The organism is Pseudomonas sp. TWP3-1 (genome assembly GCF_049896625.1).
Taxonomy (GTDB): domain Bacteria; phylum Pseudomonadota; class Gammaproteobacteria; order Pseudomonadales; family Pseudomonadaceae; genus Aquipseudomonas.
Genome location: NZ_JAFCUQ010000020.1, coordinates 57,672 through 115,342 on the forward strand (window position 1 = coordinate 57,672; position 57,671 = coordinate 115,342).

A 57,671-nucleotide genomic window follows, 5' to 3' on the forward strand; every position below is an offset into this window, starting at 1 on the left:
TGCCGATGGATCATTACCAGGGTCTTTTCATCCGCCGAAAGCTTGGGGTTGGCGTTGTAGTTACCAATAAAGGTCACTCGCTCCGCACCGCCGCCACTTGCGCTGGTTTTATAGATCTGTGGTTTACCGCCACGGTCCGAGGTGAAGTAGATGGTAGAACCATCCTTGCCCCAGTACGGTTCGGTGTTGATGCCAGGACCTGCGGTGACGCGGTTGATCTGACGCGAAGCCAGATTCATCACGTAGATGTCCGGGTTACCGTCTTTCGACAGTACGAACGCCAGGCGATCACCATTCGGCGACCAGGCGGGTGCGCCGTTCAGGCCTTCGAAGTTGGTGATCTGCTCACGGCGACCAGTGTCGATGTTCTGCATGAAGATCCGCGGACGCTTCTGTTCGAACGACACGTAAGCAATGCGCTTGCCGTCCGGCGCGAAACGCGGCGACAGGATTGGCTCGCGCGATTGCAGCAGGGTCACGGCGCGGGCACCGTCATAGTCCGAACGCTGCAGGGTGTAACGGGTGTTCTTCTCGGAGAAGCGTTCAGCCGTTACATACAGCAGACGAGTCGAAAATGCGCCCTGGATACCGGTGAGTTTTTCGAACGACTGGTCAGAGATGAAGTGCGCCATGTCGCGCAGTTGCTCGGTAGTACCGGAAACACTGCCGTCAGCGACTTTCTGCTCGGTCGCTACGTTGAACAGAGCCCACTGCACTTGCAGCCTGCCGCCGGCCGGCACGATGCTGCCGACCATCATGTATTGAGCACCCACCGCCTTCCAGTCACGGAAGATGATTTCGCTCGGCTGGCTTGGCTGGCTGATCATGTTTTGCTTTGGAATCGGCGAGTAGTAGCCCGAGTTACGCAAATCGTTACCAATGATTTCGGCCATGTCGTCGGGCAGCACCGCACCGCCCTGGAAGGCGAACGGTACGACCGCGATCGGAGTAGCCCGATCGCTGCCGCTGGTGACCAGAATGTTCTTTTCATCTGCTGCCGCGAAACCTGCCATACAGCAGATCACGACCAGCATTCCTCGAAGAAGGTTTCTCACAAGGCTAGATCCTCAGGTGTGAATGTCATCTTGAATGAACGATACGGAGCGAAATCGCTCGGCTTCATTCCCTGCATTTCCGTCAAACGTCCAATATTCTTGACCGCCGCGACTGCCGAAGCATCGAACGGACCGTCGCCACTGGATTTGGCCACGCCGACCGAAGTCACCGTACCGTCCGGCAACATGCCGATTTGCAGCACGACCGTCATGCCTTTGCGTGCCGAAGGAGGACGTGCCCAACCTTCCGCTGCTCGCGCACGAATCAGGTCATCGAAACTGCCCGCGACTTCGTCACCCTGCTCATCGGCCAAGGCCTGCTGGCGCTGCGGCGTGTCGGAAAGCAAATCGGCCAAGGCCTGAGCCTTTTTGTCTTCGGTCGATTTACGGGCCGCTTCCTGCGCTTTTTTCTTCGCAGCGTCGGCAGCAGCTTTCTTCTTCGCGTCTTCGGCGACTTTCTTCTTCGCCTCTTCAGCTTCAGCTTTTTTCTTGGCGTCTTCGGCGGCTTTCTTCTTCGCGTCTTCGACGATCTTCTTCTTGGCTTCTTCAGCAGCGGCTTTCTTGGCCTCTTCTTCAGCAGCCTTTTTGGCTTCTTCTTCAGATTTCTTCTTGGCTATATCAGCCAATTGTTTCTCTTCAGCCTTTTTGGCCTCGGCGGTCTTCTTGGCGTCGTCGGCTTTCTTGGCTTCATCAGCCTTCTTCGCCTCGTCCGCTTTTTTCGACTCGTCGGCCTTCTTGGCTTCCTCGGCTTTTTGAGCCGCTTCTTCTTTCTTTTGTTCCGCAGCGGCCTTGATCTCTTCCTGCTCGACCTTTTTCTGTTCCATCTGCTCGACTTCGGTCTGACGCGCGGCGGATTTCTTCGCCTCACCCGCAATCTTCTGATTGGTCTGGGTGGTCGCCTGACTTTTCGATTTCAGTTGATACAAGGTCGCCTGGACAATCGGCTTGGCCGGCGGCAGCTCAGGTGTAAAAGCGAAACTGACGAACAGCATGCCGAACACCAGCACGTGCAAGACAATCGCCCAGACACTAGGCCAGAAGAAGCTTTCCGAGGCAGACGGCTCTCGCAGTGGCTGCATCAGGGGGCCTCGGTAATCAAGCCAACATTACCGACCCCGGCTTTCTGCAACCCGCCCATGGCGCCCATGACGGAACCGTAATCGACAGTCTTGTCGCCACGAATGAACACTTGGGTACGCTTGCCGTTACCGTTGCCGGCAGCGATGATTTTTGTCACCGCGCTGGTCATCTGCGGCAGGGTCATGGCCCTGTCCTGTTGCTTCTCGGTGTCGACTTCGCTGCCAAGGTTCCAGTAGTAGGTCTTGTCAGCCTTGATCGAAATGGTCAGGACCTGGGTGTTGTTGTCCTGCGGCAAGGCTTCGCTGGAAACCTTGGGCAGATCAACTTTCACGCCCTGATTGAGCATCGGCGCGGTCACCATGAAGATGACCAGCAGTACCAACATCACGTCGATGTATGGCACTACGTTCATCTCGGCGACCGGCTTGCGCTTTTTGCGAGCTCGAGCGATTAAAGCCATTGGAAATTACCTGCTTATTCTTCGCTGGTGTGCACTTTGCGGTGCAGGATCGCCTGGAATTCATCGGCGAAGGTGTAGTAACGGCCCAGCAGGGTTTCGCTGCGGGCAGCAAAACGGTTGTAAGCGATTACCGCAGGGATTGCCGCAAACAGGCCGATCGCCGTAGCGATCAGGGCTTCGGCGATACCCGGAGCCACGGTGGCCAAGGTCGCTTGCTGGGCAGTGGCCAGGCCACGGAAGGAGTTCATGATGCCCCAGACCGTACCGAACAGACCGATGTACGGGCTGACGGAACCTACGGTGGCGAGGAACGGCAGACTCTGCTCGAGCTTCTCTTCTTCACGCGAGATAGCTACGCGCATGGCGCGCGCCACACCTTCCATCACCGCCTCAGGATCAACACCTGGCTGCTGACGCAGACGGGAAAATTCCTTGAAACCGGCACGGAAGATCTGTTCAACGCCGGAATCCGGATCAGGATTGCTGCCAGCCTGGCGGTAGAGTTTGGACAGATCGATACCCGACCAGAAGCGCTCTTCGAAGCTCTCCAGGGCGCGTCGACCGGCGCGCAGCAGATTGCTGCGCTGAAAGATCATGATCCATGAGGTCACCGATGCGGCCACCAGGATCAACATTACCAACTGCACCACGATGCTGGCATTGCTGACCAGGCTCCACATGGAGGAATGGTCGACGACGTTAGCTTCCACGCTTTATCTCCTGCTTTGAGTGTGTACCCGGGCCGACCGCGCTGGCGAAAGCCGCACGCAAGTCTTCGGGAAGGGCCCGGGGTTTCAAACTGTCGGTGCGCACGCAGGCCACCAAAAACTGCCCTTCGCAGAGCAGCACATTATCCGTCGCCCGCCTGACCTGCTGTTTAAAGCGCAGGCTGGCACGGTTCAATTCGATTACTTCAGCGCTTACCAGAAGCTCGTCGTCCAGTCGCGCCGGCGCGTGGTAACGCGCTTCGCTGGAATGCACGACAAACAACAGATCCTCCCCTGCCAACTGCGATTGGGCAAAGCCCAGTTCACGCAGCCGCTCGGTTCGAGCCCGTTCCATAAACTTGAGGTAATTAACGTAATACACGATGCCGCCCGCATCGGTGTCCTCGTAATAAACGCGACAACGATGTGCGAACGGCTCTAACCCGTTTTGCGCGCGCATACTCTAGTGCTTACTCCTCGGGTTGCCAATCCAGCCAGGCAACTGTTTTTCATCGATCTGCGGCTTTATCGCGAAAGTACCGTCGTCGGACAGCACAAACCCGGAATAAATCGGCACGCAATGTGTATTAATCGTCCGCAGCATCGAGAAACTCGTCTACCACGGGCATCTCGCCCATTCGTGTCGGAATGTTTAAACCAAAGTGCAGATACGCGTGACGAGTCACGACCCGGCCGCGCGGTGTGCGCATGATGTAACCCTGCTGGATCAGGTACGGCTCGAGCACGTCTTCAATGGTGTGGCGCTCTTCGCTGATCGCCGCCGCCAGACTGTCGATACCCACCGGTCCACCGTCGAATTTTTCGATCATGGTCAACAGCAGTCGCCGGTCCTGATGATCGAAACCGTGTTCGTCGACATCCAGCAGGTTCAACGCCAGATCGGCAACGGATTTGGTGATGTGGCCCTTGGCGCGGACTTCGGCAAAATCGCGCACCCGACGCAACAAGCGGTTGGCAATACGCGGCGTACCACGCGCGCGACGCGCGATCTCGAACGCACCTTCCGGATCCAGCGGCAAGCCAAGAATGCTCGCCGAACGACTGACAATGGTCGACAGATCGGCGGTGCTGTAAAACTCCAGACGCTGGACGATGCCAAAACGGTCGCGCAACGGGTTGGTCAACATGCCCGCCCGCGTAGTTGCGCCAACCAGAGTAAACGGCGGCAGATCAAGCTTGATCGAACGCGCCGCCGGCCCTTCACCGATCATGATATCGAGCTGAAAATCTTCCATCGCCGGATACAGCACTTCTTCGACGATTGGCGACAGGCGATGGATTTCATCGATGAACAGCACGTCATGCGGCTCAAGATTGGTCAGCAGCGCGGCCAGATCACCCGGCCGCTCGAGCACCGGGCCCGAAGTGCTCTTGATCGACACGCCCATTTCCTGGGCGATGATATTCGCCAGCGTGGTTTTACCCAGACCCGGCGGGCCGAAGATCAGCGTGTGGTCAAGGGATTCGTTGCGCCCGCGCGCAGCCTGGATAAACAGCTCCATCTGCTCACGAACGGTCGGCTGGCCGATGTATTCGGCCAGGCTGACGGGACGAATCGCCCGGTCCTGGACTTCTTCGCGCTCACGCGGTGCAGGCGTGGCGGTGATCAGACGATCAGCTTCAATCACTTAAATCATTCCCTTCAGGGCGCGTCGGATCAGGTCTTCGCTGCTCAGGTTTTTATCTTTTATCGCGGTAATCGCCTTGCTCGCTTCCTGCGGCTTGTAGCCCAGGGAGACCAGCGCGCTGACTGCATCGGTTTCGGCGGTGTTGACTGGCGCCGGGCCGTCGGGCTGGTTCGGCACCAGCGCGAACATCGCGGGCACGGTTTCCCAGGCTTTGAAGCGATCCTTCAACTCGACCAACAGGCGCTCGGCGGTTTTCTTGCCCACGCCCGGCACCTTGGTCAATGCCGAAGTGTCCTGAGACTGTACGCAACGCACCAATTCGTCGACTTCCAGGCTCGACATCAAGGCGAGGGCCAATTTCGGCCCGACACCATTGAGACGGATCAACTCGCGAAAAAAGTCTCGCTCACGCTTGCCGGAAAAACCATAGAGCAGTTGCGCGTCTTCGCGTACGACCAAGTGCGTGTGCAGGGTCAGCGGTTCGCCGACCGACGGCAGGCGATACAGGGTGGTCATCGGCACTTCGAGCTCATAGCCGAGGCCGTTTACATCGAGAATCAGGTGCGGTGGCTGTTTTTCAGCCAGAGTGCCGCGCAAGCGTCCAATCACGTTTCAGATCCTTGAGCGTTGGCCAGCCGTGGGCTGGCGACTGTCGGAACAAGGGTTTCAGGCCGACGACCCAGGCGCGAAACCCGCATTCCACAAATTTGATTGCTGATGCTATCAGAGACGCAGGCGCCCGCCACGACTGCGTGCCGCTCCCAGACCATGCGGCAACAGACTGGAACGGGTGTGCGCGTGACAAATGGCAATCGCCAGGGCATCCGAGGCGTCGATTTGCGGTTTGCTGGTCAGCTTGAGCATGTGCATGACCATCATTTGCACTTGTTCTTTATTGGCGGCGCCGGTGCCGACCACCGCTTGCTTGACCTGAGTCGCGGTGTATTCAGCGATCTCCAGGCATTCCTCGGCACCGGCAACGATGGCCGCGCCACGGGCCTGACCGAGTTTCAGCGCCGAGTCGGCGTTCTTCGCCATGAACACTTTTTCGATGCCCATGGTCACCGGGCCGTAGGTCTGGATGATTTCGCGCACGCCGCGATAAACGATTTGCAGACGATCAGGCAGCTCGCCGGCGCCAGTGCGAATGCAGCCCGAGGCTACGTAAATACAACCGCCACGCCCGGTATCACGTACCACGCCATAACCGGTAATGCGCGAACCGGGGTCGATACCAAGAATTAAAGTCATAACGCCTGCGGAATCGAAAAAAACACCAACTTCAATACAACCAATAACAACTGTGGGAGCTGGCTTGCCAGCGATGACTATGTATCAGGCGACATCATTGCCAGATGTGCCGACGCCATCGCTGGCAAGCCAGCTCCCACATTGAATCTAGTCGCTGTTAACCGAGCTGCGCAGCCACTTCCTCGGGAATGTCCGCGTTGGAATAGACGTTCTGCACGTCATCCAGGTCTTCCAGCATGTCGATCAGCTTGAGCACCTTCTCAGCGCCTTCCAGATCCAGCTCGGCGCTAGTGGTCGGCAGCATGACGATTTCCGCGTCATCGCCCTTGAAACCAGCGGCTTCCAGCGCGTTACGCACCGAATAGAACCCGGCGAACGAAGTGAACACTTCGATCGAACCGTCTTCATGGGTGACCACGTCGTCGGCATCGGCTTCCATCGCCGCTTCGATCAGCGCGTCTTCATCAACGCCCGGCGCGAAGGAAATCTGCCCCTTGCGCTCAAACAGATACGCCACCGAGCCGTCGGTGCCCAGATTACCGCCGCACTTGCTGAACGCATGGCGCACGGCCGCTGCGGTACGGTTGCGGTTATCGGTCATGCACTCGACCATCACTGCCACGCCGCCCGGGCCGTAGCCTTCGTAGCTCAGCTCGACCATGTCGTCGGTGTCGGCAGCACCGGCACCACGGGCGACTGCGCGATCAATGATGTCGCGGCTCATGTTCGCACCGAGAGCCTTGTCCAGCGCCAGACGCAAACGTGGATTGGAACCCGGATCACCGCCACCCTGACGGGCCGCAACGGTCAGCTCACGAATCCACTTGGTGAAGATTTTGCCTTTCTTGGCATCCTGACGTTCTTTGCGGTGCTTGATGTTCGCCCACTTCGAATGACCCGCCATAACTCGCTCCGAATTCTCTTTGAAACGTTGCCCGCCCTGCGCTTGCAGCGGCCGGCAAACAAAAAATCTCGACCGTTTTCAGTCTCTACAGAAAGAAAAAAGGCGCATCCGAAGATGCGCCTTCAGGCCCGTGTTACTCAGCCTTTGGCGTTTCGCGCAAACGAATGTGCAATTCGCGCAATGCCTTGGCATCCACCACACCCGGCGCTTGCGTCATGACGTCGGCAGCACTCTGGGTTTTCGGGAAGGCGATCACTTCACGGATCGACTGGGCGCCAGTCATCAGCATCACCAGACGGTCGAGACCGAAGGCCAGACCACCATGCGGCGGCGCGCCGTATTTCAGGGCGTCGAGCAGGAAGCCGAATTTCTCTTCCTGTTCTGCTTCGTTGATACCCAGCAGACGGAATACCGCTTGCTGCATTTCCTTGCGGTGAATACGGATCGAACCGCCACCCAATTCAGTGCCGTTCAGCACCATGTCGTAGGCACGCGACAGAGCGCCGGCCGGGTTGGCTTCCAGTTCGTCTGGCGAGCACTTCGGCGCGGTGAACGGGTGGTGCAGCGCGGAGAAGCTGCCGTCGTCGTTCTCTTCGAACATCGGGAAGTCGACAACCCACATCGGTGCCCACTTGCAGGTCAGCAGGTTCAGGTCGTGACCGAGCTTGATACGCAGCGCGCCCAAGGCCTCGCTGACGATCTTGGCCTTGTCGGCGCCGAAGAACACGATGTCGCCATCAACTGCACCCACGCGATCAAGGATGGCGTTGAGGTTTTCCAGCGGAATGTTTTTCACGATCGGCGATTGCAGACCGTCAACACCGGCAGCGCGCTCGTTGACCTTGATGTAAGCCAGGCCCTTGGCGCCGTAAATGCCGACGAACTTGGTGTAGTCGTCGATCTGCTTGCGCGGCATGCTCGCCCCGCCTGGAACACGCAGTGCGGCGATACGGCATTTCGGGTCGTTGGCCGGGCCGCTGAACACTTTGAAATCAACTTCTTTGAGCTGATCGGCAACGTCTACCAGTTCCAGCGGAATACGCAGGTCCGGCTTGTCGGAACCGTAGCGGCGCATGGCTTCTTCGAAAGTCATGTGCGGGAATTCGCCGAATTCCAGATCCAGCACTTCCTTGAACAGGTTGCGGATCATTTGCTCGGTCAGGCCCATGATCTCTTTTTCATCGAGGAAACTGGTCTCGATGTCGATCTGGGTGAATTCAGGCTGGCGGTCAGCACGCAGGTCTTCGTCGCGGAAGCACTTGGCGATCTGGTAGTAACGGTCGAAGCCGGCAACCATCAGCAGTTGTTTGAACAGCTGCGGCGATTGCGGCAGGGCGAAGAACGAACCGGCGTGGGTACGGCTTGGCACCAGATAGTCACGCGCACCTTCAGGGGTGGCACGGGTCAGGATCGGCGTTTCCACGTCGAGGAAGCCGTTCTCGTCGAGGAAGCGACGGATGCTGGTGGTCATGCGCGAACGCAGACGCAGTTTCTCGGCCATTTCCGGGCGACGCAGGTCGAGGAAGCGATAGCGCAGGCGGGTTTCTTCACCCACGTCGGAGAACTCGTTCAGCGGGAACGGCGGGGTTTCCGACTCGTTCAGCACTTCCAGCTCGTAACCCAGCACTTCGATCATGCCCGACGCCATGTTGGCGTTGGTCGCACCGGCCGGACGCAGACGCACCTTGCCGGTGATCTTCACTACGTATTCGCTGCGCACGCGATCGGCGGCGGCGAAGCTCTCGGCGCGATCCGGATCGAATACCACCTGGGCCAGACCATCACGGTCACGGATATCGAGGAAAATCACCCCGCCGTGGTCGCGGCGACGGTGAACCCATCCGCAAAGGGTAATTTCCTGACCTTCCAGGCTTTCGTTCAACTGGCCGCAATAATGGCTGCGCATCATGGTAGTGGTTCGCTTCTCGTAATTCGAAATTCGGTGGAGATCCCGCCGCACTCAAGCACTGTGCGACATGCAGGAGCTCGCGCGTGTCGTTTGACCTGGGTCTGAACCCTAGTCAGATTTGTTGCCACCGGCCAGATTCTTCTTCGTGCCGGTCTTGAAATCGGTTTCGTACCAACCGCTGCCGCTCAGGCGAAAGCCGGGCATGGACAGCATCTTCTTGAGCTCTGGCGCCTGACAGGCAGGGCAGTCGACCAGTGGGGAATCGCTGATCTTTTGAATGGCTTCCAACTGATGACCACAGGAAGCACATTGGTAATCGTACATCGGCATGGAGGTGTCTCGGCGATCAGATTGCTGCCGCATGCAGGGTCGCGCGGCGAAAGGGCGAGATTATATCCATTAAATGCGGCCTGTGCAGCCGCAAGACTGCACAGGCCGTCGTGTTATTCGCTGTGCCGTGCAGTGCCCGCCGCAGAATCCTTGAGGCCATGCAGCACACACACCACTCGCACCAGACCGCTGAAGTTTTTCACGCCGCCATGGCGCAGATGTACTTCACGATCCACCCGCGACAGCAATGTGCCGATCGAACAGCAATGGTCATGCGCCATGCTGTGCAGAATATTCCAGTACACCTGCTCAAGTCGCATGCAGGTGGCAAAACCGTTCAAACGCACCGACCGTGATAAAGGCCGGATCAACCCCATGTCGAACTCGCCGAGAAACGGCTCGCCCGACATGCTCCGCTGCGATTCGACAACCCTGTCACTTCGCCTGTCTCCATCTGCCATATCGTTGACACTCCTTTGCCATCGCTACTGGTTATCAAGGCAACATCCAGTGGCCTCATTAAAAGCGCAGCGGCAAAGGGTTAGCCAGATGACTTTATGACCATCTGCGTAGGATAAGCCAACAGAACATGGCGGATCATGGAGCGCGCAACTCGCTTCCGAGTTTCCTACAGAAGCCGTTGCTTTTTCCCGGCGTAGAAACAGAAATCGGCAGCAGCGCACGAACAGCATCTGTTCATGCGCCAAGGGCCGTCAGCCTTCGAGCAGCGCGCGCAACATCCACGCGGTTTTCTCGTGAACCTGCATGCGCTGGGTCAGCAAATCGGCTGTCGGCTCGTCGCTGACCTTGTCCAGCAGTGGAAAAATGCCCCGTGCAGTGCGAGTGACTGCTTCCTGGCCGGCGACCAGTTGCTTGATCATGTCCTCGGCACTCGGCACGCCCTCCTCTTCTTTAATAGAGGACAGGCGCGCGTAGGTCGAATAAGCGCCCGGCGCCGGGAATCCGAGTGCGCGAATGCGCTCGGCGATTGAATCCACCGCCAGCGCCAGTTCGTTGTATTGCTCCTCGAACATCAAGTGCAAGGTGCGGAACATTGGCCCCGTGACGTTCCAGTGGAAGTTGTGGGTCTTCAGATACAGCACATAGGTGTCCGACAACAGCCGCGACAGCCCTTCGACGATGGACTTGCGGTCTTCTTCGCTGATACCGATATCGATTGCCATGCTTACCCCCTAGAGGCGATTGAATTTCTTCCAACAGGTGCTGACCCACTCTAGCAAGGCAATCGGCGCCTCGCAGCCCCAAATCGGGGCGATAGCTGCGACAAATCGACCGACTATCTACCAACCGCCAACCAACCATCTGCCACTGGCCGGGCTGATTTGAGTAGCTGCGGGCTTTGCTGTTAAATAGGCAGCGTGTCGCCAGGCCTTTTTTCTGGGCTTTTGCGCATAGGCTGATGCCGGGCACGTGTCCAACGCCTCTTTATTTTTCTCGAAGCGAACCGTGCGCCTTCAGCTCTTCCTTGTGAGCCGTCATTAACGTGAGCCAATAAAATGTTGAAAATCGTCCACCTGCTAATGGGCGCAGCGGCTTTGCTGCTGTCGTTCATACCTAGCTTGAAATCCGAAGCACTTCCTTACCTGCAACAACCCGATGCACTTTACCTGGCCTTTTTCGGCCTGCTGAACCTGGTCCTCGCTCCAGTCATCCCTTACTGGAACAAAGGTCCTCGCCAGCATCTGCAAAATCTGGTCAGCGCGCTGTTGGTGCTGACTGTCGTCCTGCAGACCCTGACACTGATCGCGCCAATGCCGGAAATCGCCGGCCAGCCAGCAGTGTTGTTCAGTCTGATCATTGCCCTGGTTGCCGTGGCCCTGCACCTCGCCGCCAGTTTCTACCGCTCTTCACCTGCGGCCGCAGCGCAGAACTACGACATGACCAACCGTGATACCGGTACGGTCAAGTGGTTCAACACCTCGAAAGGCTTCGGCTTTATCTCCCGGGATTCCGGCGATGATATCTTCGTGCACTTTCGCGCCATCCGTGGCGAAGGCCACCGCGTACTGGTCGAAGGCCAGCGCGTGGAGTTCTCGGTGATGAACCGTGACAAAGGCCTGCAAGCCGAGGACGTGATCGCCGCCCTGCCGCGACGCTGATCCAGGCTGCAAAAAAACCGCGAACAGCCTGGCTGTTCGCGGTTTTTTTATGGCGGGTGATAATTCAGTAGTGCGGCGGCGGTGCGTCTTCTTCGAAAACCCCGAACCCGCCGGAAATCTCTTCCTGACGCTTGAGCAGTGCAGCCATCTGCAACTGCAGGCGATCAACCACCCGTTGTTGCTCCACCAGCACGTCGTTCAGCGACTGAATGGTGTCGTCCTGAAATGCCAGACGGCTTTCCAGATCATTGACGCGTTGTTCAAGACTCATCACTCAATCCTCCGCAAAAGTGCAAACGTCAGCCAGCACCTGACGCAACTGTTCGCGAATCACCGCTACCTGCTCGGCGCTGTACGGCTTGGCCGGGGACTTGCCCCAGACCGGCGCAGGCCATGCGGCGTCGTCGCGTTTGCGCACGATCACATGCATATGCATCTGACTGACGACGTTGCCCAGGGTTGCGACGTTCATTTTGTCAGCATCGAACAAATCCTTGAGCACCTCGGCCAGCGCCGTGGTTTCTTGCCACAGCTGCTGCTGGTCGGCGACATCCAACTGAAACAACTCGCTGATATCTTCGCGGCGTGGCACCAGGATGAACCACGGGTAGTTGGAGTCGTTGGACAGCAGCAGTCGGCACAGCGGGAAATCACCGATGGTCAGCGTGTCCTGTTGAAGTCGTGAATCTAAAGCAAACACTGCATGCACTCCTGGCCGATCTACATTAAACAGTTTGCCGGCGTTCCTCGCGGACAGCCGGCAAACCTCAGGATGGCAGCATACCTTCGAATGACCAGAGCTTCACGACCAACGCACCGGCGTCGATTTATCCGACGCTCCGAGCTGGACCATTTTCGGCTCTCGCGCACCAACACCGAACCCGCGCGACCTCTGAGCCAGCCAAAATGATCAGCCAACAGCGCCCGGCCCTACGTCACCACATGGCCCGACTGTGTGAATTCGGTATAGCGGGAAAAAATTTTTGCACCAAAACCGCACAGCGCGTCTACGCTCAGTGCGTCGGGCATCCGCCAAATACTCACCTGTGGGGTGAACCGGTAACGCTTTTGGTTGTCACGCGGTTTTCCCAGGAGGGACAACACCATGGCATCGATGGCGTCAAGCCCAGACCAAAAGGGACATGGAACCCAGTATTTATAAGGTTTTTACAGCGACAGGCAGCCTGCAGAAAAAATAACCGTGAACAAATCATGGTTTGTGCACGCTTGTTGCATTCATACCCATATGGACTATAAGCGCACCACGGGAAGTGGTGGCCTTTAGCCCCAAAAGAACAGTGGCAGGGTTGCCCGATGGAGATTCAAGTGTTTTGCCAGGGACTCTTTTTTACTGATGCCAAAAGCTCGGAAAACAGCGATAAAGTTGTGAATCCGGTTGCATCGGAACTGTGAATTTGCGACATCTACCCAACCATTTGCGACAGCGTCGTAAAGAAGCTGAAAGGTTAGATTAGCAAGTATCGCCAACATGGTCGGCGTGATATAAGTTTGCGCCGACACAAAAAGAAAGAGCCGCCCAGATAATAAAACAGGTGGGACGGCAGTACTCTTCTAAAAACCAAAGGAGCAAATCACGATGCGCGTGATGAAGTGGAGCATGATCGCCCTGGCTGTTGCAGCAGGCACCTCGCAGTTCGCAGTAGCGTCTTCTCAAGACGAATCCAAAGGCTTCCTGGGCGATCAAAGCCTGAAGCTGAAGACTCGTATGGAATACATGAACCGCGACTATAAAAACGGTGCAGGCAACAGCACTTCCGGCACTTCCGGCTATCGTCAGGATACCGGTGTCAGCCAACTGCTGACTTACGAATCGGGCTTCACTCAAGGTACCGTCGGCTTCGGTCTCGACGCCATGGCCATGGGTTCGGTGAAACTGGACGGCGGTTCGGGTCGCCGTGGTAACGGTCTGTTCGCCAACGACAGCGACGGCAACCCGGAGAAATCCCAAGGCAAGATCGGCGGCGCAGTGAAATTCCGCGTATCCGACACCGTTCTGAAATACGGTCAGCAATTCGTTGCCAGCCCGGTCTTCGCAACTGACGACAGCCGTATGCTGCCGGAAGTCGCCACCGGTACTCTGATCACTTCGAAAGAGATCAAGGGTCTGGAACTGAGCGCAGGTCGCTTCACTTCCCTGAGCAAGCAAACCGGCATGGGCCGTGACAGCATCGGCGGTCTGCCTGATGAAAACGGTTTTGGCGGCAAAGGCCTGACCAACATCAACATCTTCGGCGCCAGCTACGCTTTCACCGACAACTTCACCGGTGCAGTGGCTGCTTCCGACGCTGACGACTACTTCAAGAAGTACTACGTCAACCTGAACTACACCTTGCCAATCAACGACGACCAGTCGCTGAACTTCGACCTGAACGGCTACCACACCAAAGGCGACAGCCGCGGTGATCTGGTTGACGCGATCGGCGACGGCACCACTGGCGTAGACAACAACCTGTGGTCCCTGGCTGCTGCTTACAGCATCGGTGCTCACAAGTTCACCCTCGCCCACCAGCGCTCCAGCGGCGACAACGCTTACTACTATGGCGTTGACGGTAACAGCACGATCTTCGTTGCCAACTCCATTCAGATCTCCGACTTCGTGGGCCGCGACGAGCGCTCCTGGCAAGCTCGCTACGACCTGAACATGAAAACTTACGGCGTACCTGGCCTGAGCTTCATGACCCGTTACGTAATGGGTGACAACATCACCACCAACGGCCTGGGTGAAGGCAAGGAAAACGAGTGGAACGCCGAGTCCAAGTACGTGATCCAGGAAGGCCCGGCCAAAGACCTGTCGTTCCGTCTGCGTTACGCCATGTACCGTTCGAACGGTGCTTACAGCGGTTACTCGTCTGACAACAACGACACTCGTCTGATCGTTGAGTACCCACTGAACATCCTCTAATAGGGATATCCAGCTGACGTACTTTAGAGCACTGCTCTGAAAAGAACCGCTCACCCGATAAAGGTGAGCGGTTTTTTTACGCCAGAAGTTTGAGTCTCCGATTCATTACCTGCCAGACGCGCAACAATAGCCAGCTATCTATTAGCCAGCAAACATTCCTGTAACGTATAAAAAAACCCAAGAGTGCGAACAGCTCTTGGGTTTTATTATTGAAACTGACCTGGAAGCCAAGTATCAACATTGTTACTAAATGGCAGGTTCCTGAACTACACGAATCACCCGCTGCGGAAACGGAATATCGATACCGGCAGTTTTCAAACGGTCGCGCGATTGTTCGTTAAACATGAACATCACATCCCAGTAGTCTGCAGTTTTAACCCACACACGCAGGGAAACAGTGATCGAACTGTCGCCCAGTGTCGAGATAACCGCCTGCGGCGCCGGATCTTGCAGAACACGCTCATCGTTGGCCAGATCCAGCAGCACCTGACGGGCCTTTTGCAGATCGGCTTCGTAATCTACACCCACATCGAACACAACCTTGCGGGTCGGCTGACGATTGGTGTTGGTGATGATGCCGTTCGACAGATTGCCGTTGGGCACGATGATGGTCTTGTTATCGCCGGTACGCAGCACGGTGTGAAAAATCTGGATGCTGTCGACAGTACCCGACACGCCCTGCGCTTCGATCCAGTCACCGATACGGAACGGACGGAACAGCAGAATCAGCACGCCGCCAGCGAAGTTCGCCAGGCTGCCTTGCAACGCCAGGCCGATAGCCAGACCAGCCGCACCAATCGCTGCAACGAACGAAGTGGTTTCAACGCCGATCATCGACGCGACGCTTACAATCAACAGCACTTTGAGAATGATGTTGGCCAGGCTGCTGATAAAGCCTTGCAGCGCCAGATCGGCATTGCGCAGGGCCAGCAGGCCGCCGAGCTTGTTGGTGACTTTGTTGATCAACCACCAGCCGATGGCCAGGGTAAGGACGGCCAGCAGCACGCGGCTGCCGTATTCCATGATCATCGGAATCCACGCTTGGGACGCCTTGACCAGGTTGTCGACCTCAGTATTCAAATCCATGTTCTATCTCCTGATTTCCGGCCATTCGGCGCACGAAAAAAAACGGCAGAAAACCGCCGGGGGTCCCGCAGGGTCCGCGGATAATACTTAGTCGCGGAAGTTGTTGAACTGCAGCGGCATGCCGAATTCCTTGGCCCGCAGCGCAGCGATGGCTTCTTGCAGGTCATCACGCTTCTTGCCGGTCACGCGCACTTGCTCGCCTTGAATAGCGGCCTGCACTTTGAGCTTGGCGTCCTTGATGTGGCCGACGATTTTCTTCGCCAACTCCTTGTCGATGCCTTCCTTGAGCACGGCGTCCTGCTTCATCAGTTTGCCCGATGCGTAGGCGTCCTTGACCTCAAGGCACTGCACGTCGATCTTGCGCTTGACCAGGGCCAGCTTGAGGATTTCGATCATCGCTTCCAGCTGAAAGCCGGCTTCAGCGGTCAGGCTGACGGTCAGGTCCTTTTCCTTGAATTCGAAGCTGCCCTTGCCTTTCAGGTCATAACGACGATCGAGTTCCTTCACGGCGTTCTCGACCGCGTTGGTGAGTTCGTGTTTGTCCAGTTCGGATACCACGTCGAACGACGGCATGTAATCTCTCCAATAAAAAGGCGCGCTGGTTGCACACGCAGCGCGCTTGGCTTGCGGTTAAAATCGCGCTCATTATAACGGGTCTTTTCCCGTCGACACGGCGAGCCGCACATGCCTTCCATCACTCGAGCGAAAAACTGATGTCCACTCCCTGGCACATTCTCGGCGCCGGCAGCCTCGGTACGCTGTGGGCCACACGTCTGGCGCGCGCCGGATTGCCGGTTCGCCTGATCCTGCGCGATGCCCAGCGTCTGCAAAGCTATCAAGCGGCCGGCGGTCTGACGCTGGTGGAACACGGCCAAGCCAACACATACGCCATTCCCGGTGAAGTGCCCGCCAGCCCGCAACCGATCCGTCGCCTGTTGGTGGCCTGCAAGGCTTACGACGCTGAACGCGCAGTCGCCAGTGTGGCTCATCGCCTGGCGCCGGATGCCGAGCTGATCCTGCTGCAAAACGGTCTTGGCAGTCAGGAAGCAGTCGCCGCACGGGTCCCGCACGCGCGCTGCATCTGCGCCTCCAGCACCGAAGGCGCATTTCGCGACGGCGACTGGCGCGTGGTGTTCGCCGGTCACGGTTACACCTGGCTGGGCGACGCGGCACATCCCGTCGCACCGATCTGGCTGGAGGACCTGGATGCGGCGCAGATTCCCCACGAATGGAGCACCGACATCCTCACCCGACTGTGGCGCAAACTGGCGCTCAACTGCGCGATCAACCCGCTGACAGTGCTGCACGATTGCCGCAATGGCGGCTTGCAGCAACATCAGTGCGAAGTCGCCACCTTGTGTGCGGAACTCAGCGATTTGCTTGAGCGTTGCGGGCAACCGGCAGCGGCGCAGAATCTGCAACAGGAAGTAGAACGGGTCATTCAGGCCACGGCGGCGAACTTCTCGTCGATGTATCAGGACGTGGCCAACCAGCGCCGCACGGAAATCAGCTATCTATTGGGCCATGCCTGCAAAGTCGCCGCGCGGCATGAGCTGAAGCTCGCGCATTTGCAGCAATTGCAGCAGCGCCTGATCACGCATCTGCAACACCTCGGATTGCCCAGCGACTGAGCAGCGGCTACGCTGGCCACTTGTTCCTTAGCTGCGATAAACCTGATGCCATTGCGCCAGCGTCTCGAAAACCTGCCGGTCGGCCAGAAACTGCTGGCCGCCCTGCTGGTGCTGTTGACCACCGTTCTGCTAGTGGCCAACCTGACCTTCATCAGCGCCGCCTATTACATCTCCCAGGAAAGCATGGCGCCACAGGCGCTGCAGACCATTGGCCGACTGATCTCGAATCCGAGTCTGGTGAGTGAGGCGTTGCAGTCGCCGCAGAGTGCGGATCGCCTGCTCAAGGAACTCAACAGTTATTCGCCACTGCGCGCCGCCGCGCTGTATGACGGCAAGGGTGAGCGCCTGGCGCAATTGCAGCACGGCGATCAGCTCAAGCTGCCGGAGCGCTACCGGCATATCGAAGCCTGGCAACTGACCGAGTTTCGTACCAATCAGGTGATCACCTTGCCCCGCCCCGGCACCGCGCCGGGCCACTTGTTGCTGGTGGCCAGCAGCGAACTGCCGATGGCGTTTTACACCGGCACCCTGACTGCGAGTCTAGGAATTCTGATCTTCAGCGTGCTGTTGTGGCTGGTGATCGCGCGGCAGATCAAACGCCTGATCACCCGGCCGATCCATCAACTTGAAGAGCTGTCACGTCAGGTGACCCGCGAAGAAAACTACGCACTGCGCGCCTCACGCGGCAACCATGACGAAATCGGCAGCCTCGCCGAAGCCTTCAACACCATGCTCTCGCGCATCGAGGCTCGCGAGCAGCAGCTCAAACGCGCCCGCGATGATTCGCAAGCCGCTTACGATCAGGCGCAGGGATTGGCTGAGGAAACCCGCCACACCAACCGCAAACTAGAGCTGGAAGTCCAGGTGCGGAGCAAGATCGAGAAGAAGCTCACCGGGTTCCAGAACTACCTCAACAGCATCATCGACTCAATGCCCTCGGCGCTGATCGCCCTCGACGAGCAGCTCTATGTCACTCAATGGAATCAAGAAGCCAGCGCCCTCTCCGGCACCCGCCTCGACGAAGCGCTGAACCAGCCGATCTTCCTCGCCTTCGAGCCGCTCAAGCCGTTCTTGCCGCAGCTCAAGGAAACCGTCGAGCAACACACGGTGGCGAAAATCGAGCGCGTGACCTGGTTCAAGGACGACGAACCGAAGCATTACGCGCTGACCTTCTACCCGCTGATGGGCGGTGCCGGGCGTGGCGTGGTGATTCGTATCGATGACATCACCCAGCGCCTGTCGCTGGAAGAAATGATGGTGCAGTCGGAAAAAATGCTTTCGGTTGGCGGCCTCGCAGCGGGCATGGCTCACGAGATCAACAACCCGCTCGGGGCGATCCTGCATAACGTGCAGAACATCCGCCGTCGGCTCTCGGCGGATCTGCCGAAGAACCTCGAAACTGCCGAGCAGTTGAGCATCGAACTGGACACGGTGAATACCTACCTGCAAGCGCGGGAAGTGCCAAAACTGCTCGACGGCATTCAACAGGCTGGCGCGCGGGCGGCGAAAATCGTTACGCACATGCTCAGCTTCAGCCGCCGCAGCACCCGGCAAATGGCCCCGTGCGATTTGCCGGCGCTGATCGATCAAGCCGTGGAAATCGCCGGCAACGATTTCGATCTGGCGATCGGTTTCGACTTCAAGGGTCAGGCGATCATCCGCCAGTTCGACCCGGCACTGGGTCCGGTGCCGGGCACCGCTAACGAGCTGGAACAAGTGCTGCTCAACCTGCTGAAAAACGCCGCGCAGGCGATTCATCAGCGCGCAGACGAAAGCGAACCGGGGCGGATCATTTTGCGCACCAAACTCAATCCACCGTGGGCCGAGATTCAGGTCGAGGACAACGGCATCGGCATGAGCGAGAGCGTGCGCAAGCGTACCTTCGAACCGTTTTTCACCACCAAGGAAATCGGCCAGGGCACCGGGCTGGGCTTGTCGGTCTCGTATTTCATTATCACCAACAATCACAAGGGCCAGATGGAAGTGCAGTCCGCGCCCGGTCAGGGCACGTGTTTCACGTTGCGCCTGCCGCTGAGCCAAGCGGCGCCCATCGTTCCTGAAACCAATCAACTACCGAGGTAACCCATGGGCTTTCGCCTGTCGAAGATCTACACCCGCACCGGCGACAAAGGCGAGACCGGTCTTGGCGACGGCCGCCGCGTGCCCAAGGATCACCCGCGCATCGAGGCCATTGGCGAAGTCGATACGCTGAACAGTCAGGTCGGCGTGTTGCTGGCCGGGTTAATTGTCGAGCGTGAGACGTTCCCCGGCTTGAATGAGCTGATCGATGTGTTGGCGCCGTGTCAGCATCGCTTGTTCGACCTTGGCGGCGAGTTGGCGATGCCCGAGTATCAGGCGCTGAACGTTGCCGAGATCGAACGGCTGGAAGTGGCGATTGATTTGTGGAACGAAGAGTTGGGCCCGCTGGAGAATTTCATTCTGCCGGGTGGCTCGATGCTGATTGCCCAGGCGCATGTGTGCAGAAGTCTGGCGCGCGGAGCCGAGCGTCGCTGCCAGCATTTGAATGCGCTGGAGCCGTTGGCCGGGGTGGGTTTGGCTTATATCAATCGGCTGTCGGATTTGTTGTTTGTGGCGGCGCGGCTGATTGCGCGGCGGCAGGGGATTGCGGAGATTTTGTGGCAGCCGGCACTAAAACCTGCAGATAAGTAGCGTCTGCACCGACGCCATCGCTGGCAAGCCAGCTCCCACAGGGTTTTGCGGTGAACACATGCTTTGTGAACACCGCCGCTCACTGTGGAAGCTGGCCTGCCAGCTCCCACAGGTTTTTTCGGTGAACACCAGTTTTGTGTACGACCGAGAATCCTGTGGGAGCTGGCTTGCCAGCGATGAGGCCAGTAGCCTCACTCAGCCCTTGGGCCAGAACGCGCGAATCCCCGCCACACCCTGAGCACCAACGCCCCAAGCCTTCTCACGCTCCGCCGGGCCAACCCCACCCAACACAAACACTGGCTTGCTGAACCCTTCAATCAACGCCTGAGCCTGCTCCCAGCCCAACGGCTGTGCGTCCGGATGAGTCAATGTCGGCAGCACCGGCGACAGGGTGACGAAATCCACACCCATCTGCTCGGCCAGCGCCAGTTCTTCGGCGTTATGGCAAGAGGCTGCCAACCAGCGCCCGGCCGGCAGTGGACGACCCGCCGCCGCATGCTTGCGCAGTTGCGCCGAGGTGATATGCCAACCAGCGGAGGGGAAATCCCCAAGCCATTCGAACGGGCCTTTGATCATCAACTGTGCTTTGCCGGCACACAGACCCGCCGCATCCACCGCGAGGTCGCGGTACTTCGGATCGTAGCCGTTGGGTGCGCGCAGCTGGATCAGTTTGATGCCGTCGGCAATCGCCTTCTGGATGCCGCGCAGCAAGGCCGGGGTTTCCAGATCTTCCGGGGTGATCAGGTATTCGGCGGGCAACCGTGCAGCCGCGACGATTGGCTGATTGGCCGCCGGGAATTCATAGTCGCCCAGCGCTCGAGCGGTAACCCAGGCCAGTGGCTGGCCTTCGGCACCGTGCGGCTCGCCGGTAAAGTGCGAGACTTCCCAGACATCCAGCAACACCTGTTTGTCCGGGTAATCGTGCTGCACCTTGATCAGCGGCCGGGCAGCACCGACGACGATGCCCAACTCTTCGTGCAGCTCACGGGCCAGCGCGGTTTCGACGGACTCATCCGCTTCGACCTTGCCGCCAGGGAATTCCCACAGACCGCCCTGATGCTGAGTGTCGGCACGGCGGGCGATCAGAATCTTGCCGCTGCTGTCACGAATGACGGCGGCGGCGACGTGTACACGTTTCACGGCTGCAACTCCTCCAGTCCGGCCTTCTGCCAGGCCTTGAAGGCTGGCCATTGGTAGATGGTTTCAACATAGGCTTCGTCGACTGCTGGCAACTTCACCTGATAAGTGCGCAGGCGCACGGCAATCGGGGCGAAGAAGGCGTCGGCCAGTGTCGCGCGGCCGAACAGGAAAGGCCCCGGTTCGTTGGCAGCGGCGCGGCATTCAGCCCACAACGCGAGCATGCGTTCGATATCAACCTTTACTTCTGGCGGCACTGGACTCAGCGGTGCATCGCGGCTCAGGTCGAAGGGCATGTGATTGCGCATGGCGAAGAACCCGGCGTGCATCTGCGCACAAGCCGAACGCGCTTGGGCACGAGCGCCGATGTCGCTTGGCCAGAGACCGGTGAACTGTTCCGCCAGATATTCGGCAATCGCCAGCGAATCGGCGACGGTGCCGTGTGCGGTTTTCAGCAGCGGCACTTTGCCGGTCGGCGAATGCTTGAGCAGTTTCTCGCGGGTGTCGGGCTTGCCGAGTTTGATCAGTTCTTCGGTGTAGGCAGCGCCGGTCAGCTCCAGCGCCAGAGCCGCGCGCAGAGACCAGGAGGAAAGCAGTTTGTCGCCGATGATCAGGTGCAGGCTCATGGTTGGGATGCCTTTTTTGACAGAGTAACAAGCCAGAATCTCTAGCGTTTGTTCGTGCGTCATCGCGGGCAAGCCCGCTCCCACAGTGATCGCGTCGTACACATGATTTACTTACAACGCTGAACCTGTGGGAGCGGGCTTGCCCGCGATGGGATCCACTCGGTCTTACGTACGGTACTCAGCGTTGATCTTCACGTATTCATGCGACAGGTCGGTGGTCCAGATGGTTTCGCTGCACTCGCCACGACCCAGCTCGATGCGGATGGTGATTTCTTCCTGCTGCATCACCGCCGAGCCCTGGGCTTCGGTGTAGGTCGCGGCGCGAGCGCCACGGCTGGCGATGCACACATCGCCAAGGAACACGTCGATCTTGCTCACGTCCAGATCCGGCACACCGGCACGCCCGACAGCCGCTAAAATGCGGCCCCAGTTCGGATCGGAGGCAAACAGCGCAGTCTTGATCAACGGCGAGTGGGCCACGGTGTAGCCGACGTCGAGGCATTCCTGATGATTGCCGCCGCCATTCACTTCAACGGTGACGAACTTGGTCGCGCCTTCGCCGTCACGCACGATGGCTTGAGCGACGTCCATGCACACTTCGAACACAGCCTGTTTCAGCTTGGCGAACAGTTCACCTTCGGCGCGGGTGATTTCTGGCAGCGCAGCCTTGCCGGTAGCAATCAGCATGCAGCAGTCGTTGGTCGAGGTATCGCCGTCGATGGTGATGCGGTTGAACGACTTGTTGGCGCCGTCGAGAATCAGGCTGTGCAGCACGTCGCGGGAAACTTTGGCGTCGGTGGCGATGTAGCCGAGCATGGTCGCCATGTTCGGACGGATCATGCCTGCGCCTTTGCTGATACCGGTGACGGTGATGGTCACGCCGTCGTGCTGGAACTGGCGGCTGGCGCCCTTCGGCAGCGTGTCGGTGGTCATGATGCCGGTGGCGGCAGCTTCCCAGTTGTTTTCCGACAGGTCATCCAGCGCCGCTTGCAGCGCGCCTTCGATCTTTTCGACCGGCAGCGGCTCGCCGATCACACCAGTGGAGTACGGCAGGATCTGTTCAGCAGCAACACCGGTCAGCTCGGCCAGTTTGGCGGTGGTGCGCTCGGCGGCAGCCAGGCCCGGCTCGCCGGTGCCGGCGTTGGCATTGCCAGTGTTGGTCAGCAGGTAACGCACGGCATTCTGCACGCGCTGCCTGGCGAGAATCACCGGAGCTGCGCAAAACGCGTTCAAGGTGAACACGCCCGCGACGGTGGAGCCTTCGGCGCAACGCATCACGACGACATCTTTGCGCCCCGGGCGCTTGATGCCAGCCGAGGCGATACCGAGTTCAAAACCGGCAACCGGGTGCAACGTTGGCAAAGGACCAAGACCAACAGCCATGAATGCGCTCCTTACTCAATGATGTCAGCACCGCCAAGCAAAGCGGTGGTGGTTTAAATGGCAAAACGCCGCGACGGCTGAAGCCGGTCGCGGCGCGGGTATTTCAGCGACTGGAACGGGGTTTACTGGATCTGCCCGTGGCAATGCTTGAATTTCTTGCCCGAACCGCAGTAGCACAGTTCGTTGCGGCCCTGGCGCTGTTCGGCACGAACCGGTGCAGCGGCGAGGGCTACATCGACCTCTTCACCGAGCAGTTCCGGTGCTTCCAGGCCTGGAGCCTCGGCGTGTTCGAACTGCATGCGCGCTGCCAGTGCTTCGGCTTCCTGACGCAGGCGTTGCTCTTCGGCTTCCGGATCTTCGCGGCGGACCTGAACGTGCGACAGCACACGGATCGAGTCGCGCTTGATCGAATCCAGCAGCTCGGAGAACAGCGTGAAGGACTCGCGCTTGTATTCCTGCTTCGGATTCTTCTGTGCATAACCACGCAAGTGGATGCCGTGACGCAGGTGATCCATGGTCGCCAGGTGGTCTTTCCACAGGTCGTCGAGTACACGCAGCACGATCTGCTTCTCGAACGAGCGCAGTGCGTCGGCACCGGCCTGGTCTTCTTTCTCGTTGTACGCGGCCATCAGCTCGGTCATGAGCTTCTCGCGCAGGGTTTCTTCGTACAGGTGATCGTCTTCGTCGAGCCATTGCTGGATCGGCAGCGCCACACCGAAGTCGCTCTGCAGCGAAGCTTCCAGACCGGCGACGTCCCACTGCTCTGGCAGCGATTGCGGCGGAATGTGCGCGCTGACAGTGGCGTTGAGCACGTCCTGACGGAAGTCAGCGATGGTTTCGCCAATGTTGTCGGCGGCCAGCAACGTGTTACGCATGTGATAGATCACTTTACGCTGTTCGTTGTTGACGTCATCGAACTCGAGCAGTTGCTTGCGAATGTCGAAGTTGCGGCCTTCAACCTTGCGCTGCGCCTTCTCGATGGCGTTGGTCACCATGCGGTGCTCGATCGCTTCACCGGACTGCATGCCCAGGGCTTTCATGAAATTCTTCACCCGGTCAGAGGCGAAGATGCGCATCAGGCTGTCTTCCAGCGACAGGTAGAAACGGCTCGAACCGGCGTCACCCTGACGACCGGCACGACCACGCAACTGGTTGTCGATACGACGCGACTCGTGACGCTCGGAGGCGATCACCTGCAAGCCGCCGGACTCCAGCACTTGCTGGTGACGCTTCTGCCAGTCGGCCTTGATCTGGGCGATTTGCTCAGGGGTCGGGTTTTCCAGCGAAGCGACTTCAACTTCCCAGTTGCCGCCCAACAGGATGTCGGTACCACGACCGGCCATGTTGGTAGCAATGGTCAGCGCGCCGGGACGACCGGCCTGCGCAATGATTTCGGCTTCTTTTTCGTGGAACTTGGCGTTCAGAACCTTGTGTTCGATGCCTTCCTTCTCAAGCAGACGCGACATGTGCTCGGAGGTTTCGATGGTCGCAGTACCCACCAGCACCGGACGGCCAGAGGCCATGCTTTCCTTGATGTCGTTGACGATCGCCGCGTACTTCTCTTCGGCGGTCAGGAACACCAGGTCGTTGTAGTCTTTACGCGCCAATGGCTTGTTCGGCGGAATGACCATCACGGCCAGACCATAGATCTGGTGGAATTCGAACGCTTCGGTGTCAGCCGTACCGGTCATGCCGGACAGCTTGTTGTACAAGCGGAAGTAGTTCTGGAACGTGGTCGATGCCAGGGTCTGGCTCTCGGCCTGGATGTTCAGTTCTTCCTTGGCTTCGATGGCCTGGTGCAGGCCTTCGGACAGACGACGGCCCGGCATGGTACGACCGGTGTGTTCGTCGACCAGTACCACCTGACCGTCCTGCACGATGTATTCGATGTTGCGGTGGAACAGTTTGTGCGCACGCAGACCGGCATAAACGTGGGTCAGCAGGCCCAGGTTATGCGCCGAGTACAGGCTCTCGCCTTCGGCCAGCAGGCCGACGCCGGTGAGCATTTCTTCGATGAACTGGTGACCGGCTTCGTTGAGTTCGACCTGACGGGTCTTCTCGTCGATGGTGTAGTGGCCAGCCTTGGTGACTTCGCCTTCGACTTCTTCAACGTGCAGTTCCAGCTGCGGGATCAGTTTATTGATCTCCATGTACAGCTTGGAGCTGTCCTCGGCCTGACCGGAAATGATCAGAGGGGTACGCGCTTCGTCGATGAGGATGGAGTCGACTTCGTCGATCACGGCAAAGTTGAGTTCGCGCTGGAATTTTTCTTCCATGCTGAACGCCATGTTGTCGCGCAGGTAGTCGAAACCGAATTCGTTGTTGGTGCCGTAGGTGATGTCAGCGGCGTAGGCAGCGCGCTTCTCTTCCGGTGGCTGGAACGGCGTCACGACGCCGACGGTCAGGCCGAGGAATTCATACAGCGGGCGCATCCAGTTGGCGTCCCGGCGGGCCAGGTAGTCGTTCACCGTCACAACGTGCACGCCCTTGCCGGACAGTGCGTTGAGGTAAACGCCCAGGGTTGCCACCAGGGTCTTGCCTTCACCCGTACGCATTTCGGCAATCATGCCTTCATGCAGGGTCATGCCGCCGACGAGCTGAACGTCGAAGTGGCGCATGCCCATGACACGCTTGCCGGCTTCGCGGGCGACCGCAAAGGCTTCAGGCAGCAGTTTGTCGAGGGTTTCCCCTTTGGCGATGCGGGCCTTGAACTCGGCAGTCTTGGCACGCAATTGATCGTCCGAAAGGGCTACCATTTGCTCTTCGAAGGCATTGACGTGCTGGACCGTCTTGAGCATGCGTTTGACTTCACGCTCGTTCTTGCTTCCAAAAAGTTTCTTTAACAAAGGCGCAAACATATCGGCAGGATCTTCCACACTAAAGGGATGGAGGGCGGCCCCGTGAGTCGCCCGAGCAGCCCTCATGGCCGCATGCGAACGAGCATTCTACCCGGAAACGGTGGTGAGGAAAGTGGCGATGTTCCACGATACTGGCACGGCGCTGTTACGGGGCTCACTTAAAATAGGGGCGTTTTCTTCAACTTCAAGCTGTTTCAGAAAGAAGTTAGTCGTTGATTTAATGAGTAAACCGCCAGCAAAAGCAATGGGCGAGTGAGTTGGAGGCTTTCTGCTAACATGGCGACTCTGTAACTTCAGGTGTTCGATCATGGCATTCCGCCCTCTTACGGCCAAAGCACCCGCCGTTCTGCTGCGCGAAGCCCGGCCGCTGAAAGCCATCTTTGGTCATGCACAACGCCTCGGTCATCTGCAACGTCTGGTCGACAGTCAACTGCAACCCGCCGCTCGCGAACATTGCCTGGTGGCATCGTGGCGCGAAGGTCTGCTGCAACTGGTGGTGACCGACGGCCACTGGGCGACGCGCCTGCGCTACCAGCAAAAACGCCTGCAACGGCAATTACAGATGTTCGACGAATTCGCCAATTTGACGCGAATCCAGTTCAAGGTGCGGCCGCCGACCCTGCAACCGGGAGCGGCGACACACTCGATGGATCTGTCGACGGATGCGGCGGCGACCATTCAGTCCACCGCCGAAGGGATCAGTGATCCGAATTTGCGGGCGGCGCTTGAACGTCTCGCGGCACATGCCAAACCCAAATCCTGAAGCGCAAGATCAAAAGATCGCAGCCTTCGGCAGCTCCTACAAGGATTGCGTTTCATCCGCGGTAATCGGGTGAAATGCAATCCGTTGTAGGAGCTGCCGAAGGCTCGGGCCGCGTTCGGACGAGCTTTAGGTTTTAGCGGCGCTTGCTGCCGCCGAGCAGCGAGCCCATCAAACCGCGCACCAACTGTTTACCCAGTGAATTCGCCGCCTGGCGCATCGCCGACTTGAGCGCCTGCCCGGCCGCCGTGCCGAGGAACTCCCCGGCCTTGTCCGCCAGACTCGGTTCCTCAGCCGCCGGTTTACCCGGTGCCGCTTCAGCCTCCGGCGCCAGTCCTTTACGCCCCATCAGGATTTCATAGGCCGACTCACGGTCAATCGGCTTGTCATAACGCCCCTTGAACGGTGACCCGGCGATCAGCACGGTGCGCTCGGTTTCAGTCAACGGCCCGATCCGTGATTGCGGAGGCGCCACCAGCACGCGCTGGACCATCTCTGGCGTGCCCTTCTCCTGCAAGGTGCCAACCAGCGCTTCGCCGATGCCAAGTTCCGTCAACACCGATAACGCGTCGAACGCCGGATTCGGTCGGAAGCCATCCGCCACCGCACGCAAGGATTTCTGTTCCTTGGCGGTGAACGCGCGCAAACCGTGCTGGATACGCAGACCGAGTTGCGCCAGCACATCATCCGGCAAGTCGCCGGGCGACTGAGTGACGAAATACACACCTACGCCCTTGGAACGAATCAAGCGCACCACTTGTTCCAGCCGTTCCTGCAACGCCTTGGGCGTATCCGCGAAGAGCAAATGCGCCTCGTCAAAGAACAGCGCCAACAGCGGTTTGTCAGCATCGCCGCGCTCCGGCAGTTGCTCGAACAATTCCGCAAGCAGCCACAGCAGGAAGGTCGCGTAGACCTTCGGCGCTTCGTGCACCAGACGACTGGCATCCAGCAGATGAATCCGTCCACGACCATCAGGTGCCGGTTGCAGGATGTCTTCAAGTTGCAGTGCCGGTTCGCCAAACAAGGCTTCGGCGCCCTGCTGTTCCAGCGTCGCCAATCGACGCAACAGCGCCTGACTGGAACCGGTGGTCATCAGCGCCGCATCCTCGCCGAGCATCTGCGGATTGTCCTTGAGGTGATTGAGCAGCGCCTTCAAGTCCTTCAGATCCAGCAGCAACAGCCCTTCGCGATCCGCCACTTTGAACGCCGCGTAGAGCGCCGCTTGCTGGCTGTCGGTCAACTCCAGCAGCGCTCCGATCAGCAGCGGGCCCATTTCGCTCAATGTCGTGCGTAACGGATGACCGGACTGCCCATGAATGTCCCACAAAGTCACCGGGTAGGCCTGTGGCTGATGATTGAGCCACGGCATGCCGGCGATGCGCTCGGCGATCTTGCCTTGTGGATTGCCGGCGGCGCCCAGGCCGCACAGGTCACCCTTGATGTCGGCGGCGAACACCGCCACTCCGGCGTCACTGAACGCTTCGGCCAGACGCTGCAAAGTGACGGTCTTGCCCGTACCGGTCGCGCCGGCCACCAGGCCATGACGGTTGGCCAGGCGCATGGCCTGGGCGATCGGTTGCCCGCCGAGATCGGCGCCGATGATGAGTTGCGATGAGTCAGGCATTTTGTCACCCAATGGTTAATCTTTGATCGAACATGGCCGATAGCTAAAGGTGAGAAACCAGATTGAAAACCAGTCGGACATTTCCCTAAGGAGAGACGGAAATATCAACTTGCTTTCACCCCTGCCCACATTGCGCGTCCTTATAAAAGCACGCCTTGGACAATAAGACCTTAGCGGAACCCCAAGCCATGAACAAAAACCTGCGCTTCAGCCATAAAATTTTGCTTGCCGCCGCTCTCATCGTCATTGCCGCCTTCGCCTCGTTCACGCTGTACAACGACTGGTTGCAACGCAACGCGATTCGCGAAGACCTCGACAATTACCTGACCGAGATGGGCGAAGTCACCGCCGACAACATCCAGACCTGGCTCAGCGGACGGATCCTGCTGATCGAGAACGCCGCACAGAATATCGCGGTGAACCCGGAATCATCCGTTGTCGCCAACCTGCTGGAACAGAAAGCCCTGACCTCGACGTTCATGGCTTCCTACCTCGGCGACGCCACCGGCCACTTCACCATCCGCCCGGACGTGAAGATGCCGGATGGTTTCGATCCACGCGTGCGCCCTTGGTATAAAGGTGCCGAATCCAGCAGCACCCCGACCCTGACCGAACCCTACATCGACGCGGCCACCGGCCAAACCATCATTTCCATCGCCACCGCCTCGAAGAAAGCCGGCCAGAGCGTCGGTGTGGTGGGCGGTGACCTGAGCCTGCAAACCCTGATCGACACCCTGAGCGCCCGGGACTTCTCCGGCATGGGTTACGCGTTCCTGGTCAGCGCCGACGGCAAAATTCTCGTGCACCCGGACAAGGCCTTGGTGATGAAGTCACTCAAGGACGCCTATCCGCAGGACACCCCGCGCATCAGCAGCGACTTCAGTGAAGTCAGCGTCGATGGCAAAACCCGCATTGTGACCTTCACCGCGATCAAAGGCCTGCCGTCGGTGAACTGGTACATCGGTTTGTCGGTGGACAAGGACAAAGCCTTCTCGATGCTCAGCGAGTTCCGCACCTCGGCGGTGATCGCCACGGTGATTGCGGTGGCGATCATCCTCGCCCTGCTGGGCATGCTGATCCGCATCCTGATCCAGCCGCTGCACGTCATGACCCGCGCCATGGAAGACATCGCTGACGGCGAAGGCGACCTGACCAAACGCCTGACCATCCAGAATCAGGATGAGTTCGGCGTGCTCGGCACCGCGTTCAACCGTTTCGTCGAACGTATTCACGGCTCGATTCGGGAAGTGTCGTCGGCCACCGGACAGGTCAACGAAGTTGCTCTGCGGGTAGTCGCCGCGTCGAATTCGTCGATGTACAACTCCGACCAGCAAGCCTCGCGCACCAACAGCGTGGCCGCTGCGATCAACCAGCTCGGCGCCGCCGCTCAGGAAATTGCACGCAACGCTGCACAAGCTTCGACTCAGGCCAGCGATGCGCGTGGTCTGGCGGAAGATGGCCAGCAAGTGGTGGATCGCAGCATCAAGGCGATGAACCAGTTGTCGAGCATGCTCAGCGCGTCGAGCAGCAACATTGAGTCGCTGAACAGCAAGACCGTGAACATCGGCCAGATTCTTGAGGTGATCACCAGCATTTCCCAGCAAACCAACCTGCTGGCGCTCAACGCCGCCATCGAAGCAGCCCGCGCTGGTGAGGCTGGACGCGGGTTTGCGGTGGTGGCGGACGAAGTGCGCAATCTGGCACATCGCACCCAGGAATCGGCGCAGCAAGTGCAGACCATGATCGAGGAGCTGCAGGTTGGCGCTCGCGAATCGGTGAGCACCATGAGCGAGAGCCAGCGCCACAGCCAGGACAGCGTGGAGATCGCCAACCTCGCCGGTGAACGCCTGAACAGCGTGACCCAGCGCATTGGCGAGATTGACGGGATGAACCAGTCGGTGGCGACGGCGACCGAGGAACAGACTGCGGTGGTTGAGTCGATCAACGTGGACATCACCGAGATCAATACGCTGAACCAGGAAGGGGTGGAGAACTTGCAGGCGACGTTAAGGGCTTGTTCGGATCTGGAGCAACAGGCTTCGCGGTTGAAGCAGTTGGTGGGTAGTTTCCGCATTTAAGATCAAAAGCTTTACCCCCTCACCCCAACCCTCCCGAAACGTCGGACCGCCCCCAAGGGGGCGAGGGGGAAAGGGAGCAGATCTTCAAGCTGTTCAAAACCTGAGTTCGACTCAAGACTTTCAGGTCGATGGATTCCGTAAAAACCCCACGGTCAGTCCCCTCTCCCTCCGGGAGAGGGTTAGGGTGAGGGGCTTGGCGTCCCAAAACCCGCCCATCCCGCCCCAAACCCCAACCGAACATCTATTCTGGATAAAGGTCAACCAAGGGAGATCAACCAGAGGAGGGATGTTCACCGTGCACATTGCCGACATCACCATGTTCTACGCCCCGGCCAGCGGCGGCGTGCGCACTTATCTGGATGCCAAGCATCGACGCCTGACCAGCAAACCCGGAATCCGCCACAGCTTGCTGATCCCCGGCGCACATCTGGCTGAACAGGACGGCGTGTACTCGGTTCCCGCGCCCGCCCTGCCGTTCGGCAAGGGTTATCGCTTCCCCCTGCGTCTGGCGCCGTGGCGCAATGTATTGCAGGCTTTGCAGCCGGATCTGATCGAAGTCGGCGACCCGTATCTGACAGCCTGGGCAGCACTGGATGCGCGACGGCAACTGGATGTGCCGGTGATCGGCTTTTATCACTCCGATCTGCCGCTGTTGATCAGCAATCGAATGGGCCAGTGGGTCACGCCAAACATCGAGGCCTATGTGCGCAAGCTGTACGGCAACTTCGACCGCGTGCTCGCGCCGAGCCGAGTCATGGCTGACAAGCTTACCGGGCTCGGCGTACGCAACGTGTTCGTGCAACCGCTGGGCGTCGATCTGCAAACCTTCCACCCCGACGCCCGCGATCCCGGCCTGCGCGCCGAGCTGGGTATCAGCGAGGACACGCACCTGCTGATCTTCGCCGGGCGTGGTTCCAAAGAGAAAAACCTGCCGGTGCTGCTCAAATGCATGCAGCGTCTCGGCCCGCGTTATCACTTGCTGTTGGTCGGCTCGTCTATGCCGGCAGCGGTGCCGGATAACGTCAGCGTGATTGATGAATTCTGCCCGGCTGCGCAAGTCGCGCGACTGTTGGCGAGTGCCGATGCGCTGCTGCATGCCGGCGATCAGGAAACCTTCGGGCTGGTGATTCTCGAAGCCATGGCCTGCGGGATTCCGGTGGTAGCCGTCGCCGCGGGTGCGTTTGAAGAAATTGTCAGCGAAGACTGCGGCCTGCTCTGCGCGCCGAACAATCCGCAGGCGATGGCTAATGCCGTGCGTGAGTTGTTCAGTCGCGGCGCCGGACAAATGGGCCGTCAGGCGCGCCAGCACGTCGAACGGACTTACGCGTGGGACACGGTGGTCGACAGTTTGCTCGGGCACTATCACGCAGTGCTCGGCAATGCCCTGCCGCAGGTGGCCAATGGTTGAATCTGCCGAGCGGCGCGCCCTGTTGCTGGTGTTACACGACGTTGCGCCCTCGACGTGGGCGGATTATCGGCCCTTCGTCGAAGCGGTCGACCAGTTGGGCGACGTGCCCATGACCTGGTTGGTGGTGCCCGACTTTCATCGCCGGAATGCACTCGGTGAGCACGCTGATTTCCGTCGTTTGCTCAGCGAACGCGTTCGCCGTGGCGATGAGTTGGCGCTGCATGGTTACTTCCATGACGACGACGGCCCGGCGCCAACCACACCTCGCGACTGGTTCATGCGGCGGATTTACACCCATGAAGGCGAGTTCTTCCAGCTGTCGCGCGAAGCCGCCCTCGCCCGCCTGCACGCAGGCATCGAAGTATTCCGCCAGTTCGACTGGCCGTTGCACGGCTTCGTCGCGCCGGCGTGGCTGATGAGCGACGGCACGCGCCAGGCCCTGCGCGAGCTGCCACTGCGTTACACCAGCGATCCACAACATATTTATCGCCTGCCGGAGTTTGCCGCCATCGACGCCCCCGGACTGGTCTGGAGCGCCCGCAGCGCCTGGCGCCGAGGCTTGTCGAAGATTGTCAGTGATCAGCGCGAACAGCGTTGGCATCAGGCACCGGTGATTCGCCTCGGCCTGCACCCGGTGGACATGCGCCACCCGTTCGCCCGAAACTATTGGCTGCAAACTCTTAAACGTCTGTTAGCCGAAGGCCGAGTACCGATGACCAAGATTGACTGGCTGGCGCAACAGCGCGAGCAATTGGAACGTGTCGCATGAGTCGTGGCATTCTGTTGCTGATCGGCCTGCTCGCGGCGGTGTTGATTCCGTCGTTGCTCGGCGGTGGCGAGACCTGGACGCGGCTGCGTGCCTTTCCGCTGTCGTGGCTGCTGATCATGTTCGGCATGATTCTGTTGTGCTGGGGCATCAACACCTTGCGCCTGCGTCTGCTGCTGGGTGATCAGCGCGAAAAGGTCACGCCACTGAAAAGCCTTGGCGTGGTGATGGCCGCGGAATTTGCCTACTGCGCTACGCCCGGCGGCAGCGGCGGGCCGTTGACCATCATGGCGCTGCTGGCGCGCAGCGGCGTGCGGCCGGCGCGAGGCAGTGCGGTATTTGCGATGGATCAGTTGAATGATCTGCTGTTCTTTCTCTGCGCCCTGAGCGGGATTCTGATTTACGCGTTGTTCCAGCACATCAGCGACCGCATGGAATGGCTGCTGATGGTCAGCGCGGTGTCGCTGTTCGGCGGTCTGTTCAGTTGTGTGCTGGTGGCGCGTTATCACCGTGCGCTGATTCGTTTGAGCGGACGGCTGCTGGCGCGGATCAACGTGCAGCTCGGCACCCGGCGGCGCTGGGCGCGCAAGTTGCTGCATTTTCTCGCGGCGTTCACCGACACGCTGAAATTGCCATGGCAAACCCTGATCAAAGTGTTCGCCCTGACCTGCGTGCATTGGTTGCTGCGCTACAGCGTGCTGTACCTGGCGTTGCGTGGATTGGGTGCGGATTTGCAGTGGGCCTGGAGTTTTCTGATCCAGATGCTTTCGCTGGGGGCCGGGCAATTCAGTCTGTTGCCGGGGGGCGCGGGGGCGGCGGAATTGACGTCGGCAGCGCTGCTGGCGCCGATGGTGGGCAGCTCGACCGCTGCGGCGGCGATTCTGATCTGGCGGGTGGTGACGTATTACTTCTATCTGCTGGTCGGCGGGCCGGTGTTCCTGTTGATGCTCGGGCGACCGCTGCTCAGGAAGTTGCTGAAGGTTCGTCAGGCTTAGGCGGGTCTTCGTTGAGTTGTTGCCACAACTCGGCGGCGCCGGGGAATTCGGTGCCGTCGTCCGGGGTCATGTCTTGCGGATCATAGCGACTGAGGCAACCTTCACCGAGGGTCGCAGGGGCTTTGGAAGTGGCTTTGTCCAGTGGATCGGTCATGGTCTATCTCCGCAAATCTGCGATCGTTGCCACGCGGTGCATGGCAACGACCCCGTCGACTATCAGAACACCACAGTCTTGTTGCCGTGCACCAACACGCGGTCTTCGAGGTGATAACGCAGACCACGGGCCAGCACCATTTTCTCGACGTCACGGCCGAAACGCACCATGTCTTCGATGCTGTCGCTGTGGCTGACACGCACCACGTCCTGCTCGATGATCGGGCCGGCATCCAGTTCTTCGGTCACGTAATGGCAGGTCGCGCCGATCAGCTTCACACCACGCATCGACGCCTGATGGTACGGCTTGGCACCGACGAACGACGGCAGGAAGCTGTGGTGAATGTTGATCACCTTGTGCGCGTACTCGCTGCACAGCGCCGGTGGCAGGATCTGCATGTAGCGCGCCAGCACCACCACTTCGGCATCGTGCTGCTTGACCAGACGCGAGACTTCGGCGAACGCCGGTTCCTTGTCCTGCGGATTGACCGGGACGTGGTAGTAAGGAATGCCGTGCCACTCGACCATGCTGCGCAGGTCATCGTGGTTGGAAATCACGCAGGAGATTTCGCAATCCAGCTCGTCGCTGTGCCAGCGGTGCAGCAAGTCAGCCAGGCAGTGCGATTCGCGGCTGGCCATCAGCACCACGCGCTTTTTCTGCTCGGTGTCGGTGATGCGCCAGTCCATCGAGAACTCTTCGGCGATCGGTGCAAACTTCTCGCGCAAAGTCTCGATACCGAAAGGCAACGAATCGGCACGAATTTCGTGACGCATGAAAAACCAGCCAACCTGATTGTCCGAATGGTGGCTCGCTTCGGTGATCCAGCCGTTGTGGGACGCCAGAAAGTTACTGACTTTGGCAACGATGCCAACGCGGTCCGGGCAAGAAATCACCAGCCGAAAGGTGCGCATGAGGGGGAAACTCCAGAACTTCGCAAAGGCCGCCATTCTAGCGACTGCGCAGCAAAACTGCAGTATTGATGCGCGCCAGGCCGTTGGCTGGCCTTGCTGAAGATTTTTTGACGGCGATCCACGCCAGAATGCTGGCGCAGCAATAGCCCTGCGCGAGCTACTCAATGTGAATATGTGTGAAGACTGCATCACATATTTAACTGAATATTCAATTCAAAGCTCTTTTACGTAACTAATTTAAATAAAAACTCCGGCTAAATGTTTACTTGATGAAACAGCCTGACTATTATTGCGGCACTGTCCCTGCCATCGCGCACTCCACACATAAGGTAGTAATCATGTCCTTGATCAACGAATATCGCGCCACAGAAGAAGCGATCAAAGAGCTGCAAGCCCGTTTGAAGAACCTGTCGCAAGACGACAAACTGCAAACCGAGCTGGAATTTGAAGGCAAACTGCGCACCCTGATGGGCGAATACTCCAAGTCGCTGCGTGACATCATCGCGCTGCTGGATCCAGAGTCCAAATCCAAAGCTCCACGTGGCGGCGCAGTAAAAACTACCGGCACCAAGCGTGCTCGCAAAGTTAAGCAGTACAAAAACCCGCACAACGGCGAAGTCATCGAAACCAAAGGTGGCAACCACAAGACTCTGAAAGAGTGGAAAGCCAAGTGGGGCGGTGACGTGGTTGAAGGCTGGGCTACCCTGCTGGGCTAAGCCGCACCCCTCGTCGCAGACCTGTTCGCGACGCAAAAGAAACGCCAGCAAACGCTGGCGTTTTTTTATGCCTGAAATTCAGCCCCCTTCATATTCGAATTCAAAGGCTCAAACGTTTGCGCAATGCCTGAACATAATTGTCCCACTCATTGAGCACTGCACTTTGTGCAGGTGTCGCATTTGCCAGCCATTGCTGCGCGGCCTCTGCAAAAGAATCGAGGGTATTAGGTGCCCCCCATTCTGGTGCCGACAAACGCTGTCGACAAAAGATTCTCCAGCGCTCTTGCTCTGCAGAATTCAACGTATCCGCAAAGTTGCGTGCGCGATATCGAAAGAGTAATTCAGGCAAACGTTCGTCATCGAACGGCCATTGCTCTTGCGCTAATTGCTCAGGATCAGCCGTCCTCACTTGCTCACACAGACGCCGATCACGGTCACCAATAAATCCGTCATACAACTGTTGTTCCGGATCTTCGCTCTGGGTGAAATCTTCACGGGTATAAATCGCCGCGACTTTATCTTTCCAGATTGCCGGTGCGTCACTTAGTCGCAATGCCCGCGCCTGATACAGCGCCATATCCAGCCCAAGTCTTTGCTGATCGTGCGCCCGTAACACGGACAGCGGCGCCACCACCGGGCACTTGTTGATATGAATAAGTTTGAGCGGCACCGGTAATTCGCCTTCGGCCAGTTGCTCGCGACGGGTGTAGAGACGCTGGCGCAGGGTCTCCGCATCCAGATCGAGCAGTCCCTGCGGGTCAAGGTGCAGATCGCAAACGATCAGTGCGTTTTTATTGCGCGGGTGCCAGGCCAGCGGCAACACCACGCCAACATAACTGCGCGCCGCCGAGAAGCGCCCGGAAATGTGCACCATTGGCTGCAACAGGCGAATCTGATCCATGACCTTCTGCTTGCTGCGCAATTGAAACAGCCAGTCGTACAACTTGGGTTGTTTCTCGCGGATCAAGCGCGCCAAAGCGATAGTTGCGCGCACGTCCGACAGCGCTTCGTGAGCATGCCCGTGATCGATGCCATTGGCGGCAGTCAGGCGCTCGAGCTTGAGCGTGACCTTGCCTTCGTCATCCGTCGGCCACACCAGGCCGTCGGGGCGCAGCGCGTAAGCGGCGCGCACCACATCGATCAGATCCCAACGGCTATTGCCGCTCTGCCACTCGCGGGCGTATGGATCGAAAAAATTGCGATACAGGCTGTACCGCGTCATCTCGTCGTCAAAACGCAAAGTGTTGTAGCCAGCACCGCAAGTGCCGGGGGTAGCGAGCTGGGCGTGAATGCGCGTCATGAAATCGGCTTCGCTCAAACCCTCGGCGGCCAACCGGCTCGGGGTGATACCGGTGATCACACATGCCGCCGGGTGCGGCAGGATGTCTTCGCTGGGCTGGCAATAGAGATTGACCGGCGTATCGATCTCGTTGAGTTCGTGGTCGGTGCGAATCCCGGCGACCTGCAAAGGGCGATCGCAGCGCGGATTGATGCCGGTGGTTTCGTAGTCGTACCAGAAGATGGAAGTCACGGGCGGTTCCTGAACTGAAGATCGGCGAAGTCTAGGCGCTTGGGCGGTGTCGCGGCCAGCGCAGCATCATTCAGCCACAGTTGGTTGAACGCTGTGTATTACATAGTTATGTCGTTTCCCCCCGTGAGGCTGCTAGCATCGGTCGCACTCGTATCCGATCCGGCAACCTTTCAGGTAGACCATGCTCGAGCACACAGCACCGCCAGGGAAAGCACCGCTGATCACGCCGCTGGACACGCGGCACCAGGTCGAAACGCCGGAAGGCATCGACCTGCCGCTGCGTCCGGCCGGGCTGATGGTGCGCGCTCTGGCCTTCACGATTGATCTGGGTTTGCGCGGGATCATCCTCGGCGTGTTGTTCATCGCACTGGCGTTGCTCGGCAAACTCGGCCTCGGACTCGGCTCGCTACTGCTGTTCGCGGTGAGCTGGTGGTACATGGTGTTGTTCGAAGTGCTGCGTCAGGGGCGTTCGCCGGGCAAGCAATGCATGGGCCTGCGCGTGGTGCATGACGATGGCACGCCAGTCGGCTGGTCGGCTTCGCTGCTGCGCAATCTGCTGCGCTTCGTTGACCTGATGCCGTTCGGCTACTTCCTCGGCGCAATCAGTTGCCTGCAACATCCAGCCTTTAAACGCCTTGGCGATATCGCCGCCGGCACGCTGGTGGTTTACAGCGAGCGCCCGCTCAGCCGTCCACAATTGCCTGAAGCCGAACCTCGGCGCTCGCCGATTCCCCTGACGTTGAGCGAACAACGCGCGCTGCTCGGATTCGCCGAGCGCCAGAGTGAGTTGTCGCCCGAGCGAGTCAAAGAACTCGCCGCCCTGCTCGCCCAGCCGCTGCACATCAGCGCGCCAAAAGCCGTGGCCGAGCTCAACGGCATCGCCCGTGGCCTGTTGGGGCCGACATGAAGCAGAGCCTTTTCGAAAATCGCCACAAGGCCGAATGGGAGCGTTTTGCGCTGGCTCTCGAACGTCTCGAGCGCGGCAAGGACACGGCGCAAGTCGCCGCTTTTCCCAAGGCCTATCGTCGACTTTGCCAGCATTTGGCTCTGGCGCAGGAACGCGGCTACAGCAGTTTTCTGATCGACTCGTTGCAGCAGCAAGTCCTGCGCGGCCATCAGCAGCTGTACCGGCATCGCAGCCAACTCGGCGCCAATCTGCTGGGTTTCATTCTCGGTGGCTTTCCCAGACTGGTGCGCGAAGAATGGCGCTTCGTGCTCGCCTCCGCTGTGCTGTTTTTTGGCAGCCTGATCGGTTTCGGTGTGCTGGTTTATCTGTTCCCGGAGCTGATCTACAACCTGATCCCCGCCGATCAGGTGCGCGAGATGCAAGGCATGTACGACCCGGTCGCCGGCCATCTCGGGCGCTCGGCCGAACGTGCCGCCAGTGAAGACTGGGTGATGTTCGGCTACTACATCATGCATAACATCGGCATTGCCTTTCAGACCTTCGCCGGGGGATTGCTGGCGGGCGTGGGCAGCGCGTTTTTCCTGATCTACAACGGTTTGATGATCGGCGCGGTGGCCGGGAATCTGACAGAAATCGGTTTTGGCCAGACGTTCTGGTCGTTCGTGATCGGGCATGGTGCGTTCGAACTGACTGCAATTGCGCTGGCCGGTGCGGCAGGTTTGAAACTCGGTTGGGCGTTGATTGCACCGGGGCGGCTGACGCGTGGCGAGGCGCTGAGGCTCGCGGCACGCCAGAGTGTGTTGCTGGTGTGCGGGGTCATGCTGTTTCTGTTGATCGCGGCGTTTATCGAGGCGTATTGGTCGTCACGCACTTCAGTCACTCCGCTGACCAAGTATTTGGTCGGTGCCGGCCTTTGGCTGAGCGTGGCGATGTATCTGCTGTTCGCCGGAAGGACTCGCCATGCGCCTGAGTGATGCGACCGTGGTGATCCGCCCGCGCACATCCTGGGAAGCCATGGACTTGGGTGTGCTCATGAGTCAGCAGCATCGGCGCCTGTTGATGACCAGTTGGGCGATTGTCACTTTGCCGCTGTTCGCTCTTTTGACTGCGTTGTTGTGGGAATCGCCGTCGCTGGCGCTGTTGATCTTCTGGTGGCTGAAACCGGCTTACGAACGTTTGCCGTTGTACATCCTGTCCAAATCCCTGTTCGGTGAAACGCCCACATTGAAACAGGCGTTGCGCGAATGGCCGCGTCTGCTCAGGCCGCAATTGCTCGCTAGCCTGACCTGGCGCCGCTTCAGCCTGAGCCGCAGCTTTCTGTTGCCAGTGCTGCAACTCGAAGGGCTCGATGGCAACGCGCGCCAGCAACGTTTGCAAGTCTTGCTGCAACGCAATGCCGGGGCCGCGCAATGGCTGACGGTGATCGGTGCGCATCTGGAAAGCGCGTTGTGGATCGGCCTGATGGTGCTGTTCTACATGCTCCTGCCGCAGCAGATCGAAACCGACTGGGACTGGCAAAGCCTGATCCTCGCCGCCGACCACGAGTGGCGCTGGCTGGAACACCTGACCAACGTCTTCTACGCGCTGGTGCTGGTGATCTGGGAGCCGATCTACGTCGCCTGCGGATTCAGCCTTTACCTGAACCGGCGCACGCTGCTGGAGGCGTGGGACATCGAGCTGGTGTTCCGCCGTCTGCGTCAGCGCCTGAACAGCAGCGCACTCGGTTTGCTGTTGGTGGTGTGCCTGCTGCTGCCAGGCGTGCCGTCGGCATGGGCCGATGAACCGGCGATTGCGCCGGACGCCCCACGACTTTTGCACCAGCCGCTGACCAGTCAGGCGTCGCGCGACAGCATCAAGGCAGTGCTCGAACAGCCGCCGTTCAAGAACAAGGAAACCGTCACCCGTTATCGTTTTGGCGAAGATCCGGCGACCCCGGCCAAGGCAGGCAAAGCAGGTGAAGCGCCACAGTGGCTGAAAACCCTGCTCGACTGGCTCGACGGCAAGCATCTTGATGGCTTGGCCAGGGTGATTGAAATACTGCTGTGGGGTGCGGTGATTACTGCGCTCGGCTGGTTGATCTGGCGCTACCGCGAGTTTGTGCGAGCGTTTGTCAGCCGCCGTCCACGCTTGCCCGAGCGTGTGAAAAGACCGGCTCCCCAACAAGCCTTTGGTCTCGATCTGAACCGCGATACCTTGCCCGCCGACATCGCCGCCCACGCCGAACAACTCTGGCACACCGAACCTCGGGCGGCACTGGGTCTGCTCTATCGCGGGCTGCTCAGCCATTTGCTGCGCGACTTCGACATGACGTTGAAACCCGCCGACACGGAAAGTCAGATGCTGGCGCATGTCGAACAATTGCAGCGCCCGGAACTGCTCGCCTTCAGCCGCAACCTCACCGGCCACTGGCAGAACATGGCGTACGGACATCGAGTGCCAGCGGCGCATCTGCGCGAAGAATTGTGTAACGGCTGGCGCGCGTTGTTCGGCCCCGGAGCCGCCCGTTGAACCGGCGCACGCTGTGGATCGTCGGCGCATTGCTCATTGCGCTGCTGGGCGCTTTGAGCGTTTTCCTTTACCTCAAGGCCACGCCTTACGAAGAAGTTATCGACCACGGCCCCTCGCCCGTCGCGCAGGCCAATCCTTATCTGGCGGCGGAGATGTTCCTGCGTGAGCGCGGCCTCAAGGTTGATCACGCCGAAAGCCTCAGCGTGCTGCCCGACATCGATCCGCGCCAACACACGCTATTGCTGTTCAACGACCGCTCGCGGATGCCCCCGCGCCAAGTCGATCAAGTGCTGAACTGGGCACGCGCCGGCGGCCGATTGGTGTTCGTCGCCGAATCGATCTGGGATGAAAAAACCGGGCAGAGCAACGATCTGCTGCTCGACCGCGTGCAACTGCATCAATCCATGAGCAAGGATCTGAAAGATCCACCCGCCGATGCCGGCAACGACCTCTACCCGAAACTGACCAAGCTGTATCTGGAAGACGAAGACACGCCCGCCTACGCCGGTTTCGATCCCGCGTTCCACCTCGACGACCCGAAAAACCTTGCCCAGGCCTGGGCCAACAGCGCCAAAGCCACGCACATGATGCAACTGGCCTACGGCCTCGGCTCGATCACCGTGGTCACCGATGCCGAGCTGTGGAAAAGCGCCGCCATCGCCGAGCACGACAACGCCTGGCTGCTCTGGTATCTGAGCGCCGATACCGACGTCACGCTGCTGTTCAACACTGAGCACGACAGTCTGCTGACTCTGCTTTGGCGCAACTTCCCGCAAGCCATCGTCGCCCTGCTCGCGTTGATCGGCCTGTGGCTGTGGCACGTCGGCGTACGCCACGGCCCGGTTCAGGTACCCGCACCGAGCGGCCGTCGCCAACTGATGGAGCACCTGCGCGCCAGTGCCGATTTCATCCTGCGGCACAACGGCCAGCACACGCTGCTGCAAGCCTTGCAGCAAGATGTCTTGCGCCGCGCCCGTCATCGACATCCCGGATTCGACCAATTGAACGTTGCCGAACAATGGCTGGTGCTGTCGCGCCTGACCCGGCAACCGACCCGCGCCATCAGCCAGGCCCTGAGCCCGGCGCCGAAAAAGCGCTTGCCCAGCGCAGAATTCTGCCGCCAGGTCGCCCACCTGCAAACCTTGAGGAACGCTTTATGAGTGAGATCGAACCCGGCTCGCCGAGCCACGTTGCACAGCAGCGTCAGCGCGCCAGCCAACTCGCACAAGCGGTACGCGGCGAATTGCAGAAGGCGCTGATCGGTCAGAACAGCGTGATCGACGACGTGCTGACCGCGCTGATTGCCGGCGGCCATGTGCTGCTCGAAGGCGTTCCCGGCCTCGGCAAAACGTTGCTGGTGCGCGCACTCGCCCGTTGCTTCGGTGGTGAGTTCGCACGCATCCAGTTCACCCCGGATCTGATGCCCAGCGATGTCACCGGTCACGCGGTGTACGACCTGAAAACCGAGCAGTTCAAACTGCGCAAAGGCCCACTGTTCACCAACCTTTTGCTGGCCGACGAGATCAACCGCGCCCCGGCGAAAACTCAAGCCGCGCTGCTCGAAGCGATGCAAGAGCGCCAGGTGACACTGGAAGGCAAGGCACTGCCGATTGCGCAACCGTTCATGGTGCTCGCCACGCAAAACCCAATCGAACAGGAAGGCACTTACCCACTGCCGGAAGCCGAACTCGACCGCTTCATGCTCAAGGTGCGCATGGACTACCCGGACGCCGATCAGGAACTGGACATGGTGCGTCAGGTCAGCCGCTCGACGCGTGCCGACATGCTCGACGTGCAACCGCTGCGCACGGTGTTGCAGGCCAAAGACGTGCAGGCTCTGCAACGTATTGCCAGTGATTTGCCGCTCGACGATCAAGTGCTCGATTACGCCGTGCGTCTGGCGCGCAGCACCCGCACCTGGCCGGGCCTGACCCTCGGCGCCGGGCCGCGCGCCTCCATCGCACTGGTGCGTTGCGCCCGCGCGCGCGCCTTGTTACGCGGTGGCGAATTCGTGATTCCCGATGACATTAAAGGCTGCGCACTGGCCGTATTGCGCCATCGCGTACGCCTGGCCCCGGAGCTGGACATCGAAGGGTTGCAAGTCGATCAGGTATTGCAGCAATTGCTCGACCAAATCCCGGCACCGCGGCTGTGAAGTCCCCCATGTCAAACACAAACCTTGTGGCGAGGGAGCTTGCTCCCGCTCCAGTGCGCAGCGCTGGCAAGCTCTTCGCCTTGTCAGAAATGTTGGGCCGGCTTCGCAGCCCAGCGGGAGCAAGCTCCCTCGCCGCAGGAATTGTGCGCCCATGAAGCCTTCGCGGCTGTTGTTGATCTGGCTGGCGATCCTGCTGGCCATCGGCATTGTGCTCGGCAGTTTGCAGGCGCTGGATATCGAGGTGCCTGCAACGCTGTTGTCGATCAACTGGGGGTTGCTCCTCGCATTGCTGGCGCTGGCAACGCTCGACGCCGTACGCCTGAAACGCCTGCCCTCGCCGCGCGTGCAACGGCAGATGCCCGGCAGCTTGGCACTCGGTCGCTGGAGCGAAGTACGGCTGGCAGTCGAACACGATTTCGCGCAACCGCTTGCCATGCAAATCTACGATCACGTACCCGACGGCCTCAGCTTCGAAAACCTGCCGCTCTCCACCGAGCTGCAACCCGGCCAACGCAGCCTGATCGGCTATCGCCTGCGCCCACTCAAACGCGGGCACTTCACGTTCAATCACTGCGAAATCAACCTGCCCAGCCCCTTGGGTTTATGGTCGGGCAAACGCCTGCTGAACATCACCGACCAAACCCGCGTCTACCCCGACTTTGCCCGCCTGTACGGCGGCCAGTTATTGGCGGTCGACAACTGGCTCAGCCAGCTCGGCGTACGTCAGCGCCAGCGTCGCGGTCAGGGTCTGGAATTCCACCAACTGCGTGAATTTCGCGAAGGCGACAGCCAACGCCAGATCGACTGGAAAGCCACCGCCCGCCATCGCACACCGATCGCCCGGGAATATCAGGACGAGCGTGATCAGCAGATTATTTTCATGCTCGATTGCGGGCGACGGATGCGCAGTCAGGATGGCGAGCTGGCGCATTTTGATCATGCGTTGAATGCGTGTTTGCTGCTCAGTTATGTGGCGCTGCGTCAGGGGGATGCGGTGGGTTTTTGCACTTTTGCCAGCGACCAGCCGCGCTACCTCGAACCGGTCAAAGGCAGCGGCCAACTAAAGGTTTTGCTCAACAGCGTTTACGATCTCGAAAGCACGCAACGCCCCGCCGATTACCCGGCGGCGGTGACTCAATTATTGGCCAGACAAAAACGTCGGGCACTGGTGGTGCTGGTGACCAACCTGCGTGATGACGACGATGAAGAACTGCTCAGCGCTGTAAAACGCCTGAGTGAACAGCACCGCGTGTTGGTCGCGAGCCTGCGCGAAACCGTGCTCGACGACCTGCGCCAGCAACCCGTGCAAACGCTGGACGACGCACTGACGTACTGCGCCAATGTCGACTATCTCAACGCCAGCGCGCAACAGCATGAGCGGTTGAGTGCTCAGGGTGTTGCGGTGGTGCAGGCCCCGCCCGAGGCGTTGGGGCCAGAGCTGGTGACGCGCTATCTCACTTGGAAGAAGGCCGGCGCTTTTTAACTTGCTTCGATGCCGGAGCGGGCGGTGTTGGCCCCAGAGAGATATGATTTGCAGGAGACTGATTCATCAGTTTGTCCGCCGACAGTACCAGGAAGTAAGTCCCCCCGGCGGTTGCGTTGGTGATAAATGTCCAACTCAACCCCAAGCCAGTTATTGACAATGGCTGGCCCGGCGCAGGGCTCACGCTAGTAATGCCCAACTCAGTCACCGACGATTCGCCAACGACGCCCAACCGAAATTGATATTTCAATAACTCACTATCCGCAGCGACTTTCAATGTGACGGCGTGAGATTGCGCCGATCGTGGAAACACACTTTTCGCTCCCCAGACCGCCGCGTTAGCTGTATCTGTATTGAGCGTAAGGCTGGCGTCGCCCCAGATACCTGCCTTCACCACCGGAAACTCGAAGGTATGTGAGGCAGCCCTCGACTTACTGCCCTCAACCAATGCCGTCACCTGCGTTTTCCCCTGCGCCGTGGCCTTGTAGACAAACTCTGCCTTCCCGTCGCTATCAGTCACCACTCGCACCTGCTTCTGCCCTGGCTGGGTCTCGAACAGCACACTCACGTTTTCCGCAGGCATGCGAGTGCGCTTGGCTACTCTGACGGCCATACGCACGGACTGTCCGACTTCAGGATGATACGCAGGATCGAATACCTCAATAATCCCATCCGTAGCACGTTGTCCCTTGATTTTGGCTGGCATGACTTTGTCCTTGTTCTTTTTCGACACGGTGGGAATGGATGGAGTGACGTTCTGGCTGGTTCCAATGACCTTGAGGGTGAAGGTCTTGACTGGGGGCGTTGCATCATAAGGGCTTAGGGCCGTAGCGAGGACCTGGAATTCTCCCGGTGCGAGGGCCTTGAACGCGTACTGGGCATCGCCCGCCTCATTGGTGCTGGACGTTTTGACATCGCCGGCATTCACAAATGTCACCGGCACGCCCACCACTGGCAGATTGGAGTAATACGACGTGGCATTCAGATACAGCCGAACTGATTCATTCACCTGCAAGTCGAGATGAGGTTGCTCGACATGCGAAACAGTTCGGTTGTCATCCAGCGGCACGCCGTACACCGGGTAGCTGAAAAACTTATCTTCGAGAGTCAACTCAATGCCTTGATTGCCTTCCTGGGTGCTGGCGCGGGCGTCGAGGTCCCAGTCCTTTCCGGAGCCTGGGACGGGGAGCTGATTGTCGGCCGTCAGTTTCATCTGCAGATCGTCGCCAACTTGCAACTGCGCGGTCATCCTGAGTCCGACCATCGGGCTATCTGGCAGAGGCACTATTCGCAGCCCGTGGCGCCCGCCAAGGCAGGCCCAAATCGAATCTCCGGCAAGCAAAACCCGGTCGTCAAATGTGAGGGTCGCTTCTTCCGCCAGCACTTTCGAGAGCAATCTCCCCACCTGCTCATCAGGGTCGAGTTTAAAGTCCGGATCCAACCAATGGTGGTTCACTCGCACTTGGAACATGGCGCTGATCGACGAGGTAGAACTGACCATGTAGGTCAGCCCCTCCGCGGTCATCTCGCGTGGCGTGGCCCCTTCAGGTTCCATTACAAATTGCAGATCAGCCCCAGACTCACTGCTCAGTTCTACGGAGATGACTTCGCCTATCAGGAGCTCGCCGAGGGGCATGATTTTCAGTTCTACTGCGTCGGTATTGCGAAAGCACAGCAGTCCCACGGAGCCCTGCTTGCGACCACCAAGCGTCAACTCTGCCAGTAGGGCCCAAACGCTCTCGTCATACACCGTATAGTCAAATCGGTGCAGGCAATCGACTTTATCGTATGGATTGGCGATTTTTACACTGGCCCATGCGGGGCCGGCGGCGCCTGGTTCGAACGCCTTAATGATGTTCCCGGCAGGACCCGCCAGTTCCGGAACTTCTGCTGCACCGTTGTCACTCCAGTGAGTAAGCGCATTTGGAAGGCCTCCCACGCCTGGAACTCGCGATTGGATCAGGGCGGAAAACCGAACGTCGGTCCCCCCCTCCACAGGAAATCTGGTCAACACCTTTGGCTCGACGATCTCTTTCCAATTGTGGTCCAGATCCACTGTCAGCCGGGGAGAGGGCTCGAGCAATTTCACGCACTTGAGCGACACCGTGAACTCGCCATTCCTGCGGTTTTCGCAAGCCAGTCGCCACGACGCGCTATTCCCGACGACTTGCTGCGTATGGTTAATATCAGGGGTAAAAAAAACACCGACTTCCCCAGGCGTGACAACGCTTTCGGACTGCATCGTTACATCGGTCGTGTCCAGAATATTGTCTGCAAGCAGCAGCTCGAGATCATGGGTAGCACCGCGATTGAGGTAAATTGTCCCGCTATCCCAGTCAAGCTCTCCAAGCAGATCCAGTTTCACTTTGGCAGTCGTCCATGGATCTCTTTGGATCGGCTGGACGATGAACGTGTATACGGCCAGGTCCGGTCTGTAGAAGCTGGAGACGCTTGCGATGATGTGCTTGTCGCCGACTGTCGTCGGAGTATAGGAAAACGTTACCCTGCCTAGCGCATCCGAGTTCTGCGTCAATAAAACCGTATCGTCCAGTTTGAAAACAACCTCACGGTTGGCCAACGCCATTTGGGTGAAATGCGATCGCACTTCCACCGTCAGTTGCCCCGACTGGTTGAGGTCGATAACCGGGAAGTACTCAGATTCTTCGACGACATGCAGATACAGGCGAAAATGTCCGCAAACCAGACGCAAAGGGTAGAGCTCGGCAGTGTATTTGCTGCGTATGGCCAGCTTGGTCGTGAAATGCACGTCCGCGCGCGTATCCGCGCAGGAGAGCTGCCAGGTGTGATTAATCGGTTGATAGTGCTCCATCGCAGGCGAAGCGCGCAGAACATTATCGGGGTCATCCGTCACTACCAGTGCGGCTTCCGTCCCGGCCCAGGCATTTTTGGCTTCTACGTTAAATGCAACCGTATGGTTGCCACCGATGCACACGAGTGCCCGATTGCGGACTTGAGTGATGCCGTCGACCGTCAAACCTTCCAGCACCAGGTTCTCCAGCTCCAATAGCACTTCGGCAAGGGTGAAACGCACGGCGCCAGAACTTGAGAATTCATTCGACGGACTGATAACGCGGAGTTCGATTTTCTCCTCACCCTCAACAATCACCAGTTTGTGATCATACTCGGTCAACTCGACGGCCTCGGGACCGTCGGAAGTTCGTTTCTGCTTTCGTGACTTTCTGCGTGAGTTATGGAGTGTCAGGGGAGTGACGCCTGACTTATCGCCAGAGATTTGGACAGTTCCGTACTTGCCAGCATCCAGACCTTTGACTTCGTACCAGAAACGCAGCCGATACTCCGCTTTGCCCACACAGGGTACCGGCTTGTCCGGGAGCAATAATACTTGCCAGGCTTCTCCCTGGTTTTTGGCAGCCAACAAGTTGATCGGATCGCCGTGCCATGTTTCGAGGTAGTGGTTTACCGCACCCAGGTCATTGCTCAGCCAATCCTTCAATTGCTCGATAAAAGCACCATTACTCACAAAGTTGAAGTTCATGACGGTGTCTTCCCGGCGCGATCTGCTGCGCGTTTTTTCAGAGGCAGGGGCGGAGGTGGTACGAGCACGGCTTCGACTGCGGCCTCGAAAAGCGAGCCACCAGAACGGGCGCGATAGTCCACCTTCAAAATGATGTCAGTCAGTGAATCCAGAAAAGTGCGCTGGCTCGGAGTGTCAGGTCTGGCAAACTTCAACTCATAGTCAGCATCACAGCCAGTGCCCTCGAAAGGCATAAGACGGTCACTGGGTACCGGATCGACAACACCGGTATCGTTCAATCCCGAAGACAAGCCTATCTGCTGATGAGGGCGCAGGTTCACTACCATGGAGCCGGGTGTGCCGGTTCCATCGTGCAAGTACAGGAAGGTATTGATGTCCGCGGTCAGCATTGTAGAACTGCTGATTTGCGTCATGGTCGCGCAAAGATTTTCGTAAGGGCCGAGTAATCCGGGAAAGGTGCATGTGATCCCGAATAGCTGCCGGCAATAGAGGCCGGGAAAGTCCTCAGCGAAGGCAGTTTCCGTCAGATGGAATTTCAAAATCCCGCTACGGATGAAATTATCCCAATCGGCCGCCGGCACATACTGCTTGAGGGAAAACGTCTTCGTCAGTTCTATCTGACGTTCATTGCTCTGGATTCGTGCGGCAGCCATCTGAAACAGACTCAGTTTCAATGCAGCAGCGCAGGTGAAGCCATGGCGGGTGTCATTCCACGTATCGTGGCGGATGAACCGGGCATCGAAGTCGCCCTTCTCGTACTGCCAAGACCGTTCTGCGCGCTTGCATTGATCGAATGCAAGGTCATAGCCCTGATAGAGCAAGGATTTCAACTGCCCCAAGACCCAGTTGCTCAGATCCGGGCCAGTCGCGCGGCCCTTGTAGAACCGGTAAATTTCCTTGGCCTGGGTATTGGCGACGTCGGCCTGCTCAAGGCTGGTCCTGGCCGCCCTGATCGCGTGCTCCTGAGCTGCCACCTGCTCGCGCAACACCCGCACCTGTGCCTGAGACTGACGGTGCTCGAGCGCCCACTCCTCGGCGCGCCGACGGTACGCCTCGTTGATGCCGGCCTCCTCGGCTTCACCTCTCCATTCTTCGGCGATCATCTGCAGCAAGCGAGCGCCCGTGTAGGGGATCGCTGACATCTTGAAGCCACCCCAGGAGGTCCCATAAATGCTGGGGACTAAATCCAGGAACGCTCCGGCTGACTCAAGAGCGGCAGCACTCTTGGCAATCTGACGTGCATCACGGTTCTTTTCGATAACCCTGTTCTCGCCCGCCGACACCCCCTCCCTGACCAAGCGTTCGTAATGTTGCACTCGTTCGTTGAACATGCCTTCGCTCTGACGCAAGGAATTAATCGTGCTCTCGTGCTGAGCAATCGTTGCCTGATGTATCGAACGGGTATAGTCGGCCAACTCGATGGCCCGTTTCTGCATTAATTCTTCGAGCTCGTGGCGGTCACGCATCTCCAGCCAATTGCGCAGTTGGTCCTCCAGCTGCGCCAGATAGTCGACGATGGCCAACGCGAGGTCGAAAACCGTTTGAAATCTGTAGGGGACTATGTGTATCTGCCCACCGACGCCGCGTGAGGTGCCCAAGGTCCCGTTACCCTGAGCAATCAGCAGTTCCTTCGGATCCCCCATCCTTGAAAAAATCGGCAGGGTCAGCTCGTGCCCCTCTATCGTGCGGTTCGAGCGCAAGTGATCCAGACGCGATTTGAGCAACGCCGACAATTGGGCGGGGCGTTGGTTGACCCCGGGCTTGAACACGTCGCTACCGGTCAGATCCTGATGCAGTTGACCTGTCATCGATAAAGGTATGTCGGCCAATGAAAGCTTAAGCCCGGCCTCAAACGCTTTGAGCGCATTCCGACCTTTGGTTGCCGTCAGCAACTGCTCCAGCGTTTTCGGCGTCTAGGTACTGGCCGTTTGCGTTGCGGTTTGTTCGCCGATCATGCGCAAGGCCTTGCTGTACACCAGCCCGGCGCGAACCATGCTGTCGTAATCAAGCCGTCGGAACAGGTCGTCGCCCTCTTCGATCAGCCTTTGGATGTATTGCAGAAAAATTGCGATCATGAAGTGGATCGGGGCGCAATAACCGATGGCGTTCGGATCGTCCGTCGCCAACTGCTCAGATGCGCAATCGAGATCCTCGATTTTCAACGGACGGCAGCGCCAGTAACGCGGCCTTGCAAGCAGCGAGCGGTCACCGCCCCGTTTCACCTCTGCCGGTGCCAGCGGATCGAAAATATACCCAATCCAGTTCTGGGCTTCCTGGTAACGACCTTCTGCTGTCAGACGCGAGGACACCATGTGCGGCAAATGAAAAAACAGTTCCCAGAAATACCGGCCGTTGCAACCGTCAAACGGGCCATTACGTTCGAGGGTACCGTCCGGCAGGGGATGTTCCGGTGTGTGCTGAGTGTCCAAATCCAGTAACGCGCCCATCGATATCGCTGCGCGACTGGTGAGAACGGCACCGATCTGGGAATTCAGGCGCAGATGCTTGAGCGCCTGAGTGCTGTCGTTGAAGCTGAGAAATTGCGCACCTTGAGTATTGGTTTCGCCGATGGTCGGGGTCAGGTAGGTTTTCGGCCGGCCTTTCAGCGTCACATTGAACGTCAGAGTGTTGCCATCCGCGATGAAATCCACCGGGTAGGGAATGTCAACGGTATAAGCAGGGCTCGGGTAAGTGACCCAGGGTGTTGCCACGTTCCCGTCCAGGGGAGCAGTGAATGTCGTCGGGAGCGGGTGTTCAGGAGACGCATTCGTCCAGCCGATGCTGAACGGCACCGCCTTATAAAGAATTTTCTGTGCAATCAGGTTGTCGTGGTTGACGACCGCATCACCGAGCGGGTCGACGGAAAAACCGGCGCCGGCGCGAATCTCCTCCGCGGTTCTTGCTAACAGATATTGCACTGCAGCGTCAGTAAGGTCTGCACCAGCTTGCGCCTCCCAGACCCGGCTGCCTGTCGATGTCTCCTTGAAATCAGCAATGGCGATAGTCTTGATGACGATGTAGTCGGTTTTGCCCTGGGGCAGGCGTACGGTATGAGCCTTGCCTGGTTCGCGCCGCGTCGTCAGGCTGATCGTGATTTGCTTGTCACCGGCGTATTGAATACTGACATCGGTAGAGGTGAGAGCATGACGCGCTTGCCACTTGATCGACAAACGCTGCAAAACCCGTGCGGTTTCCTCTACCGCAGTGCACCTTCCGCGAATTCGCAGCACATCTGACATCCTGCCGTCCGCCAGCTGTTCGTGGCTGAAGACGGCGTCAACCGACTGACTTTTGCCGATCGTGTCGACAGGAGGGATCGCGGGGACAATTTCGATTTTTGGATAATCGTCGGGCACCACTTTCTGTTGCACAGCGTTGCGGTTCTTGAAACGTGCCCACGCCATCAGCAACGAGATGGAAATGTCTTCCTCGACCTCTCGCCCCAAATGATCGAGCACTTTATGAATTTCCACCCCGCCCGGTGCACCACTCCCGTCAGCACTGAGACGGTCGGTATAAAACACCCGCAGCCGATCATCGCGCGGACTGCCATCACCATCAGAGACAGCCATCAGCCGACCATTCGAAACGTCCGATTCAAACTGTTGACTGTGCAGCTCCCGCGCGTTGGACCATATGTTGTCTACCGACTTGAACGCCAGTTTGATCTTCAATGTCCAGGCTGACTGCACCACACCATTGCCATCAACCTGACGATCAATCCATTCACACCAGACCAATGCCACCTGGCCAAGCCATATCACACAGCGGATGTCGATAACCTTGCCAGCGGTGTTGATGTTGCAGTGTTCCCATTCGTCCCAGTGCGCCGGGTTGAGCTTTGTGCTGTGTTCGTCCACCTCGACCTTGACCTTGCGCAGGTAATAATCGACCGGCTGCGAGCGACTTCTTGCGACCAGGTAGTAAGGCGCATCGCGGTTTGCAGTGCCGTCGATGTAAGCGCTCAACACCTCCAGATTGCTGAGTTTTTCGAAGCTGCCGATATAGGTCAGCACCGCATTTTGTACCGAGGCATCCGTCAGGCGCCTCTGCATCAACTCGCCTTCCATTGTTCGAAACAGCTGGGTCTTGTTCAGACGCAATGCCGGCTCGATGTAATTGGACGCATGGTCCTTGAGTAGCACATTGGCCGACCACGAACTGTAATCGCTCAGGATCGTCCACCAGTAATTTCGATCGTCGGAATTGAAATGGACGTTTGCGTATCCGCTCTCCAGGCCGGTGAGAGCGCCATGGATATACCGCTGCAGAGTGCGCACCGTCGCGGACACCTCGGAGGCCCGCGTCTGCGCCGTGTCCTCAACGTCAGTCAGCAGCCTGTCGCTCAACGCTTGCGTGGTAGGAGCAGCGATGTAGCCGGGCGCCATCTGATTGGCCACTACCACGTTGACCATTACCCTCAAATATCTTTCCTTCAACGAAAAACTACCGGACGTAGGCATTGTTTTCTCCCTGGCGCGTAATGGTGATTCGACCGCAGGTGCGGTGAGCAATGGGTCAACTCAAGATTTTTTCGGTGTGCGACGCGTGAGCGGTCGCTTTCTCAGGCTTCCTGGAAGCACCAGGGGGAGGGGTAGCGGATCGGCATGCAAACTGATCTGGAAATCGCCGTTGCGCACGTCACCCGTCACGAGGTTCATGACGTGAGGTTTGGCTTGATCGTAAGCAAAGCGCTGGGCCATTGGCGGATTGAAGACCATGGCCAGTGCTTTGGTTGAGTACTGGGAACTCCATCCCCCAGCGCCGATACTTTCATGGAGATAGGCGGCATCATCGGGCGTGAATTCAATCCGGTATTGCATGCCTCGGAGCAGATCGAGGCGACCCGGCCCGAGAGGCAGGATCTGCATACGGTCCTCGCCACCGCCGGGTCTCAAAGTGAACAGATTGACGGTCCATCCAAAGGCTTTGATGGCTTCAACCGTGAAGGTTTTCACCTCGGTCGGATGATATTGAAGGGTCGCGGTCAAGGTGTACGTACCGACCGCTTTCGCCTCGAATGGATAGACCGAACGACCTTGCTTATCGGTGAGGACGGTCTCGATGACACCGGGACGTGAATCGTCTTCCCACTTGACCGGATAATGCTCGATGAGGGTGCCATCCGGACCAGACTTATTCGCCACATCCAGCCACACAAGGGTTCGGCTTGCACCGATTACCGCAATCGGCGGTTTAGCCAGGAAAGCGTTGATCACTGCGTGGTCGAACACCTCGACAGTGAGTTCGACGCGGGGATCCCTACCCAATATGGCGAAGATTGTCAGCGGGCCGGCTACAGGGCTGGACACGGTAAACAAGGAGACCCCTGCTGGATCGGTGGGCACATCTTCTGCCGTCGTCGCAGGCTCCGTCCACCATGAAACCACCGCACGCTCCACAGGCTCCCCATCGAGACCGGCTACCTTGCACCTCACCAGCAACTTTTCGCCAGCCATCGCCACGGTGGTAACAAATGGGATACCAGCAATCTGTGGTGTGTCCTTGAACGTGAGCTCATCAGCAAAGCTCATGACATGGGAGCCATCGATCAGGCCGACGGAATACTCGGCTGTGCCCGCAGACAGGCTTGATACCCACACGGAACTTATCCCATCCTTGTCCGTGACCGTCTGGCGTGGGCGTATTTCCCCGCGCGTGGTCCGCCACTCCACCGGAAAATTGCTGACCAGGTTGTTGTAACCGTCGTTTAACTGGGCGAACAACCTGATTTCTTCCAACTTGCCTGCACGAAGCGGTGGAATTGTCTTGAGTCTCGAGCTGCGCTCGGGGTCGAATCTCAGGGAATCCATATCAGGACCGATTGTTACCGTGGGACCGTGCACCGGATCGCTGAGCAGCAGGTTGTAAAACACATGGGCCGCGCCCATCGTTTTCCCGGCGTGCAAATGCGCGACCGCCCGCCCCTGGTCATCTGTCTTGACTTCGGGGGTGAGGATGACGCCCAGATCGGTATTGAACTGAATCGGCACGCCCTTGAGGGGACGGCCGTTGAAGTCGCGTAAGTGCAGCTCAAATTCTGCGACCTCCAAGGGCATTTTGGCGATCAGATACCGGTTGTCGACCTTGCACACCGTTGTGTAGCTCTGGCCAGCCTCGCCCGTTTCCGGTTGCGTTTTCGACTCAGTGAAACGCTGGTAGCTTTCCAGCGAATGCTTCGCGGCATTTGCGTATTGCGCCTGGCTATCCAGCGAATTCAGATTGCCAAGGCTGACCGAAGCCGTGGCATCCAGTCCCTTGCTCGCCAGATCAAGCGTGCGCAGCAACACATCAAGTTCTCGTAGCGTTTGCAGCAGTGGCAACTGGTCGCTGTCCTGGACGTCGCCCTTGAGATGGCGCACAACTGTCAGCACGTGCGTGATGCCGCAGCCGAAGAACCGCGCGAGTTTGTCGGCAGCCGCATCGCGCACCAGTCGGCGCGCATCTTCGCTCAGGCCCGGATCGATAAGATTAACCGCAGCGAGATAGTCGAGCAGCTTTTCTTCGGATTCCCCGGCCTGCTCCACCATACGACCGAACAGCGCCAGGTAATAAAGGCTGTTGATCGAGATTTCGTGGCGACTATCCAGGCTGAACCACTGATAGTTTTCGCCTGCCAGGACCATTTCCAACAGCGTTGGACTCAGGTTGAGCCTGTCGGCGATCCGCGCGCGGCGCTCGACTTCGCCAAGCATTCGCAGGAACTGATCCGGTTCGTCCATCGCCGCCCTGACGGTCCAGCGCTCGCGCGCTTCCGGCATGCTCAGCGCCTGTGCCAAAAACCTGTAGGGGTGTCCCTCAGCCCAGGTCAGGACCTCACCGGTCAGAAGTGAATTGATACCCAGATAGTGCGCCAGGTTTTCTTTAACCAGTGCGCGTTGTTCATCCCGGCAACGCAGAACAATCGATAGCAGCAGCGCCGTCAAAGCTTCCCTGCTCGCCGTAGTCACGGGATCAGGATCCGGATAAATCTCGTATGCAATGGCGGCGCATTTTTCACCGGCGTACGCCTGATATTGCTCTTCGGTCTGGTCGTACTCGCCTCTCACCACCCCGTCATCGTCCACCAGCTCCTCCAGCAGCGGTATCCATTCGATGAGTTGTTCGGTTTTGGGGTGACGTGCGGGTGCGCCTGCGGCCAGCAGTGTTGCCGATTGCAGCAGCACCGACTGTGCCTGGCTCGCCAACTGCCGGAGAAACTGGTCCTGTTTTTCGGTCCATACGGTGGGGACAACAAGCGGATTGATGTTCTGCACCAACCACAACGCCGACAAACCGTAGTCACTGGCCCACTGTGCGCAGGTCATCAGCGCATCAATTGCGCTCAACACATCCGCACCGTTCGTGGTACCCGCATTGGACACCACCGGCTCCGCCGCCAGTTGAACCGTCAGGCCCAGGGTTTGCGCCAGCGCCGTGTATTCGATCGGTGTCAGGCCGCTGATGCGAGCCAGCCACACCAGCCGCCACAACGCCGTGAGCGTAGGCAGATCGCAATCCAGGGAAGTCGTTTTTCCTTTGGCCTCGGCGATGATGGTGCTCAGATAGCGGTAGGTTTCACCGTTGATAGCGAGCGCCGAGCGGATCAGGTTCACCATGTGCTGCTCATCGGCGGTGACCGGAATAATTGCCAACTGGCGACCATTGATGATCAGGGCGTCATCAACGAGTGGGTCTTTGTTGTAAACCTGATCAAAGAACGGGCGTTCTCCATTCTGGCCATAGACCGACAGCACATCCACCAGCGCGGCGCACTCGTCGGCGGTGCAACCGTGAGTATTGATCAGCTCCCAGAACAGTCCCAGGCAGCTCAGGGTGCCGGGGCGGATCCACAGGGACGAACTGGCCCCGCCGCGGTGCTCGGCATTCATCGCGGCAATCAGCATCTTGTCCACCTCATGACTGCGTGATTGCATGATCTCATCCAGACGCAGCTTGCGCTGGATACGATCGGTTCGATTTTCAAGCCGAGTCGCCGGGGCCTCACCGATATTCGTCAGCAAATGCTGTTCATCGATCACTGCGGTTTGGTGCGCGATCGCCGGTTTCTCTCCGCCATTGATGTAACGTGCCCCGGCTGTCTCACCGGTCAGTAGCTCGCCAGGGCTGCCAATCGAGGGGACGTTAGCCGACCGTTTTGGCTGAAATCTACCCCACGCCAACGCTCGGTCCACCCCCTCTTGATCGAGGCTCGTGGCCCCCTTGAACAGCCACAAGCGTTGCAGGCTCGGCAGAGCGATGATGAACTTGCCATAGTGATCCGGATAAAAGTTGTCGAGCGCTTTTTGCGGATCCGCATCAATGCACCCCGTGCGCGGATCGACCCTTTGCAAAGACCTCTGCGCCCGATCAGCGGTCAATGGAAACACTGGGCTTCCCAGCTGTATTGCTGTGGCTTCCGGGCCCATTTTCAGGGTCAGTTGCCAGGCCATGTGGTCACGTGCCCCCCGTCCACCCGGACGCGTGAAATAAGGGAAATCGGCGTCCAGCCAGCGAACGATTGTGCCTAGCGAGCCGTTTTCCACCACTTGGGCCACGACATGCCATATCTCGATCGCATCCACCTCGTAGGGCATGCTCATGCCCACACGTGTCAGCCCGAGAAACTCCTTGAGCGTGGAATACTGCTCGGGCAGTTGGCTCTTGAGGATCTCTTCAAGTATCCCGGTGTGGATGTCGACGCGGGACTTCACCTCGTTGATCGCCGCAGTATCAATCAACAGCCGATCAACATCTGGCCGGCGCTCCTCCAGCGTAATGGCGCCATCACCTTTGTGGGACTCGATCGAGTCACGTAAAAATTCACGCAGGCTGAGCAGATAAGCGGTGGTCGAGGCTTTGTGCTCGGGGCTGCCTTGTGGCGCCGCCTTGTGGACAGTGGGGTTGAACATCTGATCGTAGGTCGGCAGCGTTCCCACCAGTGTTTCGCTCGATTGCGGCGCCGCACGCAGTTCCTGCTGGCGGTACATCCGGGTGATCTTCAGCGCCAGCGCTCTGCCACGGGTCAACAGGGTCCTGGCTTGCGCGGGCGTCAGATTGAATTTCTGCAGCTCGATTTCGCTGAGCTTGATCACGTCGAACACGCTGGGAGATGTTTTGAGATAGTCATCCAGCTTGCGCGGCACCGTCAGGCGTTTTTTGCCTTGCAACAATACAGCCCTGACCAATTGATCAACGGCTCTCTTCTGCGATGCTTTCATTCAGACACTTCCTCTTGAACGCAAAACAAAGGCCACGGACGCGAGCCTGGGCGTTTGTCGTTTCACGTTGATTTAGCGCTGATTTTCAGAAGGGGGCTACTGTCAGATCTGACAGGTTTTATGACCGCTGGTCGGGTTTTTATTATTTGATGGTCACGCCCGAGCAAAAAAAAGGCCCTCGAGGGAGGGCCTGTTATCGGAGGACTCGATGGTCAGCCGAAGTTGTGTATGCTGACTGCTAACACTGATGCCATCCACCCCGACTCCACTGTGCCATGCACCGTCTTTCCGTTGAATATGAATTCACCGAGCGGCAAGTTATACAACTTTATCGTCCAGACTCCGTCTTTATCGGCGATACCGGTTCCGATTACGGTAGGAATTCCGTGTTTATAAAGATTAACCCTGGCGCCCGGCATAGCCTTGCCTTCCAGTACGAGATTATGCGGAACGTCACCATCTAGAGGGATGTTGGTAATGAGCGGGGGCAGCGGTTGGGGCCCGATCTTGAAGTCGACCCAAAAGCCGGACCCAGCGGAGCCGCCATCGAGTTCGTGGTGCGCCGAAAGCTTGTGAGCTCCCGCCGCCAGAACTCTGTCGCAGCGGGTTTCCCATTGGCCGTCGGCCTTCACACGCGTCTCGGCAATGATGGTTTGGGCGTTATCGAGATAGACTTTAATCAAAGCACCGGGAAAGCCTCTACCGGCAAGCTTCGGGTTTGGCTCCAGTAACGTGACCGTATCGTGTAGGGGTTCACTGATCACCGGTGTCCCAAGACGCCCCTTCACATCGACAACGTTCACCGTGAGCGCTCCTGGCAGCGTCCATTCGGAATTAGCACCATCGCGAACTTGCAGCGTCTCAAATATTATCGTCCCTAGCGGGAGTACCGTTGTCAGGCTCCCCTCCCAGGTTCCGTTACGCCCCACCAAGAACGTGCCTAATGGAGAGTTTCCAGCTCCGGACTTGTAGACATGAACCACAGCACCCGACAGTCCTCTACCGGAGATCGCTGGTGACAGGCTTACATCCTGCCCTCTGCGCGGGAAATTGGCAGTGGGTGCAGTGAATTTGCTGGATACAGGCCTGACCTCAAAATACTCACTCCTGCGCCACTCGGAGTGTTGACCGGCCAACGTATCGCGCGCCTGCATCCAATTCGCCCCAGCCGGCAACGCC

48 protein-coding genes and 1 pseudogene (2 of these 49 cut by a window edge) are annotated in these 57,671 nt (G+C 58.7%); 18 read left to right on the top strand and 31 right to left on the bottom strand.

Annotated elements, in window-relative coordinates; translation table 11 throughout:
* The 13 genes from tolB to ACP7BN_RS23255 form a co-directional block, all read right to left on the bottom strand.
* On the bottom strand, window positions 1-1,034 hold the 5' portion of the coding sequence (gene tolB / locus ACP7BN_RS23195; RefSeq protein WP_420646678.1) for a Tol-Pal system beta propeller repeat protein TolB. 247 nt of this gene lie to the left of the window's left edge; the window shows 1,034 of its 1,281 coding nt (coding positions 1-1,034); its start codon is at window positions 1,032-1,034; its stop codon lies beyond the left edge, outside the window.
* Between the two features lie 17 nt (window positions 1,035-1,051).
* Complete coding sequence (gene tolA, locus ACP7BN_RS23200) at window positions 1,052-2,134, bottom strand: cell envelope integrity protein TolA (RefSeq protein WP_426206258.1); 1,083 nt, start codon at window positions 2,132-2,134, stop codon at window positions 1,052-1,054.
* A complete protein-coding gene (tolR, locus tag ACP7BN_RS23205; RefSeq protein WP_401268701.1) occupies window positions 2,134-2,586 on the bottom strand; it encodes a protein TolR in 453 nt (150 codons plus the stop codon). The genes tolA and tolR overlap by 1 nt, the downstream gene beginning before the upstream one ends.
* A gap of 23 nt (window positions 2,587-2,609) precedes the next feature.
* A complete protein-coding gene (gene tolQ / locus ACP7BN_RS23210; protein ID WP_008147369.1) occupies window positions 2,610-3,305 on the bottom strand; it encodes a protein TolQ in 696 nt (231 codons plus the stop codon).
* Window positions 3,295-3,762, bottom strand: coding sequence for a tol-pal system-associated acyl-CoA thioesterase (gene ybgC, locus ACP7BN_RS23215; RefSeq protein ID WP_426206259.1), 468 nt, complete (start codon window positions 3,760-3,762; stop codon window positions 3,295-3,297). Before ybgC ends, tolQ begins: the two co-directional genes overlap by 11 nt.
* 127 nt (window positions 3,763-3,889) lie before the next feature.
* Entirely contained in the window at window positions 3,890-4,951 is a 1,062-nt protein-coding gene (gene ruvB / locus ACP7BN_RS23220) for a Holliday junction branch migration DNA helicase RuvB (RefSeq protein WP_420646312.1), read from the bottom strand.
* Complete coding sequence (gene ruvA, locus ACP7BN_RS23225; protein WP_420646311.1) at window positions 4,952-5,560, bottom strand: Holliday junction branch migration protein RuvA; 609 nt, start codon at window positions 5,558-5,560, stop codon at window positions 4,952-4,954.
* 114 nt (window positions 5,561-5,674) lie between these two features.
* On the bottom strand, window positions 5,675-6,202 hold the full coding sequence (gene ruvC, locus ACP7BN_RS23230) for a crossover junction endodeoxyribonuclease RuvC (RefSeq protein WP_420646310.1): 528 nt from the start codon (window positions 6,200-6,202) through the stop codon (window positions 5,675-5,677).
* Between the two features lie 157 nt (window positions 6,203-6,359).
* The gene (locus tag ACP7BN_RS23235) at window positions 6,360-7,106 is read right to left on the bottom strand and encodes a YebC/PmpR family DNA-binding transcriptional regulator (protein WP_420646309.1); all 747 of its coding nucleotides are present in this window, start codon (window positions 7,104-7,106) and stop codon (window positions 6,360-6,362) included.
* Window positions 7,107-7,239: 133 nt separating this feature from the next.
* Window positions 7,240-9,015, bottom strand: coding sequence for an aspartate--tRNA ligase (gene aspS / locus ACP7BN_RS23240; protein ID WP_426206260.1), 1,776 nt, complete (start codon window positions 9,013-9,015; stop codon window positions 7,240-7,242).
* Window positions 9,016-9,123: 108 nt separating this feature from the next.
* Window positions 9,124-9,345, bottom strand: a complete 222-nt coding sequence (locus ACP7BN_RS23245) for an FmdB family zinc ribbon protein (protein ID WP_426206261.1) — start codon at window positions 9,343-9,345, stop codon at window positions 9,124-9,126.
* 113 nt (window positions 9,346-9,458) lie between these two features.
* Window positions 9,459-9,806: a ribbon-helix-helix domain-containing protein gene (locus ACP7BN_RS23250; protein ID WP_420646306.1), complete on the bottom strand. Its 348-nt coding sequence runs from the start codon at window positions 9,804-9,806 to the stop codon at window positions 9,459-9,461.
* 252 nt (window positions 9,807-10,058) lie between these two features.
* A complete protein-coding gene (locus tag ACP7BN_RS23255) occupies window positions 10,059-10,529 on the bottom strand; it encodes a Dps family protein (RefSeq protein ID WP_426206262.1) in 471 nt (156 codons plus the stop codon).
* A 333-nt stretch (window positions 10,530-10,862) separates the two neighbouring features.
* Here ACP7BN_RS23255 and ACP7BN_RS23260 point away from each other — a divergent pair, with 333 nt between their 5' ends.
* Window positions 10,863-11,465, top strand: coding sequence for a cold shock domain-containing protein membrane protein (locus ACP7BN_RS23260; RefSeq protein WP_420651203.1), 603 nt, complete (start codon window positions 10,863-10,865; stop codon window positions 11,463-11,465).
* Between the two features lie 64 nt (window positions 11,466-11,529).
* Here the strand turns inward: ACP7BN_RS23260 and ACP7BN_RS23265 are convergent, their stop codons facing one another.
* Window positions 11,530-11,736 carry a SlyX family protein gene (locus ACP7BN_RS23265; protein ID WP_426206263.1) on the bottom strand — a complete coding sequence of 69 codons (207 nt, stop codon included), beginning with the start codon at window positions 11,734-11,736 and terminating at the stop codon, window positions 11,530-11,532.
* Between the two features lie 3 nt (window positions 11,737-11,739).
* Window positions 11,740-12,165 (bottom strand): HIT family protein, encoded by a 426-nt coding sequence (locus tag ACP7BN_RS23270; RefSeq protein WP_426206264.1) that lies wholly within the window; start codon window positions 12,163-12,165, stop codon window positions 11,740-11,742.
* A gap of 897 nt (window positions 12,166-13,062) precedes the next feature.
* Between ACP7BN_RS23270 and ACP7BN_RS23275 the strand changes: the two genes are divergently transcribed.
* The gene (locus tag ACP7BN_RS23275; protein ID WP_420646301.1) at window positions 13,063-14,388 is read left to right on the top strand and encodes an OprD family porin; all 1,326 of its coding nucleotides are present in this window, start codon (window positions 13,063-13,065) and stop codon (window positions 14,386-14,388) included.
* Window positions 14,389-14,634: 246 nt separating this feature from the next.
* Here ACP7BN_RS23275 and ACP7BN_RS23280 read toward each other — a convergent pair whose 3' ends face one another.
* Window positions 14,635-15,474: a mechanosensitive ion channel family protein gene (locus ACP7BN_RS23280; RefSeq protein WP_426206265.1), complete on the bottom strand. Its 840-nt coding sequence runs from the start codon at window positions 15,472-15,474 to the stop codon at window positions 14,635-14,637.
* Between the two features lie 87 nt (window positions 15,475-15,561).
* Window positions 15,562-16,047 carry a YajQ family cyclic di-GMP-binding protein gene (locus ACP7BN_RS23285; RefSeq protein WP_007912755.1) on the bottom strand — a complete coding sequence of 162 codons (486 nt, stop codon included), beginning with the start codon at window positions 16,045-16,047 and terminating at the stop codon, window positions 15,562-15,564.
* A gap of 140 nt (window positions 16,048-16,187) precedes the next feature.
* On the opposite strand from ACP7BN_RS23285, the gene ACP7BN_RS23290 reads away from it, so the two are divergent.
* The 3 genes from ACP7BN_RS23290 to ACP7BN_RS23300 are packed head-to-tail and all read left to right on the top strand — an operon-like array spanning window position 16,188 to window position 19,775.
* On the top strand, window positions 16,188-17,105 hold the full coding sequence (locus ACP7BN_RS23290) for a putative 2-dehydropantoate 2-reductase (RefSeq protein ID WP_426206266.1): 918 nt from the start codon (window positions 16,188-16,190) through the stop codon (window positions 17,103-17,105).
* 45 nt (window positions 17,106-17,150) lie between these two features.
* Window positions 17,151-19,187 carry a sensor histidine kinase gene (locus ACP7BN_RS23295; RefSeq protein ID WP_426206267.1) on the top strand — a complete coding sequence of 679 codons (2,037 nt, stop codon included), beginning with the start codon at window positions 17,151-17,153 and terminating at the stop codon, window positions 19,185-19,187.
* Between the two features lie 3 nt (window positions 19,188-19,190).
* Window positions 19,191-19,775, top strand: a complete 585-nt coding sequence (locus ACP7BN_RS23300) for a cob(I)yrinic acid a,c-diamide adenosyltransferase (RefSeq protein WP_426206268.1) — start codon at window positions 19,191-19,193, stop codon at window positions 19,773-19,775.
* A 195-nt stretch (window positions 19,776-19,970) separates the two neighbouring features.
* On the opposite strand, the gene ACP7BN_RS23305 is transcribed toward ACP7BN_RS23300, so the two are convergent.
* From ACP7BN_RS23305 to ACP7BN_RS23325, 5 genes are all read right to left on the bottom strand, one after another.
* Entirely contained in the window at window positions 19,971-20,915 is a 945-nt protein-coding gene (locus ACP7BN_RS23305; protein WP_426206269.1) for a Nudix family hydrolase, read from the bottom strand.
* Window positions 20,912-21,538 (bottom strand): glutathione S-transferase family protein, encoded by a 627-nt coding sequence (locus ACP7BN_RS23310; protein WP_426206270.1) that lies wholly within the window; start codon window positions 21,536-21,538, stop codon window positions 20,912-20,914. Before ACP7BN_RS23310 ends, ACP7BN_RS23305 begins: the two co-directional genes overlap by 4 nt.
* A gap of 165 nt (window positions 21,539-21,703) precedes the next feature.
* Window positions 21,704-22,921, bottom strand: coding sequence for a bifunctional glutamate N-acetyltransferase/amino-acid acetyltransferase ArgJ (argJ, locus tag ACP7BN_RS23315; protein WP_426206271.1), 1,218 nt, complete (start codon window positions 22,919-22,921; stop codon window positions 21,704-21,706).
* A gap of 122 nt (window positions 22,922-23,043) precedes the next feature.
* Window positions 23,044-25,779, bottom strand: coding sequence for a preprotein translocase subunit SecA (gene secA / locus ACP7BN_RS23320; protein ID WP_426206272.1), 2,736 nt, complete (start codon window positions 25,777-25,779; stop codon window positions 23,044-23,046).
* Between the two features lie 87 nt (window positions 25,780-25,866).
* A complete protein-coding gene (locus ACP7BN_RS23325) occupies window positions 25,867-26,088 on the bottom strand; it encodes a hypothetical protein (protein WP_426206273.1) in 222 nt (73 codons plus the stop codon).
* Here ACP7BN_RS23325 and ACP7BN_RS23330 point away from each other — a divergent pair.
* Complete coding sequence (locus ACP7BN_RS23330; RefSeq protein ID WP_426206274.1) at window positions 26,087-26,542, top strand: DUF721 domain-containing protein; 456 nt, start codon at window positions 26,087-26,089, stop codon at window positions 26,540-26,542. The two genes, ACP7BN_RS23325 and ACP7BN_RS23330, sit on opposite strands and share 2 nt — an antisense overlap.
* A 133-nt stretch (window positions 26,543-26,675) precedes the next feature.
* Here the strand turns inward: ACP7BN_RS23330 and ACP7BN_RS23335 are convergent, their stop codons facing one another.
* Window positions 26,676-28,163: a helicase HerA-like domain-containing protein gene (locus tag ACP7BN_RS23335; protein ID WP_426206275.1), complete on the bottom strand. Its 1,488-nt coding sequence runs from the start codon at window positions 28,161-28,163 to the stop codon at window positions 26,676-26,678.
* A gap of 188 nt (window positions 28,164-28,351) precedes the next feature.
* On the opposite strand from ACP7BN_RS23335, the pseudogene ACP7BN_RS23340 reads away from it, so the two are divergent.
* The 5 genes and pseudogenes from ACP7BN_RS23340 to ACP7BN_RS23360 form a co-directional block, all read left to right on the top strand.
* Window positions 28,352-29,383 (top strand): annotated as a pseudogene (locus tag ACP7BN_RS23340) (HAMP domain-containing protein); the annotation flags it as partial.
* Between the two features lie 93 nt (window positions 29,384-29,476).
* On the top strand, window positions 29,477-30,241 hold the full coding sequence (locus ACP7BN_RS23345) for a methyl-accepting chemotaxis protein (RefSeq protein WP_420646677.1): 765 nt from the start codon (window positions 29,477-29,479) through the stop codon (window positions 30,239-30,241).
* Window positions 30,242-30,536: 295 nt separating this feature from the next.
* Window positions 30,537-31,649, top strand: coding sequence for a glycosyltransferase family 4 protein (locus tag ACP7BN_RS23350; RefSeq protein WP_426206291.1), 1,113 nt, complete (start codon window positions 30,537-30,539; stop codon window positions 31,647-31,649).
* Window positions 31,642-32,418 (top strand): DUF2334 domain-containing protein, encoded by a 777-nt coding sequence (locus ACP7BN_RS23355; protein WP_426206276.1) that lies wholly within the window; start codon window positions 31,642-31,644, stop codon window positions 32,416-32,418. The genes ACP7BN_RS23350 and ACP7BN_RS23355 overlap by 8 nt, the downstream gene beginning before the upstream one ends.
* The gene (locus tag ACP7BN_RS23360; RefSeq protein WP_426206277.1) at window positions 32,415-33,410 is read left to right on the top strand and encodes a lysylphosphatidylglycerol synthase transmembrane domain-containing protein; all 996 of its coding nucleotides are present in this window, start codon (window positions 32,415-32,417) and stop codon (window positions 33,408-33,410) included. Before ACP7BN_RS23355 ends, ACP7BN_RS23360 begins: the two co-directional genes overlap by 4 nt.
* Here the strand turns inward: ACP7BN_RS23360 and ACP7BN_RS23365 are convergent.
* Together ACP7BN_RS23365 and purU are read right to left on the bottom strand one after the other, a co-directional pair.
* Entirely contained in the window at window positions 33,379-33,564 is a 186-nt protein-coding gene (locus tag ACP7BN_RS23365) for a hypothetical protein (protein ID WP_426206278.1), read from the bottom strand. The two genes, ACP7BN_RS23360 and ACP7BN_RS23365, sit on opposite strands and share 32 nt — an antisense overlap.
* 62 nt (window positions 33,565-33,626) lie before the next feature.
* Window positions 33,627-34,475, bottom strand: coding sequence for a formyltetrahydrofolate deformylase (purU, locus tag ACP7BN_RS23370; protein ID WP_420646285.1), 849 nt, complete (start codon window positions 34,473-34,475; stop codon window positions 33,627-33,629).
* A gap of 338 nt (window positions 34,476-34,813) precedes the next feature.
* Between purU and mvaT the strand changes: the two genes are divergently transcribed.
* Window positions 34,814-35,191, top strand: a complete 378-nt coding sequence (gene mvaT / locus ACP7BN_RS23375) for a histone-like nucleoid-structuring protein MvaT (protein WP_007945872.1) — start codon at window positions 34,814-34,816, stop codon at window positions 35,189-35,191.
* A 100-nt stretch (window positions 35,192-35,291) separates the two neighbouring features.
* Here the strand turns inward: mvaT and sbcB are convergent, their stop codons facing one another.
* Window positions 35,292-36,722, bottom strand: a complete 1,431-nt coding sequence (gene sbcB, locus ACP7BN_RS23380) for an exodeoxyribonuclease I (RefSeq protein ID WP_426206279.1) — start codon at window positions 36,720-36,722, stop codon at window positions 35,292-35,294.
* Between the two features lie 181 nt (window positions 36,723-36,903).
* On the opposite strand from sbcB, the gene ACP7BN_RS23385 reads away from it, so the two are divergent.
* The 6 genes from ACP7BN_RS23385 to ACP7BN_RS23410 all read left to right on the top strand — a co-directional run bounded on the left by ACP7BN_RS23385 (window position 36,904) and on the right by ACP7BN_RS23410 (window position 43,775).
* On the top strand, window positions 36,904-37,629 hold the full coding sequence (locus ACP7BN_RS23385; RefSeq protein WP_426206280.1) for an RDD family protein: 726 nt from the start codon (window positions 36,904-36,906) through the stop codon (window positions 37,627-37,629).
* Window positions 37,626-38,603 carry a stage II sporulation protein M gene (locus tag ACP7BN_RS23390; protein ID WP_426206281.1) on the top strand — a complete coding sequence of 326 codons (978 nt, stop codon included), beginning with the start codon at window positions 37,626-37,628 and terminating at the stop codon, window positions 38,601-38,603. The genes ACP7BN_RS23385 and ACP7BN_RS23390 overlap by 4 nt, the downstream gene beginning before the upstream one ends.
* A complete protein-coding gene (locus ACP7BN_RS23395) occupies window positions 38,590-40,137 on the top strand; it encodes a DUF4129 domain-containing protein (protein ID WP_426206282.1) in 1,548 nt (515 codons plus the stop codon). Before ACP7BN_RS23390 ends, ACP7BN_RS23395 begins: the two co-directional genes overlap by 14 nt.
* Window positions 40,134-41,297, top strand: a complete 1,164-nt coding sequence (locus ACP7BN_RS23400) for a DUF4350 domain-containing protein (protein ID WP_426206283.1) — start codon at window positions 40,134-40,136, stop codon at window positions 41,295-41,297. The genes ACP7BN_RS23395 and ACP7BN_RS23400 overlap by 4 nt, the downstream gene beginning before the upstream one ends.
* On the top strand, window positions 41,294-42,292 hold the full coding sequence (locus ACP7BN_RS23405; protein WP_426206284.1) for an AAA family ATPase: 999 nt from the start codon (window positions 41,294-41,296) through the stop codon (window positions 42,290-42,292). Before ACP7BN_RS23400 ends, ACP7BN_RS23405 begins: the two co-directional genes overlap by 4 nt.
* Window positions 42,293-42,443: 151 nt before the next feature.
* The gene (locus ACP7BN_RS23410; protein ID WP_426206285.1) at window positions 42,444-43,775 is read left to right on the top strand and encodes a DUF58 domain-containing protein; all 1,332 of its coding nucleotides are present in this window, start codon (window positions 42,444-42,446) and stop codon (window positions 43,773-43,775) included.
* Here the strand turns inward: ACP7BN_RS23410 and ACP7BN_RS23415 are convergent.
* The 5 genes from ACP7BN_RS23415 to ACP7BN_RS23435 form a co-directional block, all read right to left on the bottom strand.
* Window positions 43,747-47,292: a hypothetical protein gene (locus tag ACP7BN_RS23415; RefSeq protein WP_426206286.1), complete on the bottom strand. Its 3,546-nt coding sequence runs from the start codon at window positions 47,290-47,292 to the stop codon at window positions 43,747-43,749. The two genes, ACP7BN_RS23410 and ACP7BN_RS23415, sit on opposite strands and share 29 nt — an antisense overlap.
* Window positions 47,289-49,184 (bottom strand): hypothetical protein, encoded by a 1,896-nt coding sequence (locus ACP7BN_RS23420; protein ID WP_426206287.1) that lies wholly within the window; start codon window positions 49,182-49,184, stop codon window positions 47,289-47,291. Before ACP7BN_RS23420 ends, ACP7BN_RS23415 begins: the two co-directional genes overlap by 4 nt.
* A 21-nt stretch (window positions 49,185-49,205) precedes the next feature.
* Complete coding sequence (locus tag ACP7BN_RS23425) at window positions 49,206-51,755, bottom strand: neuraminidase-like domain-containing protein (protein WP_426206288.1); 2,550 nt, start codon at window positions 51,753-51,755, stop codon at window positions 49,206-49,208.
* A gap of 60 nt (window positions 51,756-51,815) precedes the next feature.
* Entirely contained in the window at window positions 51,816-56,492 is a 4,677-nt protein-coding gene (locus tag ACP7BN_RS23430; protein ID WP_426206289.1) for a Tc toxin subunit A, read from the bottom strand.
* Between the two features lie 212 nt (window positions 56,493-56,704).
* The coding region annotated (locus ACP7BN_RS23435; protein WP_426206290.1) for a hypothetical protein crosses the window boundary (this coding region is incomplete at its 5' end): on the bottom strand, window positions 56,705-57,671 show 967 of its 1,704 nt. The annotated region continues 737 nt past the right edge of the window.

Excerpts from the sequence above, each read along its gene's own strand:
- secA (WP_426206272.1), bottom strand. The coding sequence starts at position 25,779 with ATGTTTGCGCCTTTGTTAAAGAAACTTTTTGGAAGCAAGAACGAGCGT.
- tolA (WP_426206258.1), bottom strand. The coding sequence starts at position 2,134 with ATGCAGCCACTGCGAGAGCCGTCTGCCTCGGAAAGCTTCTTCTGGCCT.
- ACP7BN_RS23395 (WP_426206282.1), top strand. The coding sequence starts at position 38,590 with ATGCGCCTGAGTGATGCGACCGTGGTGATCCGCCCGCGCACATCCTGG.
- ACP7BN_RS23385 (WP_426206280.1), top strand. The coding sequence starts at position 36,904 with ATGCTCGAGCACACAGCACCGCCAGGGAAAGCACCGCTGATCACGCCG.
- ACP7BN_RS23405 (WP_426206284.1), top strand. The coding sequence starts at position 41,294 with ATGAGTGAGATCGAACCCGGCTCGCCGAGCCACGTTGCACAGCAGCGT.
- ACP7BN_RS23235 (WP_420646309.1), bottom strand. The coding sequence starts at position 7,106 with ATGGCGGGTCATTCGAAGTGGGCGAACATCAAGCACCGCAAAGAACGT.
- ACP7BN_RS23265 (WP_426206263.1), bottom strand. The coding sequence starts at position 11,736 with ATGAGTCTTGAACAACGCGTCAATGATCTGGAAAGCCGTCTGGCATTT.
- ACP7BN_RS23285 (WP_007912755.1), bottom strand. The coding sequence starts at position 16,047 with ATGCCGTCGTTCGACGTGGTATCCGAACTGGACAAACACGAACTCACC.
- aspS (WP_426206260.1), bottom strand. The coding sequence starts at position 9,015 with ATGATGCGCAGCCATTATTGCGGCCAGTTGAACGAAAGCCTGGAAGGT.
- ACP7BN_RS23360 (WP_426206277.1), top strand. The coding sequence starts at position 32,415 with ATGAGTCGTGGCATTCTGTTGCTGATCGGCCTGCTCGCGGCGGTGTTG.
- ACP7BN_RS23290 (WP_426206266.1), top strand. The coding sequence starts at position 16,188 with ATGTCCACTCCCTGGCACATTCTCGGCGCCGGCAGCCTCGGTACGCTG.
- ACP7BN_RS23345 (WP_420646677.1), top strand. The coding sequence starts at position 29,477 with ATGTACAACTCCGACCAGCAAGCCTCGCGCACCAACAGCGTGGCCGCT.
- ACP7BN_RS23335 (WP_426206275.1), bottom strand. The coding sequence starts at position 28,163 with ATGCCTGACTCATCGCAACTCATCATCGGCGCCGATCTCGGCGGGCAA.
- ybgC (WP_426206259.1), bottom strand. The coding sequence starts at position 3,762 with ATGCGCGCGCAAAACGGGTTAGAGCCGTTCGCACATCGTTGTCGCGTT.
- purU (WP_420646285.1), bottom strand. The coding sequence starts at position 34,475 with ATGCGCACCTTTCGGCTGGTGATTTCTTGCCCGGACCGCGTTGGCATC.
- ACP7BN_RS23415 (WP_426206286.1), bottom strand. The coding sequence starts at position 47,292 with ATGAACTTCAACTTTGTGAGTAATGGTGCTTTTATCGAGCAATTGAAG.
- ACP7BN_RS23260 (WP_420651203.1), top strand. The coding sequence starts at position 10,863 with ATGTTGAAAATCGTCCACCTGCTAATGGGCGCAGCGGCTTTGCTGCTG.
- ACP7BN_RS23330 (WP_426206274.1), top strand. The coding sequence starts at position 26,087 with ATGGCATTCCGCCCTCTTACGGCCAAAGCACCCGCCGTTCTGCTGCGC.
- ACP7BN_RS23325 (WP_426206273.1), bottom strand. The coding sequence starts at position 26,088 with ATGATCGAACACCTGAAGTTACAGAGTCGCCATGTTAGCAGAAAGCCT.
- ACP7BN_RS23355 (WP_426206276.1), top strand. The coding sequence starts at position 31,642 with ATGGTTGAATCTGCCGAGCGGCGCGCCCTGTTGCTGGTGTTACACGAC.
- ACP7BN_RS23280 (WP_426206265.1), bottom strand. The coding sequence starts at position 15,474 with ATGGATTTGAATACTGAGGTCGACAACCTGGTCAAGGCGTCCCAAGCG.
- ACP7BN_RS23275 (WP_420646301.1), top strand. The coding sequence starts at position 13,063 with ATGCGCGTGATGAAGTGGAGCATGATCGCCCTGGCTGTTGCAGCAGGC.
- ACP7BN_RS23425 (WP_426206288.1), bottom strand. The coding sequence starts at position 51,755 with ATGCCTACGTCCGGTAGTTTTTCGTTGAAGGAAAGATATTTGAGGGTA.
- argJ (WP_426206271.1), bottom strand. The coding sequence starts at position 22,921 with ATGGCTGTTGGTCTTGGTCCTTTGCCAACGTTGCACCCGGTTGCCGGT.
- ACP7BN_RS23390 (WP_426206281.1), top strand. The coding sequence starts at position 37,626 with ATGAAGCAGAGCCTTTTCGAAAATCGCCACAAGGCCGAATGGGAGCGT.
- mvaT (WP_007945872.1), top strand. The coding sequence starts at position 34,814 with ATGTCCTTGATCAACGAATATCGCGCCACAGAAGAAGCGATCAAAGAG.
- ACP7BN_RS23300 (WP_426206268.1), top strand. The coding sequence starts at position 19,191 with ATGGGCTTTCGCCTGTCGAAGATCTACACCCGCACCGGCGACAAAGGC.
- ruvC (WP_420646310.1), bottom strand. The coding sequence starts at position 6,202 with ATGACTTTAATTCTTGGTATCGACCCCGGTTCGCGCATTACCGGTTAT.
- ACP7BN_RS23310 (WP_426206270.1), bottom strand. The coding sequence starts at position 21,538 with ATGAGCCTGCACCTGATCATCGGCGACAAACTGCTTTCCTCCTGGTCT.
- ACP7BN_RS23430 (WP_426206289.1), bottom strand. The coding sequence starts at position 56,492 with ATGAAAGCATCGCAGAAGAGAGCCGTTGATCAATTGGTCAGGGCTGTA.
- ACP7BN_RS23245 (WP_426206261.1), bottom strand. The coding sequence starts at position 9,345 with ATGCCGATGTACGATTACCAATGTGCTTCCTGTGGTCATCAGTTGGAA.
- ACP7BN_RS23365 (WP_426206278.1), bottom strand. The coding sequence starts at position 33,564 with ATGACCGATCCACTGGACAAAGCCACTTCCAAAGCCCCTGCGACCCTC.
- ACP7BN_RS23295 (WP_426206267.1), top strand. The coding sequence starts at position 17,151 with ATGCCATTGCGCCAGCGTCTCGAAAACCTGCCGGTCGGCCAGAAACTG.
- ACP7BN_RS23410 (WP_426206285.1), top strand. The coding sequence starts at position 42,444 with ATGAAGCCTTCGCGGCTGTTGTTGATCTGGCTGGCGATCCTGCTGGCC.
- ACP7BN_RS23255 (WP_426206262.1), bottom strand. The coding sequence starts at position 10,529 with ATGGCAATCGATATCGGTATCAGCGAAGAAGACCGCAAGTCCATCGTC.
- ACP7BN_RS23250 (WP_420646306.1), bottom strand. The coding sequence starts at position 9,806 with ATGGCAGATGGAGACAGGCGAAGTGACAGGGTTGTCGAATCGCAGCGG.